A 57,671-nucleotide genomic window follows, 5' to 3' on the forward strand; every position below is an offset into this window, starting at 1 on the left:
GGCCCGTCCTCGGCGGCGGCGGGCACGGCGGCGGCCAGCGCCCCCGTGCCCATGACGAGCGCGGTCAGCGCCCCCGTGATCGCGCGCGCCGCGCGCGTCGTCCTGCCTCGGAACATCGTCTTCCTTCCTCGGGAACCTGTGTGCGGGTCGGTGCGTGGCCGGCCGTGGCCGGCGGGGTCGGGGGTCATGTCGCGGTGGGCCGTCGCCGGGTGCGTCGCACGGACGCGCCGACGGCGGTGAGCAGCGCGAGGGCGCCGGCACCGATCGCGACGGGCAGCCACGGGCGGCCCCCGGTGCTGCCGGCCACCGGCGCCGTCGCGGCGGCCTGCGTGGACGCGGCGGACGGGGAGGGTTCGGCCGTCGCGGCCGCCACCCGGGGTGCCGCCGCCGCCGCGTCCTGCGCCCCGGGTGCGGCGAACGTCACGGGTGTGAAGGTCTCGTTGGTGGCGTTCGCCACGCCGTGCGCCCCGATGGTGACGACACCGCAGGTGACCTGGGTGCAGTCGACCTCGCTCGTCCCGCCCTGCGCGTCGACGGCGACGAACCGGGCGCCGGGGACGGTCAGCGTGGTGCTGAACGTGCCGTCGTCGCCGAGCTCGCCGCCGTTGGCCTCGACGGCCGTCGCGGCGCCGGGGAAGGCGACGAACACCTGGTACCCGGCGTTGTCGCGCGCGGCCTCGTCGACGGCGTAGCGCAGGTGGGTACCGGTCACGCCGCCGGCGCTGGGACGCCACGCGCCGCCCGCCGGGTCGTCCACCCAGCCGAACAGCACGTACACGCCGCCGAACCCGCCGCGCACGACCTGGAACCCGCTGCCGCCGACCTGCAGCGTCGTCGGGGCGTCCGCGGGCAGGCCGTCGACGCGGTCCACGGTGACACCCGCCGTCGGCGCGGCGGCCGCCGCGGGTGCGGCGGGGGCGACGAGCACGGCGGCCGCGGCGAGCACGGCCAGCCGTGGGAGCAGGGTGCGGGTCATGGGGTCTCCTCGGGGACGACCGGCGGGGACGGGGCCCGCACGGGCAGGACGACGATCTCGGGTGGGGCACCCGGCACCCGGGGCGGGCGGTGCCACACGTCGACCGGGTGCTCGTAGACGGAGGTCAGCAGCGCGCTCGTCAGGACGTCGGCCGGGGTGCCGTCGGCGCGCACCCGGCCGGCGGCGAGCACGACGACGCGGTCGGCCCAGGCGGCCGCGAGCGTGAGGTCGTGCAGGACGACGACGACCGCCGCGCCCTGGTCGGCGGCGCGACGCACCCGCGCCAGGAGCGCCTCCTGGTGGCGGACGTCGAGCGCGGCTGTCGGCTCGTCGAGCAGCAGCACCGGCGCCCGTTGCGCGAGCGTGCGGGCGAACGACGTGCGGGCCCTCTCGCCGCCGGACAGGGTCGGCACGGTGCGCTGCGCCAGGTGGCCCACCTCCGCATCGGCCATCGCGGCCGCGACCACGGCGTCGTCGTGCTGCTCGTCCGCGGTGCCACGCCACGGGTGGCGCCCCATGTGCACGACCTGCTCGACCCGGAACGGGAACGACAGGTGCGTCTCCTGCAGCATCACCGCGCGACGTCGCGCCAGGTGGCCCAGGCCGTGGTCGCGCAGGTCGGTGCCGTCGAGCAGGACCCGGCCCGCGTCGGGGCGCGGGTCCCCGCCGAGCACCGCCAGCAGCGTCGACTTGCCCGCGCCGTTGGGGCCGACCAGCGCCACGACCTCGCCGGCGTCGACCGCGAGGTCCACGCCGTCGAGCACGACGTGCGGGCCGTACGCCACGCGCGCGCCCTCGGCGCGCAGCACGCTCACGCCCACCCGCCCGCGGACCGGCGGGTGCGGCGGATGAGCCAGAAGAAGAACGGCCCGCCGACCAGCGCGGTGAGCATGCCGATCGGCAGGTCGGCGTACGGCACGGCGGTGCGGGCGACCAGGTCGGCACCCACGAGCAGCACCGCGCCGCCGAGCGCCGAGGCGGGCACCAGCACGGCGTGCGCGGGGCCGACGACCATGCGCACGAGGTGCGGCACGACCAGCCCGACGAACCCGATGACCCCGCAGAACGCGACCGCCGCGGCCGTGAGGACCGCGACCACGACGACGGCACCCAGGCGCAGCCGCTCGACGTCGACGCCGAGGTGCCTGGCCGGTCGTTCACCGAGGGCCAGCAGGTCCAGGCGGTGGCTCATGACGACGGCGGCGGCCACGCCGACCAGGACGAGGGGCGCCACGACGGCGACGTACACCCAGCGGGTCCCGTTGAGGCTGCCGAGCTGCCAGAACACGATCTGCTCGCGCGCCTGGGTGTCACCCAGGAAGGTGAGGAACGCGACCGCGGCGCCGCCGACGGCGTTGACCGCGACGCCGGTGAGCACGAGCGTGACCACCTCGGTGCGACCGCCCGCGCGGGCCGTCAGGTAGACGAGCAGCGTCGCGGCGAGCCCGCCGACGAACGCCAGCAGCGCGCTCGTCCACGGCCCGGCGAACGTCCAGCCGGCGACGATGACGAGGCACGCCCCGACGGCCGCCCCGGACGAGACGCCGACGATCCCGGGGTCGGCCAGCGGGTTGCCGAACACGCCCTGCAGCACCGCGCCGCCCGTCGCGAGGGCCGCCCCGACGAGGACGGCCATGAGGACCCGCGGGAACCGGATCGTCCACAGCGCCTGCTCGCCCAGGGGGTGCGCGGGCAGCGGGCCGACGTCCAGGCCCAGACGGTGCAGGACGGACCCGAGCACCTCGTCGGGCGGCACGTGCAGCTGTCCCGTGCCGGCCGCGACCAGCGTGAGGACGACGAGCGCGACGACGAGGACGACGACGAGCACGCTGCGCCGCCACGCCCGCGCGGGCGGCGCGGGCGCCCGGTCCGTCGTCACGACGCGTCCGGTGCGTACAGGGCGACCGCGAGCGCGTCGAGGACGTCCGCGGTCGTCGGACCGAAGCTCAGGACCTGCGAGTCCGCCATGTCGACGACGCGACGACGCTGCCCGGCGGGCGTGCTCGCCACGGCCGGGAGCCGCTCGAGCAGGCCGTCGACCCCGCCGACCGACGCGAGCCCGTCGCTCATCATGAGGACGACGTCGGGCGCCGCGGCCACGAGCCCCTCGTCGGTGACCGGTCGCATGCCCTGCCAGCCGATCTCCCGGGCGACGTCGACCGCGCCGACGGCCTCGATGAGGGCGTCAGCCCCGGACCCCTCGCCGAACAGGTAGTACACGCCGGCCTGCCCGCGCGCGTAGAGGAACGCGACGCGCAGCCGGTCGGCCGGGTCCGCGGGTGCCACGGCCGCGATCCGGGCCACCCGGTCGTCGATCTCGGCCTGTGCGCGCTGCGCGAGGAGCTCGCCCGCGTCCGGCACGCCGAGGGCCGCTGCGACCTCGCGCACGAGGGCCCCGACACCCTGCACGTCGCGGTGGGGGTCGACGACCACGACGGGGATGCCGGCCTCGCGGACCTGCAGCACCACGTCCCACGGTCCGAGCGAGGTGTCGGTGAGCAGGACCGTGGGGCCCAGCGCGAGGATCGCCTCGCCGGACAGGTCGTGCCCGCCGGCGGTGACCAGAGGGAGGTCGGCGATCTCGGCGAACCCCGAGGACACGTCGCGGCCCACGACCCGGTCGCCGAGCCCCAGCTCGAACACGGTGCGGGCCAGCGTGCCGTGCACGTCGAGCGCGAGGATGCGGTCGACGTCGGTGACGGTGACCTGGGTCCCCTGCAGGTCGGTGACGGTGACCGGCAGCGCGGGCGCGGGGTCCGCGACGACGGGCCGCACGGCGGAGTCGGCGACGACCGCGGTGCTGGGGCCGGTGACCGCGCGCGGGTCGGCGACGGGAGTCACGTCGGCGAGCCGCCGGCCGCCGTCCGGGGCGCCGGCGGTCGCGTCGTGCACCGTGCCGCAGGCGGCCGTGGCCGCCACGAGCAGCGCGGTGACGGTCACGCGCAGGGCCCGGGTCGCGCGTGCGCGCACGCCACTCACCGCCTTCGTCCGGGGGACGCGGCGCGAGAGCGCCGCCGGACGAGAACCTAACCTAGGTTAGCCTTACCTACCAAGACGCTGCGTGAGTGGAGTAGGACACACGTCCTGCTCGGCGAGCACGCGACCCACCGAGCCGGTGAGACCCGGCGCTCAGACGGCCGCGACGTCCAGCGCCAGCAGGTCGTCCACGGTCTCGCGGCGCACCAGCACGCGCGACTCCCCCGCCGTCACCGCGACCACGGGCGGACGTGTCAGCAGGTTGTAGTTCGAGGCCATCGACCGGCCGTACGCGCCGGTCGCGGCCACCGCGAGCAGGTCACCCGCGCGCACGTCGCCGGGCAGCTGCACCTCGTGGACGACGACGTCCCCGCTCTCGCAGTGCTTGCCGACGACGCGGGCGAGCACGGGCGCCGCGTCCGACACCCGCGAGACGACCTCCGCGTGGTACTGCGCGCCGTACAGCGCGGGGCGGATGTTGTCGCTCATGCCGCCGTCGACCGACACGTACGTGCGCACGCGACCGTCGTCGAGACGCACGGGCTTGACCGTGCCGACCGTGTACAGCGTCAGACCTGCGGGCCCGACGATCGCCCGGCCCGGCTCGATCGACAGGCGCGGCAGCGGCGTGCCGAGCTCCCGGGCGGCGTCGGCCACGGCCTGCGCCACCTCCTTCGCGATGCGGTCGGGGTCCAGGGGGACCTCGCCCGGCAGGTAGGCGATGCCGTAGCCGCCCCCGAGGTCGACCTCGTCGACCAGGACGCCCGTGCGGTCGCGCAGCGCGGCCCGCAGCGCGAGGACGCGCTGCGCCGCGACCGCGAACCCCGAGGGGTCGAGGATCTGGGAGCCGATGTGGGAGTGGATGCCGAGCACGTGCAGCTCCGGGTGCTCCAGCGCGCGCAGCAGCGCGGCGAGCGCCGGGCTGTCACCGCCGTCGGGCCCGGCCGCGAGCGACAGGCCGAACTTCTGGTCCTCGTGCGCGGTCGAGATGAACTCGTGCCCGCCGGCGTGCACCCCCGTGGTCACGCGGACCATGACCGGCGCCGGCGCCCCGTCCGGCCCCCGGTGCGCGCGGACCAGGGCCGCGAGCCGGTCGATCTCGACGAGCGAGTCCACGATGACGCGACCGACGCCCGCGTCGAGGGCCGCGCGCAGCTCGTCGTCGGACTTGTTGTTGCCGTGCAGCCCGACGTCCGCGCCGGGGACTCCGGCCGCGAGCGCGACCGCGAGCTCCCCGCCGCTCGCGGTGTCGACCCGCAGGCCCTCCTCGTGCACCCAGCGCGCGACCGCGCGCGTCAGCAGCGCCTTGCCCGCGTAGTAGACGTCGACACCCGTGCCGACCTGCGCGCACGCCGACTCGAAGGCGGTGCGGTAGGCGCGCGCGCGGGACCGCAGGTCGGCCTCGTCGACGACGTACGCAGGCGTCCCGTGCGCGGCCGCGAGGTCACGCACGTCGACCTCGGCGACCCGGACGGCGCCGTCCGCACCGCGGACGGCGCCGGACGACCAGGGCACGCCGAGCGGCCCGGCGCTCACATCCGCTCCGGCGCGCTCACCCCGAGCATGCCGAGCGCGTTCGCCAGCACCTGCCGCGTCGCGTCGTTGAGCCACAGGCGCGTGCGGTGCGCGTCGGTGACCTCCTCCTCGCCCCACGGCACGACGCGCCGCTTCTGGTCGTACCACTTGTGGTACGCCCCGGCGACGTCCTCGGCGTAGCGCGCGACGCGGTGCGGCTCGCGCAGGTCGGCCGCCTGCGCGACCACCCGCGGGAAATCCGCGAGCAGGCCCAGCAGCACGCCCTCGGACTCGTGGTCGAGGAGCGAGCCGTCGAACCCGTCCTCGCGCCGCACGCCCGCCTCCGCGGCGTTGCGCGCCACCGCCGCCGTCCGGGCGTGCGCGTACTGCACGTAGAAGACGGGGTTCTCGTTGGTCGCCCGCGCGAGCAGGTCGAGGTCGAGGTCGATCTGCTGGTCCGCCGACGAGCGCGACAGCGCGTAGCGGGCCGCGTCCACCCCCACGGCGTCGACCAGGTCGTCGATCGTCAGGACCGTGCCCGCGCGCTTCGACATGCGGACCGGGCCCCCGTCCTTGACGAGGTTGACGAGCTGCCCGATGAAGAGCTCGAGGTTCACGTGCGGCGTGTCGCCGAACGCCGCGCACACGGCCATCATGCGCCCGACGTACCCGTGGTGGTCCGAGCCGAGCATGATGACGACGCGGTCGAACCCGCGCTCGCGCTTGTCGAGGTAGTAGGCGATGTCGCCGGCGATGTAGGCCGCCTGCCCGTCGGACTTGATGACGACACGGTCCTTGTCGTCGCCGAAGTCCGTGGTGCGCAGCCACAGCGCGCCGTCCGCCTCGAACATGTGGCCGGACTCGCGCAGCCGCGCGACCGCGCGGTCCACGGCACCGGACTCGTGCAGCGAGTCCTCGTGGAAGTACACGTCGAAGACCACGCCGAAGTCCTGCAGCGACTGCTTGATCTCGGCGAACATCAGGTCGACGCCGCGCACGCGGAACGCCTCGCGCGCCGCGTCGTCCGGCAGGGTCCGCGGGTCCGGCTCGCCGGCCGCGAGCGCGTCGGCGATGACCTGGTCGGCGATGTCGGCGATGTACTGGCCGCCGTACCCGTCCTCCGGCGGCTCCTGGCCGCGGGCCCGCGCCACCAGCGAGCGCGCGAACCGGTCGATCTGCGCACCGTGGTCGTTGAAGTAGTACTCGCGCGTGACGTCGGCGCCCGAGGCCGTCAGGACCCGGGCGAGCGCGTCGCCGACGGCCGCCCAGCGCACCCCGCCGATGTGCAGCGGGCCGGTCGGGTTGGCGGAGACGAACTCCAGGTTGACCCGGACCCCCGCGAACGTCTCGTTGGTGCCGTACCCGGCCCCCTGCTCGACGATCCCGCGCGCGAGCTCACCGGCCGCCGCCGCGTCCAGGCGGATGTTGAGGAACCCCGGCCCGGCGATCTCGACCGCCGCGATGCCCGGCACGTCCCCCAGGCGGCGCGCGAGCTCCTCGGCGAACGCGCGCGGGTTGACGCCGGCCTTCTTCGCCAGCTGCAGCGCGACGTTCGTCGACCAGTCGCCGTGCTCGCGCTGCCGGGGTCGCTCGATGTGCACACGGGCCGGGATCGCAGCCGGGTCGAGGGCGAACGTGCCGTCGTCGACGGCGTGCACGAGAGCGCCGCGCAGGGCGTCGGCGAGCTGGTCGGGAGTCACCCTCCCAGGGTAGGGGACGGCCACGCCCCACCCACGCCGTGGCCGGCGGCGTCGCGGCGTCCGGGCGCAGGTCACACTGGGGCCGTGCTCGCTCAGGTGCTGCCGTCCGGCGTCGTCGCGGTGGAGGCGTTCGGGCCGGCCGCTGCCGGGCCCCTGCTCGGCGAGGAGGCGGCCGCCGTCGCGCGGGCGGTGCCCGCCCGCCGCGCCGAGTACGCGGCGGTCCGCGCGTGCGCGCGCGACGCGCTCGAGGCGCTGGGCGCGGGGCGGCCCGCGGTCCCCAGCTCCCCCGACCGCTCCCCCGTGTGGCCCGCGGGCGTCGTCGGGGCCCTCACGCACTGCGACGGGTACCGGGCGGCCGCCGTGGCCCGCGCCGAGGCCTGGCTCGGCGTGGGGATCGACGCCGAGCCGCTCGCGCCGCTGCCGGACGGCGTCGCCGCGCTCGTGATGTCCGACGACGAGCGCCGCGCCCTGGCCCGCGTCGACCCGGCGCTGTGCCCGGACCGCGTCCTGTTCTCGGCCAAGGAGTCGGTCTACAAGGTGTGGTCGCCCCTCGTGCGCACCTGGCTCGGGTTCGAGGACGTGCGCGTGAGCCTCGGCGAGGGCACGTTCAGCGCGCACCTCGACCGCCCCGGGCTGGTCGACGTCCTGCACGGCCGGTGGACGACGGGGCACGGCCTGCTCGTCACGGCGGTGGCACTGCCACGCTGACCGGGCGACACGCGACCCCCCGAGGGCGCGGGGCTGGTCGTCGGGTCGTCCGACGTGTTGACTCGTGCGAGGGCAGCGCGGCCGTCCGTCGACGCACCGCGCGCACCCGACGACGACGAGGAGGCCACCCCCGATGGTGCGACGCACCGGACTGATCGACACCGCCGTCCAGGCGCTGCGGTCGCGCATCAGCTCCGGTGAGTGGCCCGTCGGGTCGCGGATCCCGCCCGAGCCCTCGCTGGTCGAGCTGCTGGGCGTCGGCCGCAACACCGTGCGGGAGGCCGTCCAGTCGCTCGTGCACGCCGGGCTGCTGGAGCGCCGCCAGGGGTCGGGGACCTACGTGCTGTCGTCGTCCGAGCTCGCGGTGACCATGGGCCGGCAGATCGCCGACGCCCGCCAGCGCGACGTCGTCTCCGTGCGCCGCGCGCTGGAGATGGAGGCGGCCCGCCTCGCCGCGCGCCGTCGCACCGCGACCGACGCGTCCGACCTGCTCGCCAAGCGCGACGCCCGCGCCCGCGCCTACGAGAGCGGCGACCTCGAGGTCATGGTGGCCACCGACCTCGAGCTGCACCGGTCGATCGTGCGCGCCGCGTCCAACCCCGTGCTCCGCTCGCTGTACGACAACCTGCTCGAGGCCATCGGGGACAACATCCGCTTCAACTTCGTCACCGACGTGCACGCCCACGACGCGCACGACTCGCTCGTCGAGGCCATCGTCGCGGGCGACCCCGACCGGGCGGCCGCCGAGACCAGCGGGTACCTCTCGGGGCTGCTCGAGGACGGGTGAGCCGCGGCACCCGGAACGGGTCGGAACGGCGCCGGTCGGGCTGGTAAGGTCGGTGATCGCCGCGCGCCCGTAGCTCAGCGGATAGAGCGTCTGCCTCCGGAGCAGAAGGTCGAAGGTTCGAATCCTTTCGGGCGCACCACCACCACGAGCCGTCCCGCCGACACCGGCGGGGCGGCTCGCGGCGTTCCCGGCCCCGACCTCGGCACGGCCCGGCACACGGGATGGTCGTCGCGACCGACCGGGGCGTGGGCCCGCCCACCGGGACCCAGGTCCCGGTGCGGCCCCGCGACAGCCCGGCCCGGAGCGCCCCGGGACGTCGCGGGGACTTTCATCCCACCTTTCCCGGACCCCCCGAACCTAGCGTCGACACCAGCGACGGACACTCCAGCGTCCGTCCCCCTCTCACCACTATCCGGGGAGTCGAAGGTGTCCGAGACCACCAAGAAGAGCACTCGCGCCAAGGCACCTGCCGACGCGCCGGCCGAGGCGTCCTCGGTCACCACCACCACCGCCGCCCAGCCGGACGGCGCCGCCCTCGGCGTGACCGAGGTCGACGTGGTCGCGCAGGCGATCGACCAGCTCGTCGCGAACGCCACCAAGGCGCTCGCCGAGTTCGAGTCGATGACGCAGGAGGACGTCGACCGCTTCGTCAAGAAGGGCGCCGTCGCGGCGCTCGACCAGCACGGCCAGCTCGCCAAGCTCGCGGTCGAGGAGACCGGCCGCGGCGTCTTCGAGGACAAGGCCGTGAAGAACATCTTCGCGTGCGAGCACGTCACCAACTCGATGGCGAACCTCAAGACGGTCGGCGTCATCAACGTCGACGACCTCAACGGCATCACGGAGATCGCCGAGCCCGTGGGCGTCATCGCCGGGATCACGCCGGTGACCAACCCGACGTCGACCGCGATCTTCAAGTCCCTGATCTCGCTGAAGACCCGCAACCCGATCATCTTCGCGTTCCACCCGAACGCGCAGCAGTGCTCGGTCGCGGCCGCCCGGATCGTGCGGGACGCGGCGATCGCCGCCGGCGCTCCCGAGCACTGCATCCAGTGGGTCGAGGTCCCGTCGCTCGCGGCGACCGGTGCGCTCATGAACCACCCCGGCGTCGCGACCATCCTCGCCACCGGCGGCAACGCCATGGTCAAGGCCGCGTACTCGTGCGGCAAGCCCGCCCTGGGCGTCGGTGCCGGCAACGTCCCCGCGTACGTCGAGAAGTCCGCCAAGCTGGCGCGGGCGATCAACGACATCGTCCTGAGCAAGGCCTTCGACAACGGCGTGATCTGCGCCTCGGAGCAGGCCGCGATCCTCGACGACGAGATCTACGACGCCGCCATGTCGGAGTTCTCCCGGCTGCACGCGTACCGCACCACCCCGGCCGAGAAGGCGAAGCTCGAGCAGTTCATCTTCGGCGTGGAGGCAGGCGGCGAGAACTGCGGCGGCGCCAAGCTCAACCCCGCCGTCGTCGGCAAGTCGCCGGTGTGGATCGCGGAGCAGGCAGGCTTCACGGTGCCCGCGGACACGTCGATCATCCTCGCCGAGGTCTCGGGCGTCGGCCCCGCCGAGCCGCTGACCCGCGAGAAGCTGTGCCCGGTCCTGGCCGTGCTGCGCGCCTCGACCACCGAGGAGGGCATCTCCCTCGCCGAGCAGATGGTCGAGTTCGACGGCCTGGGCCACTCCGCCGCGATCCACACGCAGGACGAGGCCCTCACGGTCGAGTTCGGCAAGCGCGTCAAGGCGATCCGCGTCATCTGCAACGCGCCGTCGTCGCTCGGCGGCATCGGTGACATCTACAACGCCTTCATCCCGTCGCTCACGCTCGGCTGCGGCTCCTACGGCCACAACTCGGTGTCGAACAACGTGTCGGCCGTCAACCTCATCAACGTCAAGCGCGTGGGCCGGAGGAACAACAACTTGCAGTGGTTCAAGGTCCCCGCCAAGACGTACTTCGAGCCCAACGCGATCCGCTACCTCGCGGAGATGCCGGACGTCGAGCGCGTCACCATCGTCACGGACGCGACCATGACGACCCTCGGGTTCGTCGACAAGGTCCTCGACGTCCTGCGCCGGCGCGGCAACAACGTCGCGGTCCAGATCATCGACCAGGTCGAGCCGGAGCCGTCCGTCACGACCGTCCAGTCGGGCGCGGCGCAGATGCGGCACTTCCGTCCCGACACGATCATCGCGCTGGGCGGCGGCTCCCCGATGGACGCCGCGAAGGTCATGTGGCTGCTGTACGAGCACCCGGAGATCGTGTTCTCCGACCTCAAGCAGAAGTTCTTCGACGTGCGCAAGCGCGCGTTCAAGTTCCCCGCGCTGGGCGACCTGGCCAAGCTCGTCTGCATCCCCACGACGTCGGGCACCGGCGCCGAGGTCACGCCGTTCGCGGTCATCAGCGACGTCGAGGCGGGCAAGAAGTACCCGCTCGCGGACTACGCGCTGACGCCCACGGTCGCGATCATCGACCCGGTCCTCACGCACAAGATGCCGCGCTCGCTGGCGGCCGACTCCGGGTTCGACGCGCTCACCCACGCGACCGAGGCCTTCGTCGCGGTGTACGCGAACGACTTCACCGACGGCATGGCCCTGCAGGCGATCCGCCTCATCTTCGACAACCTCGCGCAGTCGGTGAACGGCGACCCCACCGACCCGATCACCCAGGACGCGCGGGAGAAGATGCACAACGCCGGCACGATCGCCGGCATGGCGTTCGGCAACGCGTTCCTCGGCATCGTGCATGCCATGGCCCACGTGGTGGGCTCGACCTACCACCTGGTGCACGGCCGGACCAACGCCACGCTGCTGCCCCACGTGATCCGGTACAACGGCACGGTCCCGACCAAGCTCACGAGCTGGCCGAAGTACGAGTCCTACGTCGCTCCCGAGCGGTTCCAGCAGATCGCCGCGATGCTCGGCCTGCCGGCCTCGACCCCCGACGAGGGCGTCGAGTCCTACGCCCTGGCGATCGAGGCGCTGCGCGCCAAGGTCGGCATCCCGCAGTCCTTCGCGGCGCAGGGCGTCGACGAGCAGGAGTTCATGAGCCGGCTCGACGAGGTCGCGATGGGTGCCTACGAGGACCAGTGCGCCCCGGCGAACCCGCGCATGCCGATGATCGACGACATGAAGGACATCATGACCGCGGCCTACTACGGCACGTCGCTGGAGGACGTCCGGAACCGCCGCGAGCGGGCGGGGGCCTGACCGACTCCCCGACGGTCCGCCGCGCGCCCCACGCGCGCGGCACCCCCGTCACCGCTCCGACGCCCCCGCCCCGGCACTGCCGGGCGGGGGCGTCGCCGTCCGCGGACCGCGGCACCGGCCGTCGGCGACGCACGACGAGCGCGACCGGCCATGTCGGGGCAAACTGGGCGCCCCGGCCACCCCCGGCCCGGCCAACCCACCCAGGAGGGTCCTCGTGTCCGCGTCCGGCACACCCGCTCGTCGTCCGCTGTCCCGCACCCTGACGTCCTCCCCCGGACGTCGCGCCGTCCACGCGCTCGCCGCCGGTGCGCTCGTCCTCGGCCTCGCCGCCTGCACGGACGACGACGTGCAGCAGGCCGCCGACGGGCTGTCGAACGCCGCGCAGGGCGCCGCCGACGAGATCACCGCGGCGGGTGACCGGATCCAGCAGGCGCTCGGCGACGCGCAGTCCCACGCCGACGAGGCACGCGCCGGCGTCGAGGCGGCACGCGCCGAGGCCGCCGGTCTCGGCGACCAGGCGCGCGGCCAGGCCGACGCCGCCGTGACGTCCGCGCAGGCCGCGGTCGACGAGGCGCAGGTCGCGCTGCAGCAGGCGAGGGCCGAGGGCGCCGAGGCCTCCGCGCAGGCGCTGGCCGAGGCCCAGGCGAAGGTCGACGCCGCGCGCGCCGAGCTCGACGCCGTCACGGCCGGTGCGGGCGCCGAGGCCGGCGGCGCGCTGCAGAGCCTCGGGGCGCAGCTCGCCACGCTCGGGGAGGACCTGCGGGCCGCGACGCAGTGACCTCACGGCGACGCCGGACGGGCCACCCGTGGTCGGACCGCGGGCGACGTCGCGGGTGAAATCCGCGACGTGCCCGGCCGAACGTTGTCCGTGGGCCCGTCCTTGCCGATCTTGAAGGCATGACCGTCCGCACGCACACCCGAGAGGTGCGACGCCACCGCGCCGAGTGGTGGGTCGTCGCGGCGTGGACGTCGCTCGTGCTGCTGGTCGTGAGCGGCCTCCTCGCCGCTGCCGGCCTGCTCTGACCCGTCGGCCTATGCTCGCCGCGTGACGAGCAGGTGGCAGCAGGTGGCAGCAGCGACGGGGCTGCTCGACGCGGACGGCAGCGCCCGCCCGACGATCTTCGCGGAGATGTCGGCGCTCGCCACCCGCACGGGCGCCCTCAACCTCGGCCAGGGCTTCCCCGACGTCGACGGCCCGGCGACCGTCGCGCGTGCCGCCGCCGACGCGATCCTCCACGGGCACAACCAGTACCCGCCGGGCCCCGGGACCGCGCCGCTGCGGGCCGCGATCGCCGCCCACCAGCGCACGCGGTACGGCATCGAGCTCGACGTCGACACGCAGGTGCTGGTGACGACGGGCGCGACGGAGGCGCTCGCCGCGGCCGTGCTGGCGCTCACCGGCTCGGGCGACGAGGTGCTCATGCTGGAGCCCTCCTACGACTCGTACGCGGCCGTCGTGGCGATGGCGGGGGCGACCCGCACGACCGCCCCGCTGCGTCCGACGGCCGACGGCTTCCGCCTCGACGTCGCCGCGCTCGAGCGGGCGGTGACCCCGCGCACGCGGCTGCTGCTGCTGAACTCGCCGCACAACCCCACCGGTGCCGTGCTCGACCGGGACGAGCTCGCCGCCGTCGCGCGGGTCGCCGTGGCGCACGACCTGCTCGTCGTCACCGACGAGGTGTACGAGCACCTGGTGTTCGACGTCGAGCACGTGCCGATCGCCACGCTGCCGGGCATGGCGGAGCGGACGCTGACGATCTCCTCCAGCGGCAAGACGTTCTCGTTCACGGGCTGGAAGATCGGGTGGGTCAGCGGGCCGGCCGAGCTCGTGGGCGCCGTGCGGACGGTCAAGCAGTTCCTCACCTACACCTCGGGCGCGCCGTTCCAGCCGGCGGTCGCGCATGCGCTCACGGACCCCGCCGCGCTGGCCTGGGTCGACGGGCTCGTCCGGTCGCTGGCCCGGCGGCGCGACCTGCTGTGCGCGGGGCTGCGCGACGCGGGGTTCGACGTGGTCCGGCCGGACGGCACGTACTTCGTCCTCGCCGACGCCGCACCGCTCGGGGCCGTCGACGGGGCGGCGTTCTGCCGCGACTTGCCGGGGCGCGCGGGCGTCGTGGCCGTGCCGGTGAGCGCGTTCACGCGCGCGGGGTCGCCGACCCACGACGCCCTGCGCACCTGGGTCCGCTTCACGTTCGTCAAGCGGCAGGACGTCCTCGAGGAGGCGGTGGACCGGCTCCGGGCCGCGTTCGACCCGCCCGTCAGCTGAGCTGCCAGGCCCCACCGCGACGGAAGGCCGGCGTGGCCAGCGCGAGGACCGCCAGGCCCACGACGGCGGCACCGAGCATCACCGCCGCCATCGCGACGGCGCCACCGCCCAGCACGCCGGACAGGTTGGCCACGACGCCGCCCGTGCCGGCCTGCAGCGAGCCGATGAACGCGGCCGCGGTGCCCGCCATGGCGCCGTGGCGACCGAGCGCGATCGCAGTGGCGTTGGGCGGCGCGAAGTTCACGAGCGCGAGCACGAGCCACAGCACGACGAGCAGCGCCCACAGCCCGCCGGCACCGGTCAGCGCGAGCGCGAGCAGCACCCCCGTGAGCACGACCGTGGCGACCATCGCCACGCGCAGGATCCGGATCGGCGCCACGCGCCGCACGATCGCGGCGTTGACCTGGGCCCCGAGCACGAGGCCGACGCCGTTGACCGCGAACAGCAGGGCGAACTGGTGGCTCGTCAGGCCGTACCCGACCTGCAGCACGAACGGCGAGGCCACGACGTAGGTCATGAGGACCGCCATCGTCAGGCCGGGCAGCACCGCGAGCGCGACGAAGTGCCGGTCGCGCAGCAGGTGCGCGTACCCCGACAGGGCGGTCCGGACGCCGCCCGGGCGCCGACGCTCGGGCGGCAGGGTCTCGGGCATGCGCAGCAGGACCACGACCCACAGCGCGACGCCGAACATCGCCAGCACCACGAACACCGCGCGCCACCCCCACTGCCCGGCGATCAGCCCGCCGAGCGACGGCGCGAACAGCGGGGCGACGCCGATGACGAGCATGAGCCGGGACATCAGGCGGGAGGCGTCCGACCCGGTGAACCGGTCGCGGATGAGCGCCATCGCGACGACGGTGGCCGACGCGTTGAAGAACCCCTGCGCGACGCGCAGCGCCACGAGCGGGACGATCGCCGGCGCGATCGCGCACAGCAGCGAGATCACCACGTGCAGCGCGACCCCGACGAGCACGGGGGTGCGGCGCCCGAACCGGTCCGACAGCGGCCCGATGACCAGCTGCCCGACGGCGCCGCCGATGAGCATGCCCGTCATCGTCAGCTGGGCGGCCGCGGCGGACGTGCCGAGGTCACGGGCGACGTCCGGCAGCGAGGGCAGGTAGATATCGGTGGAGACCGCCGGCAGGGCGGCCATCGTGCCGAGCAGCAGGATGTGCTTGGCGTCGGGGCGGTACCGGGGGGCGTCGTCCGCCGGGGCGGCACCGGCCGGCGCGGCGGTGGCAGGGGGCGCGCCGGCGACGGGCTGCGACGTGGTGGTGCTGGGACGGGTCAGGCGCATGGTCCTTCCATCGTCGCACCGGCCGCACCCGAGCACGAATCGATTCGACCGTGAGCCTGCCCACGCGTGCGGGTGTCGGTGGCGGGTGGGAGGCTGGCCCGCATGTGCGGCAGGTACGCCTCCTTCCGGGAGGACCAGGCGATCGCCGACGAGTTCGCGGTGGCGACCGTGGCGGACGACGTGCGGCTGCTGCCACCGTCCTGGAACGTCGCTCCCACCGACGGTGTGCGGACGGTCGTCGAGCGTGCCGACCGCGCGACGGGCGAGATCACCCGCCAGCTGCGCGTCGCGCGCTGGGGCCTGGTCCCGTCGTGGGCGAAGGACCCGTCGGTCGGCAGCCGGATGATCAACGCGCGGGTCGAGACGGTCGCGGACAAGCCCGCGTTCGCCCGGCCGTTCGCCACGCGTCGCGCCCTCCTGCCCGCCGACGGCTACTACGAGTGGCAGGCCGGGCCCGAGGCCCCGGCCGGGGCTCCCCGCAGCCGTCGCGCCCCGAAGCAGCCCTTCTGGATCCACCCCGCCGACGGTGGTGTGGCGGCGCTCGCCGGCCTGTACGAGTTCTGGCGGGACCGGACCCGGCCCGACGACGACCCCGACCGGTGGCTCGTCACCGTCACCGTCGTGACCCGTGCCGCGACCGAGGCCATGGCCTCGATCCACGACCGCCAGCCGCTGATCCTGCCGCCCGACCTGTGGTCCGCGTGGCTCGACCCGGCGGTCGGCGCCGACGACGCCCGCGAGCTCCTGGCGGCCGCACCGCCGCCGCTCGTCGCGACCCCTGTGTCGACCCAGGTCAACACCGTGGCCCACAACACCCCCGACCTCCTCGACCCGACCGGCGACGACCTGCGCACCTGACGCTGACGTCCTGGCGGCACTGCGGCGGAGCGCGTCCACCGTCAGACGGGGGCGGACTCCAGGCGGTACGGGACGACCTCGCCGACACCCGCCAGCTCGCGCGGCGACTGCTGCGTGAGGCGGAACCGCGGGTCGCCGCCCAGGACCTGCGCCGTGACAGCGTCGACGAGCACGGTGCTGGGATCGGCGACGTCCGTGAGCCGGGCGGCGAGGTTGACGCTGGGCCCGAAGACGTCGCCGAACCGCGACAGCACCCGCCCCCACACCAGGCCCACCCGCACGGGCGTCACCCCGCGGGCCCCCTCGGCCAGGCCCCCGGCGCCGCGGGCCGCCTCGACGTCCAGCGACACCCCGAACGCGTCGGCGAGGCCGATCGCGACCGCCGCGCCCGCCCCGGGCGAGTCGGCGATGAACAGCACCGCGTCGCCGATGGTCTTGACCACACGACCCCCGGCGCTGACGACGACGTCGCGCGCCGCCGTCTCGAAGCGCTGGACGAACAGCGACAGGTCGGTCGACCCCAGCCCGGCCGTGCGGCGCGTGAACGAGACCATGTCGGCGAACCCCACGGCGCGGGCGAGCGGCAGCCGGCTGCCGTCGACGGTGACGTCCCGCAGGTGCCCGAACTCCGCCGCGTAGCGGTCCGCGACCGCCGCGAGCTGGCGCCGGTAGGAGTGCAGGAGCTGCTGCTCCAGCAGCGGGGCGAGGTCCCGCAGCCGGTCGAGCACGAGCAGGCGCGCCGAGGTGTCGTCGAGGCCGTAGCGCGTCGCCATGTCCTCGACGAGGGCCTCGACCTGCCACAGCGCGAGCCGGTCCGACGTGTGCCCGAGGGAGCGGACCACGGTGACCACCGTGCTCAGTGCGAGCCCGTGCTCCAGGACCAGCTCCTGCGCCAGGGTGAGCGCCTGCGCGTCGCGCTCCGTGAACATGACCTCGTCGTCGCCGTGGCTCGGCAGGCCCAGGGTGCGCCAGTAGTCGCGCACCGTGTCGAGCGCGATCCCGGTCCGACGCGCCAGGTCCCGCGCGCTGAGGGCCCGCGGCCCGCCGAGCAGCAGCTCGTCGAGCTCGTCCGTCGTGCCCGTGGGGGGGCCGGCGAGGTGCTCCGGTGGGGACGTCGGCGCCGGGTCGACGCCCGCCGGCCCGCTGTCCTGTCCCCGACCTCCCGGCACGAGGGCAGCCTAGTTCACGGCCCTGTGGCACCGGTGACGCGCACGTGCGCGACGTCACCGGCGAGCACGTGGTGCACCGTGCCGTCGCCCGCCCGGACGAGGAGGGCCCCGTCGTCGGCGAGACCCGTCGCGGTCCCGACGAGGTCGGTGCCGCTCGGCAGCTCGACGCGCACGTGCTGCCCGAGGGTGGAGCACACCGAGGCCACCTCGTCGACGAGCCCCGCAGCAGCGGCGTCCCCGTCGTGCTCCGACCACCGCTGCGCCACCTCCTCGAGCGCACGGACGAGCGCGACGAGCACGTTCCCGCGGTCGGCCGACCGGGCTCCCGCCAGCGCGAGCGACGTCGCCCACGGCACCGGCAGCTCCTCGGCTCGCTGGTCGACGTTGACACCGATGCCCACGGCGACAGCGGGGACCTCCGGGACGGCCCGGGCCAGGATGCCGGCGACCTTGCGCGTCGTCCCCCACCCGTCGAGGCGCGGGGCCGCCGCCCCGAGGTCGACGAGGACGTCGTTGGGCCACTTGAGGACGGCCGCGACACCCGCCGTCGCGCGCAGCGCCCGCACCGTGCCCAGCCCCGCGAGCAGGGGCAGCCACCCGTAGGTCGCCGGGCCGGACCGGGGGCGTGCGACGAAGGTGCAGGCCAGGGCCGAGCGCGGGGGCGTCGTCCAGGTCCGGCCCGCCCGCCCGTGGCCGGCGGTCTGGTGCTCGGCGACCAGCAGGCTCGCGTGCGGCCACGCGTCCGGGTCGGTGCTCAGCGCGGCGACCACGTCGTCGTTGGTGGACCCGACCTCGTCGACGACGTCGAGCCGGGCGAGGGGTCCCGCGGGGGCGAGCAGCAGCTCGCGCAACGTGTCGACCTCCAGGGGCGGGCGCGCGGTCATGCCGCCATCATGGCGCAGCCCGCCCGGCCGGCACCCCCCGGGAAGGGAGCGGGGGCGGTTCTTGTCGGGTCCCCACAGGCGCCTCGGGGCAACACGGTCGGCGGGGTGCACGGTGCTGGTGGACGTGCACAACTAGCCTCGTCGGGTGACCCAGGACGACCCCACCGCGCTCAGCGTCCCGACGGACCCCGCCCCCACCCCGCCCCGCACGACGGCGGGGCTGCTCGACGACCTGCGCGCGCGCCGCGCCGCTGCGGTCGACGAGGCCGAGCAGAACGCCGTCGCCAAGCAGCACGCGCGCGGCAAGAAGACGGCCCGCGAGCGCATCGAGGCGCTGCTGGACCCCGGCTCGTTCGTCGAGCTCGACGCGTTCGTGCGGCACCGCTCGACGAACTTCGGGCTCGACCGGAAGCGGGTGGCGGGCGACGGCGTGGTCGTGGGCCACGGCACCGTCGACGGGCGCCCGGTGTGCGTCTACTCGCAGGACTTCACGGTCTTCGGCGGGTCGCTCGGTGAGGTGCACGGCCAGAAGATCACCAAGGTCATGGACCTCGCGCTGCGCACGGGCGTGCCGCTGGTCGGGATCAGCGACGGCGGCGGCGCGCGCATCCAGGAGGGCGTGGCCGGCCTCACGCAGTTCGCGGAGATCTTCCGTCGCAACGTGGCCGCGTCCGGGGTGATCCCGCAGATCAGCCTGATCCTGGGCCCGTCGGCCGGTGGCGCGGTGTACTCCCCCGCGCTGACCGACTTCATCGTCATGGCCGACGGCACGTCGAACATGTTCATCACCGGCCCCGACGTGATCCGCGCGGTGACCGGCGAGGACGTCGGCTTCGAGGAGCTGGGCGGCGCGACGACGCACTCGACGCGCTCCGGCGTCGCGCACTACATGGCCTCCGACGAGGACGACGCCATCGACTGGGTCCGCACGCTCCTGGCGTACCTGCCGACCAACAACCTCGCCGAGCCGCCCGCGTACGCGCACGAGGCGGACCTCGAGGTGACCGACGACGACCGGGTGCTCGACACCCTGGTGCCGGACTCCGACAACCAGCCGTACGACATGCACACCGTGCTCGAGACGGTCCTCGACGACGGCAGCTTCCTCGAGGTGCAGTCGCTGTACGCGCAGAACGTCGTCGTCGGGTTCGGGCACGTCGAGGGGCACCCCGTCGGCATCGTCGCGAACCAGCCGATGCAGATGGCGGGGACGCTCGACATCAACGCGGCCGAGAAGGCCGCGCGGTTCGTGCGCACGTGCGACGCGTTCGGGATCCCGGTGCTGACGTTCGTCGACGTGCCGGGGTTCCTGCCCGGCACGGACCAGGAGTGGAACGGCATCATCCGCCGCGGCGCCAAGCTCATCTACGCGTACGCCGAGGCGACGGTCCCGCTCGTCACGATCATCACGCGCAAGGCCTACGGCGGCGCGTACATCGTCATGGGCTCCAAGCAGCTGGGGGCGGACGTCAACCTCGCGTGGCCGACCGCGCAGATCGCCGTCATGGGCGCCGGTGGCGCCGTGAACATCCTGCAGCGGGCCGCGCTGAAGTCCGTCGCGGACGCCGGCGGCGACGTCGACGCCGAGCGCCGGCGGCTCACCGACGAGTACGAGGACGCGATCGTCAACCCCTGGGACGCCGCCGACCGCGGGTACGTCGACGACGTCATCGAGCCGTCAGCGACGCGCGGCCAGGTGGTGCGCGCGTTGCGGCTGCTGCGCAGCAAGCGGGCGAGCCTGCCGCCCAAGAAGCACGGGAACATCCCGCTGTGACCGACGTCGGGAGCGCCGCATGAGCCACGAGGACCACGGCCACCACGGCCAGGACGAGCACCCGGACGAGCACGACCCCGCGTCGCACGGCCGCGAGCCGCTGACCGGCGTCGACGCCGGCGACCTGCGCGCGACGGTCGACGAGCTGAGCGCCGCCCTGCACGCCTACGTCGAGACGGCGGTGGGCGTCCGGGCGGAGTTCGGTGCGCGCGAGGCCGACGAGGACCCCCGCGTGCTGGCGCTCGAGGCACGCGTCGGCGGCCTCAACGCCCGGCTGTACGACCTGCTGCACGCGCGCCTGGGCCTGCACGCGGACCTCACGGGCATGACGTGGGACGACGGCGACGCCGACGCGGACTCGCCCGTGGAGCCGGGCGCCCACGACACGTTCCACCTCGGGTTCGTCGTGGAGCTGCCGCCGACGCTCAGCGACCTGACGCTCGACGCGGTCATCGACCTCGTCGACGACGGCGGTGCGCAGATCGCCCACGCCCTCACCGAGCGCGGGTACGTCGTCGGCGAGTGGGGCGCGGGGCGCGGGGCACCGGTCCTCCTCGAGGACGACGAGGACGACGAGGACGAGCGGTGAGCGCCGGGCACGAGGACGCGGGCGCCGGCGGGCGCCGGGACGCGCACGTGCAGGTCGTCCGGGGTGCACCCGACGACGACGAGCTCGCGGCGCTGGTCGCCGGGCTGGTCGCGGCGGCGGCGGGGCGGACCCCGCAGGACGAGGACACCGACGCGCCCGCGCGCGCGGCACGCGCCCGGTGGGTCGCACCGGGACGGTTGCGCGGGGCGCACGTCCCGTCCCGCGGTCCGGACGCGTGGCGGTGGAGCCTGCGCGCCTGACGCATAGGGTGCTGCGGTGACGTCTCCTGCCACCTCCCCCCGTCCTGTCAGCCCCGTCGACGCCGTCGCCGACACCTACGTGGCCACGCTGGCCCGGCTGAACCCCCTCGGTGCGACGTACCTCGGTGTCCCGGGGCACGAGCGGGAGATGACGGACTTCTCGCCGGACGCCGCGGCCGAGCGCGCCGCTGCCGCCCGGTCGGCGCTGCTGGCGCTCGAGGGTCTCGCGCCCGCCGACGACGTCGACGAGGTCACGGGCGCCGCGATGCGGTACGCGCTGGGGACCGAGCTGGACCTGCACGCCGCCGGGGAGAACGAGCGCCTGCTGAACAACCTGGCGTCCCCCTCGCAGCAGGTCGTGGAGATCTTCGACCTCATGGCCACCGACACCGAGCAGGCGTGGGACGACGTCGCGGCGCGCCTCGCCGCCGTGCCCGCGGCCGTCGCGTCGTACGTCGCGTCGCTGCGGACCGCCGCCGCGCGCGGTGACGTCGCCGCGGTCCGGCAGGTCGAGGCCGTGATCGGGCAGGCGCGCGAGGTCGCCGACCCGCAGCAGTCGGCCTTCACGCGTCTGGTACAGGGTGACGACGCGCGTCGCGTGCTGGGCGAGGGCCACCCCCTGCGGGCGGACCTGGACCGTGCCGCGACTGCCGCCCGCGAGGCGTACGCGGACCTCGCCCGGGTGCTGGCCGACGAGCTGGCCCCGCACGCGCCGCAGGAGGACGCGGTGGGCCGCGAGCGCTACGCGCTGTGGTCGCGGCACCACGTGGGCGCCGCCCTCGACCTCGACGAGACGTACGCGTGGGGGCTCGAGGAGCTCGCGCGCGTCCAGGCCGAGCAGACGGCCGTCGCGGCGCAGGTCGCGGGGCCGGGGGCGAGCGTCCAGGACGCGGTGGCGCTGCTGGACGCCGACCCGGCCCGGCAGCTGCACGGCACCGACGCGCTGCAGGCGTGGATGCAGGCGACGTCCGACGCCGCCATCGACGCTCTCGACGGCACGCACTTCGACATCCCGGCGCCGGTGCGGACCCTCGAGTGCCGGATCGCGCCGTCGCACACGGGCGTCATCTACTACACGGGCCCGAACGACGACTTCAGCCGACCGGGGCGCATGTGGTGGTCCGTCCCCCACGACGTCACGTCGTTCTCGACGTGGCGCGAGCGCACGACCGTCTACCACGAGGGCGTCCCGGGGCACCACCTGCAGATCGCGCAGGCCGTGTTCGAGCGCGCGACGCTCAACTCGTGGCGCCGGCTGGCCGCGTGGACGTCGGGCCACGGTGAGGGCTGGGCCCTGTACGCCGAGCGCCTCATGGCGGACCTGGGGTTCCTCGACGACCCGGGCGACCGCCTCGGCATGCTCGACGGGCAGCGCCTGCGGGCCGCGCGCGTCGTGTTCGACCTGGGCATGCACCTGGGCCTGCCCGCCCCGGCCGAGGTCGGCGGCGCGTGGACGCCGCAGTCGGGCTGGGAGTTCCTGCGGGCCAACGTCAACATGCCCGAGTCGATGGTGCGGTTCGAGTACACCCGCTACCTCGGCTGGCCGGGGCAGGCGCCGTCGTACAAGGTCGGTCAGCGGCTGTGGGAGCAGACGCGTGACGCGGCCCGCGAGGCGGCCACCTCCCGCGGCCAGGTCTTCGACGTGCGGGACTTCCACGCGCGTGCGCTCGCCCTGGGGTCGGTGCCGCTCGACGTGCTGCGCACCGCGCTCGCGGGCTGACGGCGAGCCGGCCGGTCCCGTCGGGGCCGGCCGGCGCCGGGACGAGCAGCTGGACGAGCAGCTAGACGAGCAGCTAGACGAGCAGCGTCCAGCCGTACCGCGCGAAGACGACCGCGGCGAACAGCACGAGCACGGCGACGGTGACGAACCAGTCGTTGCCCGACGCGACGAACCGCCGGCCCCACGGGCCCCAGCGTCCCGGCAGCTTGAGGTGGCCGTCCCTGACGTTGATCCGGGTGATGCCGACCCACACCAGCGTGGTCGTCACCGTGATGAGCAGGCACCACGGGCACAGCGCCTTGATGACGAAGAAGGACTGCTGGAACAGCCACCAGGCGAACACCAGCCCGGCGGTGTAGATGGCCTGGGCGCTGAGCATGAACCAGCGGGGGAAGATCACTCCTCCGGCCATCGCGACGGCGACCGTGATGACGATGGCCTCGGCGGCGATGCCGAGGAACGCGTTGGGGAACCCGAAGAGGTCCGCCTGCCAGCTGCCGCCGACCGTGCTGCAGGAGATGACCGCGTTGAGGTCGCAGCTCAGCGCGGCGGTCGTGTCCGTCGCCTTGGCCACGGCGATCGGGATCGCCTCGATCGCGAGCACGAACGAGGTGTACAGCCCGATCAGTCCCGAGACGATCATCTCGATCGCGGTCCGGCGTCGCCAGGGCAGCGGCGCGGGGCGCAGCAGGTCCGGGTCGTCGTCGACGAGGTCGTCGGGCAGGTCGTCGAGCGCGTCGTCGTGCTCGTCGACACCGTCGACACCGTCGACGTCGCGCACGTCCTGCGTGGTCTCCTTCACCGTGGCCTCCTCGCCCCTGCGGTCGGTCGCGCCATTCTGCCCTGCCGACCTGTGCACCGGGCAGGGCCGACGTCCCGTCCGTCCCGGTCCCCGCGGCCGCCCGCGCCGGAGTCCGGGCCGCGGGCGGAGACGCGGGCGCGCGGCGGCTAGGGTCGGCCCGTGACCCGTCTGCTGCTCGCCTCCGCCTCCCCCGCCCGCCGCGCGACGCTCGACGCCGCGGGGCTGGCCCCGCTCGTCGCGGTGTCGTCGGTCGACGAGGACGCCGTCCTGTCCGCCGCGCGCGAGCGCTTCGGGGACCTCGAGCCGGAGGACGCGGTGCTGCTGCTCGCGCAGGCGAAGGCCGAGGACGTCGCCCGTCGCCTCGACGACCTCGACGTCGCGGGCTGGGAGGACGACGAGGACGTCGTCGTGCTGGGCTGCGACTCGATGCTGGAATTCGACGGGCAGGTCCTCGGCAAGCCCGCGGACGCCGACGACGCGCTCGCGCGCTGGCGCGCGATGCGCGGCCGGACGGCCGTGCTGCACACCGGGCACTGGCTGGTCGACGAGCGCGACCCGTCCGACGGCGGCACCCGCGCGACCCTGGGGGCGACCGCGTCGACGACCGTGCACTTCGCGGACCTGTCCGACGAGGAGGTCGCCGCGTACGTCGCGACGCGCGAGCCCCTGGCCGTGGCCGGTGCGTTCACCGTCGACGGCCTGGGCGGCCCCTTCGTCGAGCGCATCGAGGGCGACCACCACAACGTGGTCGGCGTGAGCCTGCCGCTGCTGCGCCACCTGCTGTCGGACATCGACCTGACGGTGCCGGCACTCTGGCGGCGCTGAGCAGGGCCGCGGTGCGGCCGACGCGCGGGCGGGTGGTGGATTCCTACAAGAGCCGCCCCGAGCAGGTTGAAGGTTGCCTCAGTCTTGCGCCGCCGTCCGCGGCGAGGCCCGGGAGGACCGCGCTCGCGCGCTACGGTGAGCCGTGCCTCTCATGACCAAGGTCCTTGTCGCGAACCGCGGCGAGATCGCCGTCCGCATCGCCCGCGCCTGCCGCGACGCCGGTGTCGCCTCCGTCGCCGTGTACTCCGACACCGACCGCGACGCCCTGCACGTGCACGTCGCGGACGAGGCGTACGCGCTCGACGGGGCCCGCGCGGCCGAGACGTACCTCGACATCGCCAAGCTCCTCGACGTCGCCCGCCGCTCCGGCGCCGACGCCGTGCACCCGGGCTACGGGTTCCTCGCGGAGAACGCCCAGTTCGCGCAGGCCGTGATCGACGCCGGCCTGGTGTGGGTGGGCCCGCCCCCGGCGGCGATCGAGGCCCTCGGTGACAAGGTCAGCGCCCGGCACATCGCGCAGCGCGCCGGTGCGCCGCTGGTGGCCGGCACCCCCGAGCCCGTGGCCGACGTGTCGGAGATCCACGCGTTCGCCGCCGAGCACGGCCTGCCGATCGCCATCAAGGCGGCCTTCGGCGGCGGCGGGCGCGGCCTCAAGGTCGCCCGCGAGGCCGACGAGATCGACGAGATGTACGAGTCGGCCGTCCGCGAGGCGGTCGCGGCCTTCGGGCGCGGCGAGTGCTTCGTCGAGCGCTACCTCGACCGCCCTCGCCACGTCGAGACGCAGTGCCTGGCCGACGTGCACGGCACGGTCGTCGTCGTCTCGACGCGCGACTGCTCGCTGCAGCGCCGCCACCAGAAGCTCGTCGAGGAGGCGCCGGCGCCGTTCCTGACCGACGAGCAGAACCGCACGCTCGTCGCGGCGTCGCAGGCGATCCTGCGGGAGGCCGGGTACGTCGGCGCCGGGACCTGCGAGTTCCTCGTCGGCGTGGACGGCACGGTGTCGTTCCTCGAGGTCAACACCCGGCTGCAGGTCGAGCACCCCGTGAGCGAGGAGATCAGCGGCATCGACCTGGTGCGTGAGCAGCTGCGCATCGCCGCCGGGGAGGCGCTCGGCTACACCGAGGTCACCACCCGCGGGCACTCCCTCGAGTTCCGCATCAACGGGGAGGACCCGGCCGCGGGGTTCCTGCCCGCACCGGGCCGCATCAGCCGCCTGCGGTTCCCGTCGGGACCGGGCGTGCGCGTGGACTCCGGCGTCGTCGAGGGCGACTCCGTCTCCGGCATGTTCGACTCCATGATCGCCAAGGTGATCGTCACGGGCGCGACCCGGCGCCAGGCGGTCGAGCGGGCACGGCGCGCGCTCGCCGAGCTCGAGGTCGTCGGCATCCCGACGGTCGTGCCCTTCCACCGGGCCGTGCTCGACGCCGAGGCGTTCGTCCCCGCCGACGACGCGCAGCCGTTCTCGGTGCACACGCGGTGGATCGAGACCGAGTTCGCCGCGACCGTGGCCGGGCTCAGCGGCACGCCCGCACCGGCACCCGACGAGGAGCAGCTGCCCGACGCGGCGCTCGAGCGGGTCGTCGTCGAGGTGGGCGGCAAGCGGCTCGAGGTCGTCCTGCCGGCCGCGCTCGGCCTGGGACGCGGCGGCGGGCCGGGCGCCGGGCGCCTGGGGACCGGCCGCGCGGGCGCGGGTCCGCGCCGCACGGCCCGGCCGCGGGCCGCGCGTGCGGGGGGCGCCAACGGCACGGTGCTGGCCTCCCCGATGCAGGGCACGATCGTCAAGGTCGCCGTCGCCGACGGCGCGCAGGTCGCCGAGGGTGACCTGGTCGTCGTGCTCGAGGCCATGAAGATGGAGCAGCCGCTGCTCGCCCACCGGGCCGGCACCGTCCGGTCGCTGACCGCGGGCGTCGGGTCGAGCGTCAGCGCGGGCGGCGCCATCTGCGAGATCGTCGGCTGACCCGGTCCCGCCCGTGACTGGCACGACGCAGCGGCGCCCCGGGGACGGCTGGGTCGCCTGCGCCTGCGGACGGCGGCACTGGGGTCTGCACGGCGCGGCCGGTCTGCTGCTGGCGCGGCGGGACGCGACGGGACACGCGACGCACGTCGTGCTGCAGCACCGCGCACCGTGGTCCGACCAGGGCGGCACGTGGGGGTTGCCGGGCGGCGCCCGGGAGCCCGACGAGGACGCCGTGCAGGCCGCGCTGCGCGAGGCGCGCGAGGAGGCGGGGGTCGAGCCGCACGTCGTCGCCGTCCGGGGCGAGCACCTCCTGCAGCACCCCGACTGGTCCTACACGACCGTGATCGCGGACGCGGTCGCGCCGTTCACGCCCGCGGCCACGGACGCCGAGAGCATCGCGGTCGCCTGGGTCGCCCTCGACGAGGTCGTCGACCGTCCGCTGCTCACGGCCTTCGCCGACGCCTGGCCGCTGCTGCGCACGCGTCTCGACGACTGACCGCACCGCGTCAGCGGCAGGCCCGGTCAGTCCTCGCCGCGCTGGTGCAGCATGCGGGCGACCTCACCGATGGTCCCCGACATCGACGGGTACACGGTCGACGCCTCGGCGACCTCGTCGGCGGTGAGGCGGTGCGTGACGGCCAGCGTGAGCGGGAAGATCGACTCGCTCGCCCGGGGGCCCACCACGACGGCGCCCAGGACGGTGCCTGTCCCGGAGTGCGCGAAGATCTTCACGAACCCGTCGCGCACGCCCAGCATCTTCGCGCGCGGGTTGCGCGACAGCGGCAGCATGCTCGTCCGGTAGTGCGTGCCCATCGCCTGCAGCCGCGTCTCGGACAGGCCGACGGTCGCGATCTCGGGCGCCGTGAAGATGTTCGCGGAGATGCCGCGGAGCGCGAGCGGGCGCACCGCGTCCCCCAGCGCGTGCGACATGGCGATGCGCCCCTGGGTGGCGGCCACCGACGCCAGCGGCAGCACGCCCGTGCAGTCGCCGGCCGCGTACACGCCGCGCACGTTGGTCCGCGAGACCTTGTCGACCTCGATGTGCCCCGACGGCGTCACGCGCACGCCCGCCGCCTCGAGGCCCAGGTCGCGCGTGGTCGGCACGGAGCCGACCGCGAGCAGCACGTGCGACCCCTCGACCGTGCGGCCGTCCTCGAGCGTCACCACCACACCGGCGGCCGTGCGGCGCGCGGCCGCCGCCCGTGCACGGGACATGACGGTCATGCCGCGCTGGGTGAACACGCGCTCGATGAGCTCGGCGGCGTCCGCGTCCTCACCGGGCAGCACACGGTCCCGGCTGGACACCAGCACCACGTCCGCGCCGAGCGAGGTGTAGGCACCGGCGAACTCGGCGCCCGTCACGCCCGACCCGACCACGATCAGCCGCTCCGGCAGCTCGGTGAGGTCGTACATCTGCGTCCACGTGAGGATGCGCTCGCCGTCGGGCCGCCCCTCGGGCAGCACGCGGGGTGTCGCGCCGGTCGCGAGCAGGACGACGTCGGCGGTCAGGACGTGCTCGCGCCCGTCCTCCGCGGTCACCGCCACGTGCTCCGCGTCGACCAGCCGCCCGGTGCCCGCGATCACGTCGACGCCCTCCCGGTCGAGGCGACCGCGGATGTCCGCGGACTGCGCGGCCGCGAGGGCCTTGACGCGCGCGTTGACGGCAGGCATGTCGATGCGGTGCCGCAGCGCGGCCGCGGCGGGCGCGCCGCCCTCCGGGGCGGCCGCTCCGTCCGCCAGACCGTCGAGCCGGATCCCGAGCTCGGGGGCGCGGTCGGCGATGGTCATCCACTCGGCCGTCGCGATGAGGGTCTTCGACGGCACGACGTCGGTGAGGACCGCCGAGCCCCCGAGACCCGCCCGCTCGACCACCGTCACGTGCGCGCCCAGCCGCCGGGCGACCAGCGCCGCCTCGTACCCGCCGGGGCCGCCGCCGACGACCACGACGCGGCCGGCAGCGGGCGCGTCGGGGGCGTCGCGCACGGTCGACGCGGCGGTGGGTGCCGGCACGTGGGACTCGTCGGGGGTCGCGGCGGTCTGCTCACTGGTCACGGCACCATCCTGCCCGGCGCGGGCGTGGTTAGCCTGTTCCCCATGAGTGACGTCTCCCCCGCCCGCGACCTGACCGGCGGCGCCGTGCCCGACCTCGACGACCCGACGACCGACCCGTTCGACGTCGCCCGGCTCGCGGCGGAGGTGATCGCGCGCCGCACGGGCGTCGAGAAGCACGACGTCGCGCTCGTGCTGGGGTCCGGGTGGGGCGGCGCGGCCGACCTGCTGGGCGAGACGGTCGCGGAGCTGGCCAGCCACGAGGTGCCCGGCTTCTCGCGGCCCGCCGTCGCCGGCCACGTCGGCACGCTGCGCTCGGTGCGGATCGCGGGCGACGGCGACCGGCCCGACCGGCACGCCCTGGTGCTCGGGTCGCGCACGCACCTGTACGAGGGCCGCGGCGTGCGGCGCGTCGTGCACGGGGTGCGGACGGCGGCGGCGGCCGGGGCCTCGACGGTCGTGCTGACCAACGGGTGCGGCGGCCTGAACCCCGCCTGGGGGCCGGGCACGCCCGTGCTCGTCCGCGACCACCTCAACCTCACGGCGACGTCGCCGCTCGAGGGAGCGACGTTCGTCGACCTCACGGACCTCTACTCGCAGCGGCTGCGTGCCGTGGCGCGCGAGGTCGACGCGTCGCTGGACGAGGGCGTGTACGTGCAGTTCCCCGGCCCGCACTACGAGACGCCGGCCGAGGTCGCGATGGCCGGGCGCCTCGGAGGCGACCTCGTCGGGATGTCGACGACGCTCGAGGCGATCGCCGCGCGGCATGCCGGCCTGGAGGTGCTGGGCATCTCGCTCGTCACCAACCTGGCCGCCGGCATCAGCCCCGAGCCGCTCGACCACGCCGAGGTCCTCGCCGCCGGCCGCGCCGCCGGCCCGCGGATCAGCGCGCTGCTCGCGGAGGTCGTCCGACGGTTGTGAGGTGCGCGCGCCCGACGCTGCCGCGGCGGTGCCCCACCAGTAGGTTGGAACCGTGAGCACCACCGACCACGACGACGTGCTCCGCGGGGACGCCCCGCCGGCAGCAGAGACAGCCGAGCCCGCGGACGCCGCCCCGGACGACTGGGAACGCCTGGTCGCCCAGGTCGAGGACTGGATCGCCGACGACCCCGACCCGGTGACGGCGGACGAGCTGACCCGGCTGCTGCGGACGGCGCGGCAGACCCCGGAGCCGGGGGCGACCGAGCCGCTCGCGGACCTGGTGCGCACCGACGCGGACGCCGCCCGCGCCGACCTCGCCGACCGGTTCTCCGGCCTCCTGCAGTTCGGCACGGCGGGCCTGCGCGGTGCGCTCGGCGGCGGGCCCCACCGCATGAACCGCGCGGTCGTGATCCGCGCCGCGGCCGGGCTGGCGGACTTCCTGCTCGGCGAGCTGGAGGGTGCGTCGCCCGCACCGCGGGTCGTCGTCGGGTACGACGCGCGCCACAACTCCCACCGGTTCGCGCTCGACACGGCCGCGGTCATGACGGCTGTCGGCATCGAGGTCCTGCTGCTGCCGCGCCCGCTGCCGACACCGGTGCTCGCGTCGGCGGTGCTGCGGTTCGACGCCGACGCGGGGGTCATGGTCACCGCGTCGCACAACCCGCCGCAGGACAACGGCTACAAGGTGTACCTCGGTGGCCGGATCGTGACGGACGCCGGACGGGGTGCGCAGATCGTGCCGCCGGCGGACGCGGCGATCGCGTCCGAGATCGCGCACGTCCCGTCGGCGGCGTCGGTGCCGCGCGCGGCCTCCGGCTGGACGGTGCTCGGCGAGGACGTCGTCGAGGAGTACGCGCGCCGGGCCGCGGCCGTCGCGCCCGGCGGCGACCCGGCCGCCCGGTCCCGCCTCAAGGTCGTGCTCACCCCGCTGCACGGGGTCGGTGGGGCCCTGACGCAGGACGTCCTGCGCCGCGCGGGCTTCGGGGACGTGACGCTCGTCGCCGAGCAGGCCGAGCCCGACCCCGACTTCCCCACCGTCGCGTTCCCCAACCCCGAGGAGCCGGGCGCGACGGACCTCGCCCTCGCGCTCGCCTCGTCGCTGCGCGCGGACCTGGTGGTCGCGGTCGACCCGGACGCCGACCGGTGCGCCGTCGCGGTCCTGGACCCGCGCGCGCACGTCCCGGCCGTCGGGCCGCAGACCCCGCAGGCCGACGGCTGGCGCATGCTGACCGGTGACGAGGTCGGCGGCCTGCTGGGCGCGGACGCGGCGCACCGGGCGCGGGCGGCCCGCTCCACCGCGGGGACGCGGCCCACGCTCGCCAGCTCGATCGTGTCGTCCCGCCTGCTCGCGGCGGTCGCCGCCGACGCCGGGCTGCACTTCACCCCGACCCTCACCGGGTTCAAGTGGCTCTCCCGCGTCGACGGGCTCGTCTTCGGGTACGAGGAGGCCCTCGGGTACTGCGTCGACCCCGCCCACGTGCGCGACAAGGACGGCATCTCCGCGGCGGTGCGGGTGTGCGACCTGGCGGCGCGGCTCGCTGCGCAGGGGCGCACCCTGGTGGACGCGCTCGACGACCTGGCCCGCGCCCACGGGCTGCACGCGACCGGCCAGGTCAGCGCCCGCTTCACCGACCTCAGCCGGATCGGCGCGACCATGGCGGCGCTGCGGGAGCGGCCGCCGACGCACCTGGCCGGCTCCCCCGTCGTCGAGGTGGTCGACCTGGCCGCCGGCACGGAGGACGACCGGGGCGGGTTGCCGCCCACGGACGGCCTGCGGCTGCTGACGGCGGACGGGACGCGGGTCGTCGTGCGCCCGTCGGGCACGGAGCCGAAGGTGAAGGCGTACCTCGAGGTCATCGTGCCGGTCGCCCGCGACGCGGACCGCGCGGCCGTCGACGCCGCCCACACGACGGCGCGTGCGCGCCTGGACGAGCTGGCGGCCGACGTGCGCGCGGCGCTGGGCCTCGACGGGGGCTGACGGCCTCAGCCTGCGCGGGCGCAGCGGACCTGCGGGACCGCCAGCGCCGCGTCGCCCTCGGCCGTGCCGTTGAACCCGAACGTCACGCTCGCACCGTTCGCGATCGACCCGTTCCACGACAGGTTCTCGGCGGTGATGGTGCTGCCGCTGCGCGAGAACTCCGCTCCCCACGAGTCCGCGATCTCCAGGCCGGGCGGCTGGGTCCACGTGAGGATCCACCCGTGCACGCCGGAGGTCGTCGCGGTGACCGTGATCTGGGCCTGCATCCCCCCGGGCCACGAGCCGGCCACCTGGTAGGTCGCCGTGCAGGCGCCCGCGGGGACGGCCGCCGGCGGGGGTGCCACGCCGGGCGACGACGCCGGCGGCGGGGGCGCCGGCGGCGCGGCGGCGGGCGGGGTCGTCGACGCCGGCGGCGGGCCCGCGGGGGCCGTCGGCGTGGGTGTGGCCGTCGCGCCGGGAGTCGGCTCGAGCGTGGGTGCCGCGGTCGCCACGCCCTCGCTCAGGGTGGTCTCACCCGCCACGAACGGCGTGACCACCGGGTTGACGTCGGTGTCGACGGCCGCCGGGTCGCACACGGCGCCCGCCCGGTACGACGTGTACGCGCCCGCGTCGCACGTGAACCCCACGACCGCGTCACCACCCACGAGCACCTGGCCGGACAACCGCGCCGTGCCGCGGACGACCGCGACGTCCCGCACGACCACGTTCCCCGTCAGCTCGGCACCGGACTCCACCCAGGCCCGGCCCTCGAGGCGCACGCCCGGACCGACGCTGGCGTCGCCCCGCACCACGGCGCCCGCGGCGACGTGGGCGGCCGGGTCGACGTCCGCCGTGTCCGCGACCCAGCCGCCGCCGCTGGGGTGCCGGTGGCCGCCCGCCACGGGCGCCACCTCGGCCGGGTCGACCACGGCGGCGCCCGCGACGCGGAACTCGTACGGGTAGCGGGTGGTCTGCGCGAACCCCGTGGCCCCCGACGGCACGACCTCGGTGGGCGTCGCGGTCACGACGAGGTACACCTGGTCCTCGCCCGGGCGCAGCGCGAGCCGCACCTCGCCGTCGACCGCCTCGGTGACCGGGCTGTACCGGGGCCCGTCGGGTCCGACGGCGACGAGCCCGAAGCTCCAGCCCGGGTGGGCGCCCGCGAGCGCCTCGGCGTGGCCCCGGACCCGCACCCGGACGTCGGTGCCCGACCCGTCGGGTTCCAGGCGCACCACGGTGTACCCGTACGCGGCCGGGGCGAACGTGCCCGTCACGCGGTGGTGGCCCGGGTCGTCCGGCACCGCCTCGGCGGGGGTCGTGCGGTGCGCCGCGAGGACCGGGTCGAGCTGCGCGAGCAGCGCGCCCGGCGCGTCCGTCCCGGTCACGTCGGCCACGGCTGCGCGCATCGCGTACTGCGCGACGCGGCGGTTGAGCGCGGAGGGGTCGGACAGCGTCAGGCGCGCGTACGCCCCCAGCACGTGCTCGGTGTCGAGGGACTGGGTCCACAGGTCGTGCAGGAGCGTCGGCGCGGACCGCTCGGCCAGGTGCTGCAGGAGGAGCCAGCCGGCCGCTCCGTGGCGCGGGCTGCCCCAGGCGAGCTGCGGCGCCAGGACGTGGTCCGAGACGTCGGCGTGCTCGTCCGGGACCGCGAGGGTCGCCAGGTAGGCCGAGGCGGCCGTGCGCAGCGTGTCCGCCGACCCGTCCGTCAGCCCGTGCCCGGGGTGGGCGGCCTCCGTCAGCCGCTGCAGCGCCTCCGCGACGCCGCGCGCGAGCTCCCAGGGGGTCCCGGTCGGCACCTGCAGCCCGGCGGCGGGCGACGTCGCGGCGTCGGCCGACGCGGCCTCAGCACCGTCGCGGGGCGGCGCAGCGGCGACCTCCGGCGTGGCCGACGCGGCCACCGCGGCGCCCGGGTCGAGGGACGGTGCGAGCACCGTGGGGTCGACGTGCAGCATCGCGACGCCGCCGACGACGGCTCCCCGCGTGAGCGGGCGGGCTTCCCCCGTCGTCGACAGGCCGCCGTCGACGGGCTGCACCACCGCTCCCGCCGGGGGCGCGCCGGGCCCCGCGGACCAGGTGCCGTCGACGACCACGAGGAGCTTGCGCGACGCGAGCGGCCCGTCCGGAGCGCCGAGGCCCACGACCCCGACGCCGAGCGCGTGCAGCGCCTCGAGCTGCGCGACGACGACGTCCGGGTCGAACCGCAGGCTCTCGGGCGCGGACGTCGGGTCGGGACCGAGCCGGTCGCCCCAGGCGAGCGCCACGTGGTCACCCTCACGCACGTGCGCGCTCTGCCACGCGACGCGCCAGCCCTCGGGCACGACGAGGTCCGGGGAGTCGCCCGCCCGGGGCCCGAGCGCCGAGGCGAGGACCGCACCGAGGGCGAACGCGACGACGAGCGCCACGACGAGGGTGCCGCGCCTGATCCGGCCCATGCCGCGTGCGTCTCCTCCCCGCGGGTGCGCACGCCGTCGGGTCGTCGGACCGGGTGCACCTGCTCGTGACCTACCTGGGTCGTCGGCCACGTTGCGAGTCGAACCGGACGACCGTCCACCATCGTCCGACCTCGCGGCCCAAGTCAACGCCCGATTCGTCCGGATCGCCGAGCATTCACCCGCCCGGACACCGAATTCTCACGCCCCTCTCATCACGGAGGGCCGATCCGGGTCCTCTCAGTAGCCCTCGTCGGCCGCGACCCCGGCGAGCACGGCCGCGGTGCCCGACAGCCCCAGGCGCGTCGCACCGGCCTCGAGCATCGCGAGGGCGTCGGCCGCCGTCCGCACGCCGCCCGAGGCCTTGACGCCCAGCCGGCCCCCGACCGTGCGGGCCATGAGCCGGACCGCGTGCACCGTCGCGCCACCGGCGGGGTGGAACCCGGTCGAGGTCTTGACGAAGTCCGCGCCCGCGGACTCGGCGGCCCGGCACACGGCCACGATCTCGTCGTCGGTGAGCGCGGCCGACTCGATGATGACCTTGAGCACCGTCGGAGCGGGGGCCGCGGCGCGCACCGCCGCGACGTCGCGCTCGACGTCCTCGAACCGGCCCTCCTTCGCCGCTCCGACGTCGATCACCATGTCGACCTCGTCGGCGCCGTCGCGCACGGCACGCGCCGCCTCGGCGGCCTTGACGTCGCTGTGGTGCTTGCCCGACGGGAACCCGCAGACGGTCGCGACCAGCAGGTCCGGCGAGCCGTCCAGACCCACGGGGACCTCCAGCGGCAGGAACGACGGCGACACGCACACCGAGTACACCCCGAGCCGCACGCCCTCGGCCACCAGCGCCTCGACGTCCGCGCGCGTCGCCTCCGGCTTGAGGAGCGTGTGGTCGACGTGCCGGGCGAGCGCCACCGCGTCGAGCGGGGTCGGCTGGGTCGTGTCGTCGGTGGTCATGCGCGGTGCCTCCCGGGGCGTGCGGTGCCCGGCGTGCTCGCCGGGCGGACGATGCGGTCGACCAGCGCGCGGCGCTCGTCGTCGTGCAGGAACGTGTGCCGCGCGGCCGTGACCGTGACGTCGACGACGTCGTCGAGCGTCCAGCCCGCCTCGCGGACCAGCAGGGCCAGCTCGCGCGACAGCGACGTCCCCGACTGCAGGCGGTTGTCGGTGTTGACCGTGACCTCGAACCCGGCCCGCCGCAGCGACGTCACCGGGTGGTCGGCGACCGACGTCGCCGCGCCCGTCTGGAGGTTGGACGACGGGCACACCTCGAGGGGGACGCGGCGGTCGCGCACCCAGTGCGCGAGGAGCCCCAGGCGCCACCCGCCGCCCGGGACGGCGTGCACGTCGTCCGCCACGCGCACACCGTGCCCCAGGCGCACGGCGCCCGCGACGTGCAGCGCCTCCGCCAGCGAGTCCAGCCCTGCCGCCTCGCCCGCGTGCACGGTCGTGGGGAAGCACGCGTCGCGCAGCACGCGGAACGCGCCCGCGTGCCGCGAGGGCGGGAACCCGTCCTCGGGCCCGGCGATGTCGAACGCCACGACCCCGGCGTCCCGGTTCGCCAGCGCGAGCAGCGCGATCTCACCCGACCGGTCCGCCTGGCGCATCGCCGACAGCACCTGGACGACCCGGATGTCGTGACCGTCCGCGCGCGCGAGCGCCTCGCCCTCGGCGAACCCCTCGCGCACGGCGTCGACCACCTGCTGCAGCGTCAGGCCGCCCTGCAGGTGCTGCTCGGGCGCGTACCGCTCCTCGGCGTACACGACCCCGTCGGCCGCGAGGTCGAGCACCGCCTCCCGGGCGACGCGCCGCAGGCCGTCGGCGGACTGCATGACCGCGAGCGTGTGCACGAACGTCTCGAGGTAGCGCGGCAGCGAGCCCGAGCCCGCGGCCTCGACGAACCACCGGCCCAGGTCCTGCGGGTCGGTCGTCGGCAGGTCGTGCCCGACCTGGGCGGCGAGCTCGACGACCGTCGCGGGCCGCAGCCCGCCGTCGAGGTGGTCGTGCAGCAGGACCTTCGGCAGCGCGCGCAGCGCCGCGTCGAGGTCCACCGGTTCGTCGGGAGGGGTCACGCGTCGGGGTCCTCGTCGTCGAGCGGGACCTCCACGGACTGCTCGACCACGTCGGCCTCCTCGGCCAGCCCGTCGCGGTCGGCGCGCGGGAAGTCGGGCACGTGCTCCTCGGCGTCGTGCTCGCCGGGGACGTCCGGCGACACGTCCGTCAGCCGCAGGGGCACGTCGGGGTCGACCGGGGCCAGCCCGGCGTCACGCCAGGACTCGGGTCCGGGGACGGTGCTCATGGCTCCTCCTGGAAGGTGGTCGGTCGTCGGCAGGACGTTCCTCATCGTGGCCTCCGGCTGCGGGGGCCGCGACCGGTGCGGGACGGGTCAGCCCGCCGCCACCCGGTCCAGCACGAGCGCGGGCCGCCGGCCCGCGACCCCCTGCGGGTCGACGACGACACCGCCGGTCAGCGCCTCGTGCGCCCGCGCGAACCGCTCGGGCGTGTCGGTGTGGAGCGTCAGCAGCGGCTGTCCCGCCCGGACCGTGTCGCCGGGACGCGCGTGCAGCTCGACGCCCGCGCCGGCCTGCACCGGGTCCTCCTTGCGCGCACGGCCGGCGCCGAGCCGCCAGGCCGCGACGCCGACGGCGTACGCGTCGAGGGCCGTCAGGACGCCGTCCCGCTCGGCGCGCACCTGCTCCTGGTGGCGCGCGACCGGCAGCGGCGCGTCCGGGTCGCCGCCCTGCGCGGCGATCATCCGACGCCAGACGTCCATCGCCCGGCCGTCCGCGAGCGCGGCCGCCGGGTCGGCGTCGGGGCGTCCGGCCGCGTCGAGCATCTCGCGCGCCAGCGCGACGGTGAGCTCGACGACGTCCGCGGGACCCCCACCGGCGAGGACCTCGACGGACTCACGCACCTCGAGCGCGTTGCCGGCCGTCAGGCCCAGCGGCGTCGACATGTCGGTGAGCAGCGCGACGGTGTGCACGCCCGCGTCCGTGCCGAGCTCGACCATCGTGCGCGCGAGCTCCCCGGCGCGGTCGGCGTCCTTCATGAACGCGCCCGACCCGACCTTGACGTCGAGGACGAGCGACCCCGTGCCCTCGGCGATCTTCTTGCTCATGATCGAGCTCGCGATCAGGGGGATCGCCTCGACCGTGCCCGTGACGTCGCGCAGCGCGTACAGCTTGCGGTCCGCCGGGGCCAGCCCGGACCCCGCGGCGCAGATGACCGCGCCCACGTCCTCGAGCTGGCGCATCATCTCGTCGTTGCTCAGCGCCGCACGCCAGCCCGGGATCGACTCGAGCTTGTCGAGCGTGCCGCCCGTGTGGCCCAGACCCCGCCCGGACAGCTGGGGCACCGCGACGCCGAACACCGCGACGAGCGGCGCGAGCGGCAGCGTGATCTTGTCGCCCACCCCGCCCGTCGAGTGCTTGTCGGACGTCGGGCGCGACAGGCCGGAGAAGTCCATCCGCTCGCCGCTGGCGATCATCGCGCCCGTCCACCGCGCGATCTCCGCGCGGTCCATGCCGTTGAGCAGGATCGCCATCGCGAGGGCGGACATCTGCTCGTCGGCGACGACGCCCCGCGTGTACGCGTCCAGGACCCAGTCGATCTGGGCGTCGCCCAGCCGGTGCCCGTCGCGCTTGGCGACGATGACGTCGACCGCGTCGAACTGCTCGCTCATGCCCCTGCCTCCTCCGCGTCGGTCCCGCGCTCGGCGAGGTCGGCGGGCCCGAACGCGTCGGGCAGCACCTCGCTCATCGGGCGGACCCCGCCCACCGTCTCGACCAGCAGACCCGGCCCCCCGTGCTCGAACAGCAGCTGACGGCAGCGCCCGCACGGCATGAGCACGTCGCCGTGCCCGTCGACGCACGTGAACGCGACGAGCCGCCCCCCACCGCCCACGTGGAGCATGGAGACGAGGCTGCACTCCGCGCACAGCCCCACGCCGTACGACGCGTTCTCGACGTTGCAGCCGACGACCACGCGGCCGTCGTCGACGAGCGCGGCCGCGCCCACGGGGAACCGCGAGTACGGCGCGTAGGCGCGGGTCATGACGTCGCGGGCGGCGGCGCGCAGGCCGTCCCAGTCGACGGTGGTGGTGGTCATGTCGCTCACTTCGGGTAGGGCACGCCCTCGGCCGCGGGCGGGCGCACGCGCCCGACGAGGCCGGCCACGGCGAAGATCGTGGCGAGGTAGGGCAGCATCGCGAGCAGCTCGCTGGGGATCGGCGAGCCGGTGTTGTTGAGCACGCGGCGCAGGGCGTCCGCGAGCCCGAAGAACAGGGACGCGGCGAGCGCCCCGGTCGGGCTCCACCGGCCCAGGATCATCGCGGCGAGCGCGATGTACCCCTTGCCGGACGTGAGCTCCTTGGTGAAGGCCAGACCCGCGGACACCAGCGCCGCGCCACCGAGGCCCGCGACCGCGGACCCGAGGACCGTCGAGCGCAGGCGCGTCCGGTTGACGTTGATGCCCACGGTGTCGGCGGCCTTGGGGTGCTCGCCCGCGGCGCGCATCCGCAGGCCCCAGCGGGAGCGGAACACCATGATCTGCAGCACCGCGACGCCGACGTACATGAGGTAGACGGTCAGGGGGTGGTCGAACAGGACCGGCCCGAGCACGGGGATGTCCGCCAGGAGCGGCACCGGGAGGTTCGGCAGCCGGGGCGGGGAGTTCAGCTGCTGCGGGTTGTTCGTCAGGACCGTGGAGAACAGGTAGTTCGTCAGCCCGATGACCAGCACGTTGAGCACGACGCCGACGATGATCTGGTCGACCCGGTAGCGGATGGCGAACAGGCCCAGCCCGAGCCCCACGAGCGCACCGGCGAACGGGGCGGCGAGCAGCCCGGCGTACGGGTTGCCCGTGGTCGAGGCGACGACGACCGCGAGGAACGCGCCGGCGAGCAGCTGCCCCTCGATCGCGATGTTGATGATGCCGGACCGCTCGCACAGCAGACCCGCGAGCGCGCCCAGGACCAGCGGGACCGCCAGGACCAGGGCGTTGGTCAGCAGCAGCGTGAACGGCATCGCCGCCTCGCGCCCGGCCATGACCCACACCAGCAGCGCGAGGAACACGGCGGCACCGACGACGACGTGGGTCCACACCGGCACGCGGCGTCGCGCCCGCGCCCGCTGCACCTGGACCGCGGCGGCGGCGAGCACCACGAGCGACAGCAGGACCGCGGACACCCGCGAGGGGACCGTGACGGGCGCGATCTGGAACAGGTCGCCCCGCGTGGCGAGGGTGAACGTCGTCTCGTACGAGCCGGGTGTGGCCAGGCCGAACGCGACGAGGCTGAACACGCCCAGCGCGACCGACGTCAGGGGCCCGCGCCAGCGGACGGGTGCCTGGACGGGCGTGCTGAGGTGCTCCGGCGCGGCGGGTGCCGGTGCCACCGGGGTGTGCGTCGTGCTCACGCCGTCGCCTCCTTGCGGTCGTAGCCGAGCAGGGCCGAGAGCCGGTGCACGAGCGAGAGCTCGCGCACGAGCGGCGGCGCCGCGATGAGGAGCACGATCACGGCCTGGATGACCAGGACGAGGTCGATCGGGGTACCGGCCGACGTCTGCATGAGCGGCGAGCCGGCCCGCAGCGCGCCGAAGAGCAGCGCCGCGAGGACCGTGCCCAGGGGTCGGGAGCGGCCCAGCAGCGCGACGGTGATCGCGTCGAACCCGATCGAGCCGGCGCTGGAGCCCTGGAAGGTGCGGTCCGTGCCGAGGATCTGCATGGCCCCGCCCAGCCCGGCGAGCCCGCCGGCGACGAGCATGACCAGGACGTAGACGGTCGGGACCTTGATGCCCGCGGTCCGCGCGGCGTCCTGGTTGGCGCCCACGGCGCGGAACCGGAACCCGAGCGTCGACCGCTCCATGAGCCACCAGACGGCGACGGCGGCGAGCAGGGCGACGACGAACCCCAGGTGCAGCCGGAACTGCGGGCCGAGCAGCTGCGGCATCATCGCGGTGTCCGCGACGGGCGCCGAGATCGGCCGGGTGGAGCCGGGCTGCCGCAGCACCGACGTCGTCAGCAGGTACCCGACGAAGTACAGGGCCACCGAGTTGAGCATGATCGTGACGATGACCTCGCTCGCGCCGGTGCGGGCCTTGAGGAAGCCCGCGATGCCGGCCCACAGCCCGCCGACCAGCACGGCCGCGACGCACGCCAGCACGGGGTGCAGCACGATCGGCAGGTCGAGCGCCACGCCGACCCACGCACCCGCGGCCGCGCCCATGAGGACCTGGCCCTGCGCACCGATGTTGAACAGCCCGGACCGGAAGCCGATCCCCAGCCCCAGCCCCGCGAGCATGAGCGGCACCGAGGCGACCATCGTCTCGGTGATCGGCCGGACACGGCGCGCGCCCACGGCCTGGTAGTCGAAGACCGCGCCGCGGAACAGCGCGGAGTAGGTCTCGAAGACGGCGTTCCACGCGGCACCGACGAAGTCCGACGGGCGGGCGAACAGGTAGACCGCGGCACGCTGGGACGCGGGGTCGGCCGCCACGACGAGGACGGCCGCCAGGAGGAGCGCGAGGAAGACCGCGGTGACGACCGTCGCGGTGGTCGAGTCGAGGACCTGCTGGAGGTACGGCCGGCGCGGAGGCCCGGCCGGCTGCGGGGCGGGGGCCGCGGGCGCCGGCTCCGGGGGTGCCTGGGTGGTGCTCACGCCTGGTCCTCCTCGTGCGTGGTGGCGGCGTCCTGCGGGTCGGTGGCGGCCACGGGGTCCGCCGGGGCGGGCTCCGCCTCGATCTCGGCGTCGAGGGTGGCGAGCGCGGTGCGGTGCTCGGCGGCCTGCGCGCGCGCCTGCTCGAGCGGGATGCCGGCCATCATCAGGCCCAGCACGTCGCGGTCCGCGGCGCCGCCGCCCTCGACGACGCCGATCACCGCGCCGCGGTACATCACGGCGATGCGGTCGGCGAGGGCGAGGACCTCGTCCAGCTCGGTCGACACGATGACGACGGGGGTGCCGTTGTCCCGCTCGGCCACAATCCGCTTGTGCACGAACTCGATCGATCCCACGTCCAGGCCGCGCGTCGGCTGCGACGCGACGAGCAGCCGCAGCGGCCGCGACATCTCGCGCGCGAGCACCACCTTCTGCTGGTTGCCGCCGGACAGCGTGCTCACCGGGTCGGTCGTCGACGTGACGCGGATGTCGAACTCCGCGACGCGGCGCTCGGCGTTCTGCGCGACCGTCGTCGGCGACATCGACCCGCGCCGCGCGTAGGGCTCCGTGTCGTACAGGTCCAGCACGAGGTTCTCGGCGATCGAGAACGACGACACCAGGCCGTCGGTGCTGCGGTCCTCCGGGACGAAGCCCACCCCGGCGCGCAGCACCTCGGAGACCGTGCGGCCGCCGAGCTCCGTGCCGTCGAGGGTCAGCGTGCCCGCCGTGGGCGCACGCAGGCCGAGGATCGTCTCGGTGAGCTCGGTCTGCCCGTTGCCCTGCACCCCGGCGATGGCGAGGATCTCGCCCCGGTGCACGTCGAACGAGACGTCGTCGACCACGGGGGCCGCGGTCGCGTCCAGGACGGTGAGGTTGCGGACCTGGAAGGTCGGGTCGCCGGGGGTCGCCGGCGCCTTGTCGACCGCGAGCGACACCGAGCGCCCGACCATGAGGGAGGCGAGCTCGACCTCGGAGGCGCTCGGGTCGGCCGTGCCGACGACCTTGCCCCGGCGGATCACGCTGATGCGGTCCGCGACGGCGCGCACCTCGCGGAGCTTGTGCGTGATGAAGACGATGGAGGTGCCGGCGTCCTTGAGCTGCCGCATGATCCCGATGAGCTCGTCGGTCTCCTGCGGGGTGAGCACGGCCGTCGGCTCGTCGAGGATGAGGACCTCGGCGTCGCGCGAGAGTGCCTTGATGATCTCGACGCGCTGCTGCACGCCCACCGGCAGGTCCTCGACGCGCGCGTCGGGGTCGACGTGGAACCCGAACCGGTCGGAGATCTCGCGGACCTTGCGCCGGGCCTCGCCGAGGTCGATGAGCCCGCCCCGGCGGGTCGGCTCGTGCCCCAGGACCACGTTCTCGGCGACGGTGAAGACCGGCACGAGCATGAAGTGCTGGTGCACCATGCCGATGCCCGCGGACATCGCGTCACCCGGGCCGGCGAAGACGCGCGGCGCGCCGTCGACCACCACCTGGCCGGCGTCCGGCTGGTACAGCCCGTAGAGCACGTTCATCAGGGTCGACTTGCCCGCGCCGTTCTCACCGAGCAGCGCGTGGATCTCGCCCGGCTCGAACGTCAGGTCGATGCCGTCGTTGGCGACCAGCGGACCGAACCTCTTGGTGATGCCCCGCAGCTCGAGCCTCACGTCTCCTGCCTTCCCACGTCCTGTCGTTCGTGCGCCGGCCGGGCGGGCCGGGCGGCGGCGCTGCCCCCGGCGTCGGAGCCGAGACTAGACGCGCGCGCGCACGCGCCGCCCCCGGCGCACCGGTGGCCCGGGGCGTGTCGCCCCGGGCCACCGCTGTGTCACTGCTGTCAGCCGACCGCGTTGGCGGACGGCGACTCGATGACCAGGTCACCGTTGATGATCTGCTGGCGCAGCTCCTCGAGCTTGGTCGCCAGCTCCGTGGGGACGGCGTCCTCGAAGTCGTGGAACGGCGCGATGTCCACGCCGCCGTTCTCGAGGGTGCCGACGTACGGCTCGTTGCTGAACTCGCCGTCGACCGAGGCCGAGATCGTGTCGAACACCGACGTGGCGATCTGCTTCATCACCGACGTGAGGATCAGCGACTTGTACTGCTCGTTCTGCGGCTGCAGGTAGCCGTCCGAGTCGACCCAGATGACCATCGTGCCCTCGGACTGCGCGGCGGCGTTGAGCGCACCGGAGCCGACGGGGCCCGCGACCGGGAGGATGACGTCGGCACCGTCGGCGATGAACTGCTCCGACGTCGTGCGGCCCGCCTCGGTGTCCGAGAAGTTGCCGATCATCGAGCCGTTCTGGGCGTCCTTGTCCCAGCCGAGCAGGCGCACCGAGGTGCCGCTCTCCTCGTTGTAGGCGGCGACGCCGTCGGCGAAGCCGTCCATGAAGATCGTCACGGACGGGAAGGGCTGACCGCCGAACGTGGCGACGGCCGACGTGGTCGACATGCCCGCGGCGAGGTAGCCGGCCAGGTACGCGGCCTCCTGCGTGTTGAACAGCAGCGGCTTGGCGTTGTCGATCTCGACGGGCGCGAAGTCCTCGTCGGAGAACGCGGAGTCGACGAGCGCGAACTCGATGTCGGGGTTCGCCTCGGCGCCCTCCTGGATCGCGTCCTCGAGCGCGAAGCCGACGCCGATGATGAGGTTGCAGCCCTGCTGCACCATCGAGTCGACGTTCTGCGTGTACTGGCTCGGGTCGGTCGACTCGGCCGTCTTGATCTCGATGCCGAGCTCCTCCTGGGCCCGCTCGAGGCCGGCGTAGCCCGACTCGTTGAACGAGGCGTCGTCGAACCCGCCCTCGTCCGAGACCATGCACGCGGTGAAGTCGACGCCCGCCGCCGTCGTCCCCCCGCTGGTCGGCGTCTCGCCCGACTCCTCGGGCGCACTGCCACACGCCGCGAGCGCGAGGGCGACCGCCCCACCCAGTGCGGCCACTCGAATGATCTTCTTCACGACAGGTCTCCTGCTTCTCGGCGTCCCGCCGCCCGGCTGTCCCGGCACGTCCGCGGCGCATCGTCGCACCGCCGACGGCCCGGACCGGTCGGCTTGATCACCTCGACCCTAGGCACCAGCAGGTCACAGGGCTGTTACCGACGGGTATCGACGCAGGTTCCGTGATGAATTCGCAACCTGGTTTCGCCCTTCGGTCGCGTCGACCGAGGCGCGAGACGGCACGTCAGGGCCGCGGACGCCGTCCGGCGAGGTACGCGGCCCGGGCCAGCAGGAGCGCCCCCGCCTCGATCGCGCGCTCGTCGACGCGCAGGTCGCCCTGGTGGATGTCGTGCGTGTGCCCGCCGGGCGTCCGCGTCCCCAGCCGTGCCATCGCCCCGGGGACCCGCGTGAGGTACCACGCGAAGTCCTCGCCGCCGAGCGACTGCTCGGTGAGGCGCACGGCGTCCGGGCCGAGGACGTCGCGGGCGGCCTCCTCGAGGACGCCCGTGCTCTCGGCCCGGTTCTCGACCGGCGGCACGCCGCGCTGGTGCTTCACCTCGACCTCGACACCCAGCGGGCGCACCACGTCGCCCACGGCCTGCTCGAACACCGCCGAGGCCTGCTCCCAGGCGCGCACGTCCAGGCACCGCAGCGTGCCCATGACCGTGCCCGTGACGGGGATGGCGTTGTGCGCCGACCCGGCACGCACCGCGCCCCAGGTGAGGTTGACCCCCGAGCGCGGGTCGAGGCGACGGCCCAGGACCGCGGGGACCTGGGTGATGACCTGGCCCAGCGCGAACACCACGTCCCCGGTGAGGTGCGGGCGCGAGGTGTGCCCACCGTCGCCGGTGACGGTCACCGTGACCTCGTCCGACGCCGACGTGATCGGCCCGATGCGCGTGCCGACGAGACCCACGTCGAGCTTGGGGTCGCAGTGCACCGAGAAGATCTCCCCCACGCCGTCGAGCCCGCCCTCGTTGATGACGTCGATCGAGCCGCCCGGCTGCACCTCCTCCGCGGGCTGGAAGACGAGCCGCACGCCGACGTCCAGCGCACCGTCCTGCGCCAGCCGCGCGAGCGCGAGACCGGCGCCGAGCACGGCGGTGGTGTGCACGTCGTGACCGCACGCGTGCGCGACGCCGCGGTGCGTGGACGACCACGGCAGCCCGCACGTGTCCGGCACGGGCAACGCGTCCAGGTCCGCGCGCAGCGCGACCCGGCGCGCGCCGGCCGTGGCGACGGTGGGGCCGATGTCGCACCACAGCCCCGAGCCGGTGAGCAGGTGGGGCGTCAGCCCGGCGGCCCGCAGCCGCTCCGCGACGACCCGGGTGGTGCGCTCCTCGGTCCGCGCGAGCTCGGGGTGGGCGTGCAGGTCCCGCCGGAAGGCGACCAGCTCGGCGCGCAGACCGTCGAGGACGTCGGCCAGGGCGCGCGCCCCGGGGTCGGTCGGCTGCGGCGCGAGCGTGCGCAGCGACGGCACGTCCTGCGCGCTCACGGGCTCGGACAGCTGGTCGGCGGCAGGGGTGGGCATCCCCCGAGGGTATCGCCGCCGCCCCCGCACCTCCCCCGGCGTCCGCCCGCGACGCCCGGGAGTCAGAGCAGGTCGTCCCGCCCGCGCCCGCGCCACCCGTCGACGGCCTGCTTGACCTGCTGCGCGTGGGCGCGCGTCGTGACGAGCAGCGCGTCGGCGGTGTCGACGACGACCGCGTCGGGGAGCCCGACGACGCTCACGGTGCGGCCACCGGTCACCACGACGGCGCCGTCGGCGTCGACGCGCAGCACGAGGTCCGCGTCGCCGAGCGTCGCGCTCCCGCCGCCGGTGCCCTCGAGCAGCGTGCCCAGGGACGCGAAGTCCCCGATGTCGTCCCACCCGAACGTGCCCGGGACGACGGCCACCCCGCCGGCCGCCGCGACGGGCTCGGCGATGGCGTGGTCGATCGCGATCCTCGTCAGACCCGGCCACGTGTCCGCCAGGCGCGCGTCACGCTCGGGGGTGTCCCAGGCCGCGGCGATGCGGCGCAGGCCGTCGTGCAGCGTGGGCAGCTGCGCCGCCAGGTGGTCGAGGAGCACCCCGGCCCGCACGACGAACATCCCGGCGTTCCAGCTGTACTCCCCCGTGGCCAGGTACGCGGCGGCCGTCGCGGCGTCGGGCTTCTCGGTGAAGCCGACGGCGCGCCGGGCGTGCGGTGCGCCCGGCGCGCCGAGCGGAGCACCGCCACGGACGTACCCGAAGGCGGTCGAGGGCTCGGTCGCCCGGATGCCGATCGTGACGACCTCACCCGTGCGGGCCGCCGCGACGGCCTCGCGGATCGTCTCCCCGAACTCGGGCAGGCCGGTGATGACGTGGTCGGCCGCGAAGGAGCCGAGGACCACGTCGGGGCCGTGCCGCTGCGCCAGCACCGCCGCGGCCAGGCCGATCGCGGCCATGGAGTCGCGCGGGCTCGGCTCCGCCAGCACGTGCTCGGGACCGAGCGCGGGCAGCTGCTGCGCGACCGCCTCCGCGTGCCGCGCTCCGGTCACCACGAGCACCCGGCCGGGGCCCGTCAGGGGCAGCAGCCGGTCGACCGTCCCCTGCAGCAGCGTCCGCCCGCTGCCGGTGAGGTCGAGCAGGAACTTGGGGTGCCCGGCCCGCGAGAGCGGCCAGAGGCGGGTGCCCGCGCCCCCGGCAGGGACGACGGCGTGGAAGTCGGCGATCGGCGCGTCCGGCATGCGTCCACCGTAGCGGCGCCCCGGGAGGTCCCCGCACGCGTCCCGCGAGGCAGGACGCCACGTCCGCCGCGCCTCGGACCGAGGTCCCGGGTGGGGGCCGCGACCTGTGGGCTTGGTCACAAACCGGCCTCGGGTGCCCCGGCGCCCACCTCGGGGCGGTCCCCGGGGCCCGCGGGTCATTACAGTGAGGGGGACGTCCAGGACATCGCCGTCCGCACGCGAACTCGCCTCAGGAGGCCCCCACCGTGTCCTCAGCGCCCACCGCGCCATCGCGGCCGGCCGGAACGCTCTACCGCGGGCGCGAAGGCATGTGGTCCTGGGTCGCGCACCGCATCACCGGTTTCGCGATCTTCTTCTTCCTGCTCGTGCACGTGCTCGACACCGCGCTCGTGCGCGTCTCGCCCGAGGCGTACAACGACGTGATCGGCACGTACAAGAACCCGATCATGGGCCTGGGCGAGGCCGGCCTGGTGCTGGCGATCCTCTTCCACGCCTTCAACGGGATCCGCCTGATCCTGGTCGACTTCTGGGCCAAGGGCCCGCGGTACCAGCGGGTCATGCTCTGGGTCGTGCTCGCTCTGGTCGTCGTGACGATGGCGGGCTTCCTCCCGCGTCACCTGATGAACGTCTTCGGGGGCCACTCGTGAGCACCATCGCCGATCCCAAGGCACCGCGGCCCTCGCGCCCGGGCCCGTCGCGACGCACGACGCGCGGCAACTTCGAGCTGTACGGCTGGGTCTTCATGCGCGGGTCGGGCGTCATCCTGATCGTGCTGATCTTCGGGCACCTGTTCGTCAACCTCATGGTCGGCGAGGGCATCAGCGCGATCGACTTCGGCTTCGTCGCCGGCAAGTGGGCCTCGCCGTTCTGGCAGGTCTGGGACCTGCTCATGCTGTGGCTGGCCATGCTGCACGGCACCAACGGCGTACGGACGATCATCAACGACTACGCCGAGAAGGACACCACCCGCCTGGTGCTCAAGATCGCGCTGTACACCGCCTCCGTGCTGGTGATCACCCTCGGCACGCTCGTCATCTTCACGTTCGACCCGTGCCCCCCGAACAGCCCGGCGGACCTCCTGCCGTCGTTCTGCACGGCCTGACCACCGGACGTCCCCCCAGCAAGGAAGGCCTCGCAGCCGATGCAGACCCACCAGTACGACGTCGTCATCGTCGGCGCGGGCGGCGCCGGGATGCGCGCGGCGCTCGAGTCCTCGACGCGCGTGCGCACGGCCGTCATCTCCAAGCTCTACCCCACGCGCTCCCACACCGGCGCGGCGCAGGGCGGCATGTGCGCCGCCCTGGCCAACGTCGAGGAGGACAACTGGGAGTGGCACACGTTCGACACCGTCAAGGGCGGTGACTACCTGGTCGACCAGGACGCCGCCGAGGTGATGGCCAAGGAGGCCATCGACGCGGTGCTCGACCTGGAGAAGATGGGCCTGCCGTTCAACCGCACCCCCGAGGGCCGGATCGACCAGCGGCGCTTCGGTGGCCACACCCGCAACCACGGTGAGGCGGCCGTGCGCCGGTCCTGCTACGCGGCGGACCGCACCGGCCACATGATCCTGCAGACGCTCTACCAGCAGTGCGTCAAGAACGACGTCGAGTTCTTCAACGAGTTCTACGTCCTGGACCTGCTGGTCGACCACGACCTCGCGACGGGCGACGTGCCCGAGGGCGAGGAGGTCAACGCCTCCGGCGTGGTCGCCTACGAGCTGGCCACGGGCGAGATCCACGTCTTCCAGGCCAAGGCCGTCGTGTTCGCCACGGGCGGTGCCGGCAAGATCTACAAGACGACGTCGAACGCGCACACCCTCACGGGTGACGGCATGGCGCTGGCCTACCGCCGCGGCATCCCGCTGGAGGACATGGAGTTCTTCCAGTTCCACCCGACAGGCCTCGCGGGCCTGGGCATCCTGCTCTCCGAGGCCGCCCGCGGCGAGGGCGGGATCCTGCGCAACGCCGACGGCGAGCGGTTCATGGAGCGCTACGCCCCCACCATCAAGGACCTCGCACCGCGCGACATCGTCGCCCGCTCGATGGCCAACGAGGTGCGCGAGGGCCGTGGCGCCGGGCCGAACAAGGACTACGTCCTGCTCGACCTGACGCACCTGGAGCCGGCGCACATCGACGCCAAGCTCCCCGACATCACCGAGTTCGCCCGGACCTACCTGGGCATCGAGCCGTACACCGAGCCCGTCCCGGTCTACCCGACCGCGCACTACGCGATGGGAGGCATCCCCACCAACATCGACGGTGAGGTGCTGCGCAACGCCACGGACGTCATCAAGGGGCTGTACGCCGCGGGCGAGGTCGCGTGCGTCTCGGTGCACGGGTCCAACCGCCTGGGCACCAACTCGCTGCTCGACATCAACGTGTTCGGCAAGCGCGCCGGCCGGTCCGCCGCGGCCTACGCCGCCGCGGCGCCGTTCGTCGAGCTGCCGCAGGACCCGGCCGTCAGCGTCGAGGCCGACCTCGAGCGCATCCGCACGCGCGCCGACGGCGAGCGCGTGGCCGACATCCGTCGGGACCTGCAGGAGACGATGGACGCGAACGCCCAGGTCTTCCGCACCTCGGAGTCGCTCACGCAGGCCCTGGCCGACATCAAGGCGCTGCGCACGCGCTTCGAGGCCGTCTCGGTCCAGGACAAGACGCGCACGTTCAACACCGACCTGCTCGAGGCCGTCGAGCTCGGGTTCCTGCTCGACATCGCCGAGACCGTCGTCGTCGGGGCGCTCAACCGCGAGGAGTCCCGCGGCGGGCACTTCCGGGAGGACTTCCCCGACCGCGACGACGCACGCTTCATGCAGCACACCATGGCGTACCGCCGTCCGCTCGCCGCGAGCGGTGCGGACGCCGCCGTCCCGGGGTCCGACGCGGCCTTCCGACGGGCCGAGACGTTCGACGGCTACCAGGTGGTCCTCGGCGCCAAGCCCGTCACCGTCACCCGCTACCAGCCGATGGAGCGCAAGTACTGATGACCGCCACCGTGGAAGCCCCCGCCCCCGAGGTCGGCGCCGTGCCGTCCTTCCAGGTCACCCTGAAGATCCGGCGGTTCCTGCCGGCCGACGAGGACATGCCGACGTTCGGCGAGGCGTTCGTCGCCGAGCCGCGCTGGGACGAGTTCACGGTCGACGTGCACGGCACCGACCGCGTCCTCGACGCCCTGCACAAGATCAAGTGGGAGCAGGACGGCTCGCTGACGTTCCGCCGGTCGTGCGCGCACGGCATCTGCGGGTCCGACGCGATGCGCATCAACGGGCGCAACCGGCTGGCGTGCAAGACGCTCCTCAAGGACCTGGACCCCGGTAAGCCGATCGTCGTCGAGCCGATCAAGGGCCTGCCCGTGGTCAAGGACCTCGTCGTCGACATGGAGCCGTTCTTTGCGTCCTACCGCGAGATCATGCCGTTCCTCATCACGACCGGGACCGAGCCGACCAAGGAGCGCCTGCAGTCGGCGGAGCAGCGCGAGCGGTTCGACGACACCACCAAGTGCATCCTGTGCGCCGCGTGCACGTCGTCGTGCCCCGTGTTCTGGACCGACGGGCAGTACTTCGGTCCCGCCGCGATCGTCAACGCGCACCGCTTCATCTTCGACAGCCGGGACGAGGGCGGCACGCAGCGCCTCGAGATCCTCAACGACAAGGAGGGCGTGTGGCGCTGCCGCACGACCTTCAACTGCACCGAGGCGTGCCCCCGCGGCATCGAGGTGACCAAGGCCATCCAGGAGGTCAAGCGCGCGATGATCACGCGCGCCTTCTGACGTGGGCGACGCCCTCCCCCGGTACGTCGAGCCGGACCCGGACGCCGTCGAGGTGCGGCTGCCCGGCGGGAACGTCGGCGGCGCGGTGCGTGTCGGCCGCACGGTCCGGCGCCCGACGGGCCCCTGGACCCCCGCCGTGCACGCGCTGCTGCGCCACGTGCGCGCGCGAGGGCTCGACGGCGTGCCGGAGCCGCTGGGCGTCGACACGCAGGGGCGGGAGGTCCTGACGTACCTGCCGGGCGAGGTCGTCGACCTCGCCGAGGTGACCGACGCGCGGCTCGCCTCCGGCGCCGCCTGGCTGGCCCGCTACCACGCAGCGGTCGGCGACCTGCGCCCCGGCCGCGTGCGGTGGCGGTTCGAGGAGCGCGACCTGGCGCCCGGCGAGATCGTCTGCCACCACGACGCGACGATGTACAACATGCTCGTGGCGCGGCCGGACGCCCAGGACGTCGTCGGCGTCGTCGACTGGGACGTCGCGGGTCCCGGTGTCCCGCTGGACGACCTGGCGATGCTCGCCTGGAGCGGGGTGCCGTTCTACGACGACCCGGGTGCGCCGGAGGGTGCCCGCAGGCTCCGGGTGCTGGTCGACGGCTACGCGCACGGCGGTGCCGGGGCGTCGGCACCGTCCGCCCTCGACGTCGCGCACCACGTCGTCACGCGCATGACGGCCGCGACGGACCGCATCGCGGCCGGTCAGGAGGCGGGCGACGAGGGGATGCTCAACCTCCTGCGGGTCGGCGAGCCCGCGCGCACGCGCGCGCAGCTGGAGGGCTACGTCGAGCGGCTGCCCGCCCTGCTGCTGGCCGAGCTGACCCGCGCCCGCTGACGCCGCGTCACGCGGCGACGTCGGAGGACGGGTCCTGGGCGGGCGCGGGCGGGTCCGCGGTCCAGGCCGCGGCGAGCAGCACGATGCGCGCGATGAGGTTGATCCACAGCAGCAGCACGACCAGCACGGCGAACGACGCCAGCACGGGGTTGCCGCCGACGGACCCGGCGACCACCGACGTCCCCAGGAGCCGCACGACGCCCAGGCCGACCGCGGCGATCAGGGCGCCGCCCAGCAGGTCGCGCCGGGGCGGCCGCAGCCCGGCGAGCACGCGCACGAGCATGACGAACACGCCGGCGTCCACGACGAACGCGACGACGATGCCGACGGCGCGCACCACCAGGCCCGAGCCGGCCGACCAGCCGAGCACGTCCAGCAGCCAGTCGGCGGCGGTGGTCACCGCGATGCCCAGCACCGCGGACAGCAGCACCGCGCCCGCGATCCCCACGAAGGTGCCGAGCTCCCGGAGCTTGCCGAGGACGAGGCTGCCCGGGTCGCGCACGCCGAACATCGCGCTCAGCGCGGTCCGCAGGGCGGCCGTGACCCGGATCGCGGTGACGAGCAGGACCCCGAGGGCGACGACGCCCGCCAGCCCCAGGCCCGTGCTCAGCACGAGCTGGTCCGGCTCGAGCAGGCCGTCGCCGTCGCCCGTGTCCACCAGGCCGGGCAGCGACGCCCCGATCGCCTGCAGGACGGTCTCGCGCAGGCTCTCGTTGCCACCCAGGACGGCCATGAACGCCGTGTAGCCGAGCGCCAGCCCGGCGAACACCGAGAACAGGGCCGTGTAGGCGAGCCCGCCGGTGAGCAGCCCGCCGCCCGCCTGCCCGAAGCGCGCGTTGGCGCGCGCCGCACGGGTCCCCTGCCACCAGGCGAGCAGCGCCCGCGCCCGCTCGACCAGACCCGGGAACCCGGCGGCCCACCGCGGGCCCGGGTCGGGGTCGGGCGCCTGCGCGGCCGCGTGGGCGTGCGCGGCGCCCGCCCCGGCGGGTGGTGCCACGACCGTCTGCTCGTGCCGGGTGGTGCGACGTCCCATGGGAGGGAACCTACGGGCGACGCGCCAGCAGGGCATCCGCAGCGTCGTCGACGGTGCCGCCGAGCTCGAAGCTGCGGGCCGGCCGCCAGGCCGTGCCGTCGTGCACGAACCGGTGGACGTGCGTGACGTCGAAGCCCGCCTCGTACGCGGCCATGTCGGACTGCGCGGCGTCCAGCGCCGCCTCGTCCAGGTCGTGCGCGACGGTGACGTGCGGGTGGTACGGGAACTGCGCCTCGACCTGCAGCGGCCCGGCACGCAGCCCCGACTCGAGCGCGGCGCACTGGTCGGCGCCCTCGGCGAGCGTGACGAAGACGACCGGTGAGACGGGTCGGAACGTGTGGGTGCCGCGCAGCTGCACGTGGAACGGGCGGTGCCCGGCCACGGTGCGTGCGAGGTGCTCGTCGAGCTCGGCGAGCTCGGCGTCCGGGACGGGCGTCGGCCCGATGAGGGTCACGTGCGGCACGATGTTGCGCGCCTCCGGGTCGCCGAGGCGCGCGCGGGCCTCGTGCAGCTCGCCGCAGTAGGGCTCGGGGACCGCGATGGCGACGCCGACGACGGTCTCGCCCTCGCCCGCCCGGGGGAGCCTCACGCGCGGTTCCGACGCCGCGGGAGCAGACCGCAGCGGTCGTAGACACGCTCCAGCGTGGGCGTGGCGAGGTCCCTCGCCCGGGCGGCGCCCTCCGCGAGCACGTCGTCCAGCGCCGAGGGGTCCGACAGGTAGTGCTGCACGCGCTCCTGGAACGGCGTGAGGAAGTCGACCACGACGTCCGCGAGGTCCTTCTTCAGGTCCCCGTACCCCTTGCCCTCGTAGTCGACCTCGAGCGAGGCGACGGTCCGCCCGGACAGGGCCGACAGGATGGTCAGCAGGTTCGAGACGCCGGGCTTGGTCGCGGGGTCGAAGCGGATCTCGCGCTCGGCGTCGGTCACGGCCGAGCGGATCCGCTTGGCGACGACCTTCGGGTCGTCGAGCAGCTCGATGAGCCCGTTGGGGCTCTCGGCGGACTTGCTCATCTTGGAGGTCGGGTCCTGCAGGTCGTAGATCTTGGCGGTCGCCGAGACGATGTACGGCTCGGGGACGACCACGGTCCCGGCACCGAACCGGGAGTTGAGGCGCTGGGCGAGGTCACGCGTGAGCTCGAGGTGCTGGCGCTGGTCCTCGCCGACGGGCACCAGCGCGGTGTCGTACAGCAGGATGTCCGACGCCATCAGCACGGGGTAGGTGAACAGACCCACGGTCGTGCCGTCGGTGCCCTGCTTGGCGGACTTGTCCTTGAACTGCGTCATCCGCCCCGCCTCACCGAAACCGGTGTGGCACGACAGGATCCAGGCGAGCTCGGCGTGCTCGGGCACGTGCGACTGCACGAACAGGATCGAGCGCTGCGGGTCCACCCCCGCGGCGAGGTACTGCGCGGCGGTCCGCCGCGTCCGCTCCCGGAGCACCCGCGGGTCGGGTGCCACCGTCAGCGCGTGCAGGTCGACGACGCAGTAGATCGCGTCGTGCGTGTCCTGCAGCGCGACCCACTGGGTCAGCGCTCCCAGGTAGTTGCCGAGCTGGAGCGAGTCCGACGTCGGCTGCATGCCCGAGAAGATGCGCCCGCCCGCGGTCGACGGCGTGGCGGGCTGCGTCGTGGACAGCACCTGGGTCATGTGCGCGGGCCTCCTGGGGTGGTCGGCCGTCGGCCGGGTGTCGTGCGAGGGCATGGTGCGGGCGGGCTCAGGTCGCCTCGTCGTCGAACGGGGCGGGCGCGTCCGGCGGGGCGGCGGCCGAGGCTCCGGCGAACGCGGCGGCCGGCTCCGCGGCGGACGCCCGGCTCCGTCCGGGCCGCGGGACCGACGGACGCGACGGCGCGCGCGGTGGCGGGTCGTCCAGCAGCGCGTCACGCACGATGCGCCGCGGGTCGTAGCGCCGCGGGTCGAGCGCCGCCCAGTCGACGTCGCCGTCGCCGAGCTCGGCGTCGACGCGCTCCTTGGTGTCACGGGCGACGTCGCGCAGGCGACGCACCCACCCGGCGAGCTGCTCGGCGTAGGCGGGCAGCCGCTCCGGCCCCACGACCACGGCGGCGACGAGCAGCAGGATGAGCAGCTCGCCGCCGTTGATCCCGAACACCTGCCCAGGCTACCGCGACGGGCGCCGCCGCCGGGCGGTCAGTCCGACGGGGACGCCTGGAGCCGGACGCGGACCTCGCGCTCGTCCTGGCCCGTGCGGACCCGCAGCACGACGGTGTCACCGACCTCCCGCGCCCGGATGGTGACGATGAGCTCCTCCGACGCCGTGACGGGCCGACCGTCGATCGCGAGGATGATGTCGCCGCGACGGATGCCCGCCAGGTCCGCGGGACCGCCCGACCGGACGGACTGCTCGCCCTGCTCGTAGACGCGCACGCCCTCCCCCACGTACTCCGGGTCCAGGACGACGCCGATCACGGGGTAGGTCGCACGGCCCGTCTCGATGAGCTGCTCGGCCGTGCGGCGCGCCTGGTTCGAGGGGATCGCGAACCCCAGCCCGATGCTGCCGACCCCCGTCAGGCGACCGGGCAGCTGCGCGATCGCGGAGTTGATGCCCACGACCTCGCCCTGGGCGTTCACCAGCGGTCCACCCGAGTTCCCGGGGTTGATGGCCGCGTCGGTCTGGATGGCGTTGATGAACGCGGTGTCGGTCGAGTCCCCGTCGCCCGCGACGACCGGTCGGTTGAGCGCGCTGACGATGCCGGTCGTCACGGTCCCGACGAGCCCGAGGGGCGCGCCGATCGCGACCACGGGGTCACCGACGACGACGGCGTCGGAGTCGCCCAGGGCCAGGGGCTGCAGGCCGGTCGCGTCGACCTTGACGACCGCCAGGTCGTAGTCGCCGGTCGCCCCGACGACCGTCCCGGGCAGCTCGGTGCCGTCCGCGAACTGCACCACGAGCGACCCCTCGGACGCGCCGGCCACCACGTGGTTGTTGGTGAGCACGTAGCCGTCCTGCCGCAGCACGAAGCCCGATCCCGATCCCCCGCCGTCGGCGGTCGTCACCTCCAGCGACACGACGCTCGGCAGCACGGCCGCGGCGATGCCCGCGACCGACTCCGGGGCACGGTCCACCGGGGCGGCCGGGGCGGGGATCGTCGGGAGCCCGGCGTCGGCGCGGCGGCCGTCGTCCGGCAGCGCACGACCCCCGGCCAGCCCGCCGAGGAACCCCGCGGCCAGCGCCAGCACGACGAGGGGCGCGACCCACGCGACCGACAGCGAGCGGCGACGGCGGGGCGGTGCGCCGGGGCCGGGCCCGTCGCCGTCGGCCCGCTGACCCGGCCTCACGTCCGGAGCGCCCGGTCCACCCGGCGCACCGAACGCGGGTGGCGCACCGAACGCCGGCGGCGCACCGAACGCGGGTGGCGCACCGAACGCCGGCGGCGCACCGAACATCGGCGGGGGTCCGGGACGGGCCGGAGCGCCGACGGGGGCCGGAGCACCCGGACGCGCGAACGGACCGGGGGGCTGCTCTCCCGCGTCGGGCGGGCCGGGGCGCAGGGGCGCGGCAACAGGCTCGTCGGCGCCCGTGCGACGGTACGACGACGGAGCGGCGAACAGCGCGGCGGGTGCGGGTCCCGGCGGCGGTGCGGGCACGGGAGCCGGCGGGGTCGCCGGGGGCTCGGTCGGCTCGGCGGGCGCGGCGCCGTCGTGGCTCACGGGCGCTCCCACACGGCCGAGACGGTCTGCCACCCACGACCGATGTGCCCGACCACGGTGTCGTCGTACCCCCCGCTGGGGAAGGCCTCGACGAGCGCGTCGATCTCCCCCTGGTCCTGCGAGGCGACCACCTGCACGACCGTCGACCCGGACTGCCAGGCGACCTGCCAGGGCTCGACGGACAGCACGTGCACCTGCCGACCCCCGACCTCCCGGACCGGCGCACCCGCGAGCGCGTCGGTGTCCAGGCGTCCCTGCTGCTCGGTGACGACGAACGTGCCGGACGGGCCCGTGACGTCCACCTCGAGCACCCGCGGGCCGTCCGACGACCAGCTGATCGACCCGACGCGCCAGCCCTCGGGCAGGTTGCCGGGGAACGTCCACCCCTGCCCCCGCAGCCACGCGATCGTCGCGTCGTCGGCCGGCACCGCCTCGCCGCCCGTGGGTCCGGGGGTGTGCGCGAGCAGACCCAGCACGGCCGCCGGGTGGGTGGAGGGCGTGACGACCGGCCGCTCGCCCAGCATGAACAGCCCTGCCGCGACCGCGCCGAGCCCTGCCATGGAACCCACGACGAGGCGCACCGGGGGGCGGCGCGCGACCACGTCGCCCCGCAGCGCGTGCGTGGCCGCGAACGGCAGGGCCGCGCCGGCACCGACCGCGAAGGGGTCACGGCCGACCGGGCTCGCCGGCACGGGCGGGACTCCCTGCGTCGACAGCGACAGCAGCCGGGCGGTGAGGTCCTCGGGGGGCGCCACGGGCTCGGCCGCGGCGAGCGCCTGCCGCGCCGCCCGGGCCGCGGCGAGCTCGCGTGCGCACGTCGTGCAGGTCGCCACGTGCGCGAGCGCGCGCTCGGTGGCGGCGGGGTCCAGCTGCCCGTCGACCAGGGCGCTGATGCGCGAGCCGAGGTGCATCATCCGGCGACCTCGGCGGCGTCCGGTGCGAGGGCGTCGGTGGCGGGCGGTGCGAGCGGACGGCGGTGCTCGAGCGCCACGCGCAGCCGCGCCCGCGCGCGGTGGATGCGCGAGCGCACGGTGCCGAGCTTGATGCCGAGCGTCACGGCGATCTCCTCGTACGACAGTCCCTCGATGTCGCACAGCACCACCGCGGCCCGGTACTCCGGCGGCAGCTCGTCGAGCGCGCGCTGGACGTCGTGGTCGAGGTTGGCCGCCTCGAAGGCGCGCTCCGGGGTGGCGAGCAGGTCGGTGGAGGACCACCGCTCGGTGTCGTCCCCGATCGGCTCGATGCGCACGCGCTGCCGCCGCCGTGCCTGGTCGAGGAAGAGGTTGGTCGTGATCCGGTGGAGCCAGCCCTCGAAGGTGCCCGGGCTGTACGTGTGCAGCGACCGGAACACGCGGACGAACGTCTCCTGCGTGAGGTCCTCGGCGTCGTGCCGGTTGCCCGTCAGCCGGTACGCGAGGCGGTAGACCCGACCGGAGTGCTCGCGGACGATCTGCTCCCACGACGGGGCCTGCCACTCGGCGGGCTGCACGCTCATCTGCGGGGCTCTCTCCTCGATCGGCTCGCGGGACCTCAGTGTCCCAGGTCGCGGCGCCGCGCGGCGTCCGTGTTCGTCCTGGGCGGAAACCCGGCGCGCCCGGCGCCACGTGGCGCGCGTCCGAGGAGCGCTCGGCGCACGGGACTACGCTGACGGCCAGGCGCGCCCGCCGGGGGCGCGCGCGACGAGGAGGCCGTCATCTCCACCGACAAGGCGCAGAGCTGGGTGTACTGCGAGGAGTTCCTCGAGGAGGACGACGTGGTGCAGCGGGCGCGCGAGCGTGCCTCCCACCTCGGGTGCACCCCGGTCCTGCCGGGCACGGGCGCGGCGCTGCGCGTGCTCGCCGCGGTGGCCCAGGCACGCGCCGTGGTCGAGGTCGGCACGGGCGCCGGCGTCGCGTCGCTGTACCTGCTGCGCGGCATGCCCGCGGACGGCGTCCTGACGACGATCGACCACGAGCTCGAGCACCAGCGCGCCGCGAAGGAGGCGTTCGCCGAGGAGGGCGTGCGCTCGACGCGGACCCGCGCGATCTCGGGACGGGCGATGGACGTGCTGCCCCGCCTGACCGACGGCGGCTACGACATGGTCGTCGTCGACGCCGACGTCGAGAACTACCCGGGCTACGTCGAGCAGGCCGTCCGGCTGCTGCGGCGCGGCGGTGTGCTGGCCGTGGACGACGCCCTGTGGCACGACCGGGTCGCGGACCCGGCCCGGCGCGACGAGGCGACGACGACCGTGCGCGACGTCGGCCGGCACGTCCGCTCCGACGACCGCCTCGTGCCCGCGCTGCTGCCCACGGGCGAGGGTCTGCTGGTGGCCGTCCGCCGCTGAGCGCGCCGGGGCGCACCGGCTCAGTGCGGTGCGGTGAGGTACTCCAGCAGCAGGCGCGCACCGAAGCCCGTGGCACCCTCGGTGACCTCGTGCTTGTCCGCCGCGGCCCGTCCGGGGCCGGCGATGTCGAGGTGGGCCCAGGCGCGCCGACCGACGAACCGCCGCA

Annotated in this window: 53 protein-coding genes and 1 tRNA gene (1 of these 54 running past the window's edge); 23 read left to right on the forward strand and 31 right to left on the reverse strand. The window is 74.9% G+C overall.

The features are described 5' to 3' along the window. Positions 1-184: 184 nt before the first annotated feature. The 6 genes from Cph01nite_RS10590 to argS form a co-directional block, all read right to left on the reverse strand. Positions 185-976, reverse strand: coding sequence for a hypothetical protein (locus Cph01nite_RS10590; protein ID WP_203673975.1), 792 nt, complete (start codon positions 974-976; stop codon positions 185-187). Beyond that, complete coding sequence (locus Cph01nite_RS10595) at positions 973-1,791, reverse strand: heme ABC transporter ATP-binding protein (protein ID WP_203673977.1); 819 nt, start codon at positions 1,789-1,791, stop codon at positions 973-975. Before Cph01nite_RS10595 ends, Cph01nite_RS10590 begins: the two co-directional genes overlap by 4 nt. Next, positions 1,788-2,855 (reverse strand): FecCD family ABC transporter permease, encoded by a 1,068-nt coding sequence (locus tag Cph01nite_RS10600; protein ID WP_203673979.1) that lies wholly within the window; start codon positions 2,853-2,855, stop codon positions 1,788-1,790. Before Cph01nite_RS10600 ends, Cph01nite_RS10595 begins: the two co-directional genes overlap by 4 nt. Next, complete coding sequence (locus Cph01nite_RS10605) at positions 2,852-3,946, reverse strand: heme/hemin ABC transporter substrate-binding protein (protein WP_239069188.1); 1,095 nt, start codon at positions 3,944-3,946, stop codon at positions 2,852-2,854. Before Cph01nite_RS10605 ends, Cph01nite_RS10600 begins: the two co-directional genes overlap by 4 nt. Positions 3,947-4,105: 159 nt before the next feature. Continuing rightward, positions 4,106-5,488 (reverse strand): diaminopimelate decarboxylase, encoded by a 1,383-nt coding sequence (gene lysA, locus Cph01nite_RS10610; RefSeq protein WP_203673983.1) that lies wholly within the window; start codon positions 5,486-5,488, stop codon positions 4,106-4,108. Then, positions 5,485-7,167, reverse strand: coding sequence for an arginine--tRNA ligase (argS, locus tag Cph01nite_RS10615; RefSeq protein WP_203673984.1), 1,683 nt, complete (start codon positions 7,165-7,167; stop codon positions 5,485-5,487). The genes lysA and argS overlap by 4 nt, the downstream gene beginning before the upstream one ends. Before the next feature lie 84 nt (positions 7,168-7,251). Between argS and Cph01nite_RS10620 the strand changes: the two genes are divergently transcribed. From Cph01nite_RS10620 to Cph01nite_RS10650, 7 genes are all read left to right on the forward strand, one after another. Beyond that, positions 7,252-7,875, forward strand: a complete 624-nt coding sequence (locus Cph01nite_RS10620; RefSeq protein WP_203673985.1) for a 4'-phosphopantetheinyl transferase family protein — start codon at positions 7,252-7,254, stop codon at positions 7,873-7,875. A 133-nt stretch (positions 7,876-8,008) separates the two neighbouring features. Then, positions 8,009-8,662, forward strand: coding sequence for a FadR/GntR family transcriptional regulator (locus Cph01nite_RS10625; protein WP_203673986.1), 654 nt, complete (start codon positions 8,009-8,011; stop codon positions 8,660-8,662). Between the two features lie 63 nt (positions 8,663-8,725). After that, positions 8,726-8,801 (forward strand) — tRNA-Arg (locus tag Cph01nite_RS10630). A 287-nt stretch (positions 8,802-9,088) separates the two neighbouring features. Then, complete coding sequence (adhE, locus tag Cph01nite_RS10635) at positions 9,089-11,860, forward strand: bifunctional acetaldehyde-CoA/alcohol dehydrogenase (protein WP_308439439.1); 2,772 nt, start codon at positions 9,089-9,091, stop codon at positions 11,858-11,860. Positions 11,861-12,074: 214 nt separating this feature from the next. Continuing rightward, entirely contained in the window at positions 12,075-12,638 is a 564-nt protein-coding gene (locus tag Cph01nite_RS10640) for a hypothetical protein (RefSeq protein ID WP_239069189.1), read from the forward strand. Between the two features lie 119 nt (positions 12,639-12,757). Beyond that, positions 12,758-12,883 carry a molybdopterin oxidoreductase gene (locus Cph01nite_RS10645; RefSeq protein WP_203673987.1) on the forward strand — a complete coding sequence of 42 codons (126 nt, stop codon included), beginning with the start codon at positions 12,758-12,760 and terminating at the stop codon, positions 12,881-12,883. A 22-nt stretch (positions 12,884-12,905) separates the two neighbouring features. Then, positions 12,906-14,126: a pyridoxal phosphate-dependent aminotransferase gene (locus tag Cph01nite_RS10650; RefSeq protein WP_203673988.1), complete on the forward strand. Its 1,221-nt coding sequence runs from the start codon at positions 12,906-12,908 to the stop codon at positions 14,124-14,126. Here the strand turns inward: Cph01nite_RS10650 and Cph01nite_RS10655 are convergent. After that, positions 14,119-15,423 carry a multidrug effflux MFS transporter gene (locus Cph01nite_RS10655; protein ID WP_203673989.1) on the reverse strand — a complete coding sequence of 435 codons (1,305 nt, stop codon included), beginning with the start codon at positions 15,421-15,423 and terminating at the stop codon, positions 14,119-14,121. The two genes, Cph01nite_RS10650 and Cph01nite_RS10655, sit on opposite strands and share 8 nt — an antisense overlap. A gap of 102 nt (positions 15,424-15,525) precedes the next feature. On the opposite strand from Cph01nite_RS10655, the gene Cph01nite_RS10660 reads away from it, so the two are divergent. Further along, positions 15,526-16,281: an SOS response-associated peptidase gene (locus Cph01nite_RS10660; RefSeq protein ID WP_203673991.1), complete on the forward strand. Its 756-nt coding sequence runs from the start codon at positions 15,526-15,528 to the stop codon at positions 16,279-16,281. Between the two features lie 41 nt (positions 16,282-16,322). Here the strand turns inward: Cph01nite_RS10660 and Cph01nite_RS10665 are convergent, their stop codons facing one another. Next, positions 16,323-17,450: an adenylate/guanylate cyclase domain-containing protein gene (locus Cph01nite_RS10665; RefSeq protein WP_203673992.1), complete on the reverse strand. Its 1,128-nt coding sequence runs from the start codon at positions 17,448-17,450 to the stop codon at positions 16,323-16,325. A 14-nt stretch (positions 17,451-17,464) separates the two neighbouring features. Beyond that, a complete protein-coding gene (locus Cph01nite_RS10670) occupies positions 17,465-18,334 on the reverse strand; it encodes a biotin--[acetyl-CoA-carboxylase] ligase (protein WP_203673994.1) in 870 nt (289 codons plus the stop codon). Positions 18,335-18,479: 145 nt separating this feature from the next. Between Cph01nite_RS10670 and Cph01nite_RS10675 the strand changes: the two genes are divergently transcribed. From Cph01nite_RS10675 to Cph01nite_RS10690, 4 genes are read left to right on the forward strand one after another with little or no spacing between them, the layout of a single operon-like run. Continuing rightward, a complete protein-coding gene (locus Cph01nite_RS10675; protein WP_203673996.1) occupies positions 18,480-20,108 on the forward strand; it encodes an acyl-CoA carboxylase subunit beta in 1,629 nt (542 codons plus the stop codon). Between the two features lie 19 nt (positions 20,109-20,127). Next, on the forward strand, positions 20,128-20,697 hold the full coding sequence (locus Cph01nite_RS10680; protein ID WP_203673998.1) for a hypothetical protein: 570 nt from the start codon (positions 20,128-20,130) through the stop codon (positions 20,695-20,697). After that, positions 20,694-20,957 carry an acyl-CoA carboxylase epsilon subunit gene (locus tag Cph01nite_RS10685; protein ID WP_203674000.1) on the forward strand — a complete coding sequence of 88 codons (264 nt, stop codon included), beginning with the start codon at positions 20,694-20,696 and terminating at the stop codon, positions 20,955-20,957. The genes Cph01nite_RS10680 and Cph01nite_RS10685 overlap by 4 nt, the downstream gene beginning before the upstream one ends. A 16-nt stretch (positions 20,958-20,973) precedes the next feature. Then, entirely contained in the window at positions 20,974-22,677 is a 1,704-nt protein-coding gene (locus tag Cph01nite_RS10690; RefSeq protein ID WP_203674002.1) for a DUF885 domain-containing protein, read from the forward strand. Between the two features lie 73 nt (positions 22,678-22,750). Here Cph01nite_RS10690 and Cph01nite_RS10695 read toward each other — a convergent pair whose 3' ends face one another. Beyond that, entirely contained in the window at positions 22,751-23,479 is a 729-nt protein-coding gene (locus Cph01nite_RS10695) for a vitamin K epoxide reductase family protein (protein ID WP_203674004.1), read from the reverse strand. A gap of 159 nt (positions 23,480-23,638) precedes the next feature. On the opposite strand from Cph01nite_RS10695, the gene Cph01nite_RS10700 reads away from it, so the two are divergent. The 3 genes from Cph01nite_RS10700 (at position 23,639) to Cph01nite_RS10710 (ending at position 26,757) form a co-directional block, all read left to right on the forward strand. Next, a complete protein-coding gene (locus tag Cph01nite_RS10700) occupies positions 23,639-24,304 on the forward strand; it encodes a Maf family protein (RefSeq protein ID WP_203674006.1) in 666 nt (221 codons plus the stop codon). 151 nt (positions 24,305-24,455) lie between these two features. Next, a complete protein-coding gene (locus Cph01nite_RS10705; RefSeq protein ID WP_203674008.1) occupies positions 24,456-26,261 on the forward strand; it encodes an acetyl/propionyl/methylcrotonyl-CoA carboxylase subunit alpha in 1,806 nt (601 codons plus the stop codon). A 13-nt stretch (positions 26,262-26,274) separates the two neighbouring features. Continuing rightward, entirely contained in the window at positions 26,275-26,757 is a 483-nt protein-coding gene (locus Cph01nite_RS10710; RefSeq protein WP_203674010.1) for an NUDIX domain-containing protein, read from the forward strand. 26 nt (positions 26,758-26,783) lie between these two features. On the opposite strand, the gene Cph01nite_RS10715 is transcribed toward Cph01nite_RS10710, so the two are convergent. After that, positions 26,784-28,271: an NAD(P)H-quinone dehydrogenase gene (locus Cph01nite_RS10715; protein WP_373307565.1), complete on the reverse strand. Its 1,488-nt coding sequence runs from the start codon at positions 28,269-28,271 to the stop codon at positions 26,784-26,786. Positions 28,272-28,355: 84 nt separating this feature from the next. Here Cph01nite_RS10715 and Cph01nite_RS10720 point away from each other — a divergent pair, with 84 nt between their 5' ends. Further along, entirely contained in the window at positions 28,356-29,231 is an 876-nt protein-coding gene (locus Cph01nite_RS10720; RefSeq protein ID WP_203674014.1) for a purine-nucleoside phosphorylase, read from the forward strand. A 151-nt stretch (positions 29,232-29,382) separates the two neighbouring features. Continuing rightward, a complete protein-coding gene (locus tag Cph01nite_RS10725) occupies positions 29,383-31,209 on the forward strand; it encodes a phospho-sugar mutase (protein WP_203674129.1) in 1,827 nt (608 codons plus the stop codon). A 5-nt stretch (positions 31,210-31,214) separates the two neighbouring features. On the opposite strand, the gene Cph01nite_RS10730 is transcribed toward Cph01nite_RS10725, so the two are convergent. From Cph01nite_RS10730 to Cph01nite_RS10785, 12 genes are all read right to left on the reverse strand, one after another. Further along, entirely contained in the window at positions 31,215-33,620 is a 2,406-nt protein-coding gene (locus tag Cph01nite_RS10730; RefSeq protein WP_203674016.1) for a DUF6055 domain-containing protein, read from the reverse strand. Positions 33,621-33,857: 237 nt separating this feature from the next. Continuing rightward, on the reverse strand, positions 33,858-34,574 hold the full coding sequence (deoC, locus tag Cph01nite_RS10735) for a deoxyribose-phosphate aldolase (protein ID WP_203674018.1): 717 nt from the start codon (positions 34,572-34,574) through the stop codon (positions 33,858-33,860). Then, positions 34,571-35,689 (reverse strand): adenosine deaminase, encoded by a 1,119-nt coding sequence (locus Cph01nite_RS10740; protein WP_239069190.1) that lies wholly within the window; start codon positions 35,687-35,689, stop codon positions 34,571-34,573. Before Cph01nite_RS10740 ends, deoC begins: the two co-directional genes overlap by 4 nt. After that, positions 35,686-35,916, reverse strand: coding sequence for a hypothetical protein (locus tag Cph01nite_RS10745; protein WP_203674020.1), 231 nt, complete (start codon positions 35,914-35,916; stop codon positions 35,686-35,688). The genes Cph01nite_RS10740 and Cph01nite_RS10745 overlap by 4 nt, the downstream gene beginning before the upstream one ends. Before the next feature lie 87 nt (positions 35,917-36,003). Beyond that, complete coding sequence (locus Cph01nite_RS10750) at positions 36,004-37,299, reverse strand: thymidine phosphorylase (RefSeq protein WP_203674021.1); 1,296 nt, start codon at positions 37,297-37,299, stop codon at positions 36,004-36,006. Further along, positions 37,296-37,724 carry a cytidine deaminase gene (locus tag Cph01nite_RS10755; RefSeq protein WP_203674023.1) on the reverse strand — a complete coding sequence of 143 codons (429 nt, stop codon included), beginning with the start codon at positions 37,722-37,724 and terminating at the stop codon, positions 37,296-37,298. The genes Cph01nite_RS10750 and Cph01nite_RS10755 overlap by 4 nt, the downstream gene beginning before the upstream one ends. 5 nt (positions 37,725-37,729) lie before the next feature. Beyond that, positions 37,730-39,031, reverse strand: coding sequence for an ABC transporter permease (locus Cph01nite_RS10760; protein WP_203674025.1), 1,302 nt, complete (start codon positions 39,029-39,031; stop codon positions 37,730-37,732). Continuing rightward, the gene (locus Cph01nite_RS10765; protein ID WP_203674027.1) at positions 39,028-40,272 is read right to left on the reverse strand and encodes an ABC transporter permease; all 1,245 of its coding nucleotides are present in this window, start codon (positions 40,270-40,272) and stop codon (positions 39,028-39,030) included. Before Cph01nite_RS10765 ends, Cph01nite_RS10760 begins: the two co-directional genes overlap by 4 nt. Further along, entirely contained in the window at positions 40,269-41,918 is a 1,650-nt protein-coding gene (locus Cph01nite_RS10770) for an ABC transporter ATP-binding protein (protein ID WP_203674029.1), read from the reverse strand. Before Cph01nite_RS10770 ends, Cph01nite_RS10765 begins: the two co-directional genes overlap by 4 nt. Before the next feature lie 167 nt (positions 41,919-42,085). Next, positions 42,086-43,201, reverse strand: coding sequence for a BMP family lipoprotein (locus Cph01nite_RS10775; protein ID WP_203674030.1), 1,116 nt, complete (start codon positions 43,199-43,201; stop codon positions 42,086-42,088). 223 nt (positions 43,202-43,424) lie between these two features. Then, positions 43,425-44,711: an amidohydrolase gene (locus Cph01nite_RS10780; RefSeq protein WP_203674032.1), complete on the reverse strand. Its 1,287-nt coding sequence runs from the start codon at positions 44,709-44,711 to the stop codon at positions 43,425-43,427. Between the two features lie 62 nt (positions 44,712-44,773). Beyond that, a complete protein-coding gene (locus tag Cph01nite_RS10785) occupies positions 44,774-45,889 on the reverse strand; it encodes a mannose-1-phosphate guanylyltransferase (RefSeq protein WP_203674034.1) in 1,116 nt (371 codons plus the stop codon). Between the two features lie 245 nt (positions 45,890-46,134). On the opposite strand from Cph01nite_RS10785, the gene sdhC reads away from it, so the two are divergent. The 5 genes from sdhC to Cph01nite_RS10810 are packed head-to-tail and all read left to right on the forward strand — an operon-like array spanning position 46,135 to position 50,480. Beyond that, complete coding sequence (gene sdhC / locus Cph01nite_RS10790; RefSeq protein WP_203674036.1) at positions 46,135-46,536, forward strand: succinate dehydrogenase, cytochrome b556 subunit; 402 nt, start codon at positions 46,135-46,137, stop codon at positions 46,534-46,536. After that, positions 46,533-46,991: a succinate dehydrogenase hydrophobic membrane anchor subunit gene (locus tag Cph01nite_RS10795; protein WP_203674038.1), complete on the forward strand. Its 459-nt coding sequence runs from the start codon at positions 46,533-46,535 to the stop codon at positions 46,989-46,991. Before sdhC ends, Cph01nite_RS10795 begins: the two co-directional genes overlap by 4 nt. 39 nt (positions 46,992-47,030) lie before the next feature. Then, positions 47,031-48,869, forward strand: coding sequence for a succinate dehydrogenase flavoprotein subunit (sdhA, locus tag Cph01nite_RS10800; RefSeq protein ID WP_203674040.1), 1,839 nt, complete (start codon positions 47,031-47,033; stop codon positions 48,867-48,869). Then, positions 48,869-49,654: a succinate dehydrogenase iron-sulfur subunit gene (locus Cph01nite_RS10805; RefSeq protein WP_203674042.1), complete on the forward strand. Its 786-nt coding sequence runs from the start codon at positions 48,869-48,871 to the stop codon at positions 49,652-49,654. The genes sdhA and Cph01nite_RS10805 overlap by 1 nt, the downstream gene beginning before the upstream one ends. 1 nt (position 49,655) lies before the next feature. After that, complete coding sequence (locus tag Cph01nite_RS10810) at positions 49,656-50,480, forward strand: phosphotransferase (protein WP_203674044.1); 825 nt, start codon at positions 49,656-49,658, stop codon at positions 50,478-50,480. Between the two features lie 7 nt (positions 50,481-50,487). Here Cph01nite_RS10810 and Cph01nite_RS10815 read toward each other — a convergent pair whose 3' ends face one another. The 7 genes from Cph01nite_RS10815 to sigE form a co-directional block, all read right to left on the reverse strand. Then, positions 50,488-51,513: a YihY/virulence factor BrkB family protein gene (locus Cph01nite_RS10815; RefSeq protein ID WP_203674046.1), complete on the reverse strand. Its 1,026-nt coding sequence runs from the start codon at positions 51,511-51,513 to the stop codon at positions 50,488-50,490. A gap of 10 nt (positions 51,514-51,523) precedes the next feature. Beyond that, the gene (locus Cph01nite_RS10820; RefSeq protein ID WP_203674048.1) at positions 51,524-52,102 is read right to left on the reverse strand and encodes a 2'-5' RNA ligase family protein; all 579 of its coding nucleotides are present in this window, start codon (positions 52,100-52,102) and stop codon (positions 51,524-51,526) included. After that, positions 52,099-53,160, reverse strand: a complete 1,062-nt coding sequence (trpS, locus tag Cph01nite_RS10825; protein ID WP_203674049.1) for a tryptophan--tRNA ligase — start codon at positions 53,158-53,160, stop codon at positions 52,099-52,101. The genes Cph01nite_RS10820 and trpS overlap by 4 nt, the downstream gene beginning before the upstream one ends. A 67-nt stretch (positions 53,161-53,227) precedes the next feature. After that, a complete protein-coding gene (locus tag Cph01nite_RS10830) occupies positions 53,228-53,620 on the reverse strand; it encodes a twin-arginine translocase TatA/TatE family subunit (RefSeq protein ID WP_203674050.1) in 393 nt (130 codons plus the stop codon). Positions 53,621-53,658: 38 nt separating this feature from the next. Continuing rightward, the gene (locus Cph01nite_RS10835; RefSeq protein WP_239069192.1) at positions 53,659-55,179 is read right to left on the reverse strand and encodes a S1C family serine protease; all 1,521 of its coding nucleotides are present in this window, start codon (positions 55,177-55,179) and stop codon (positions 53,659-53,661) included. After that, positions 55,176-56,093, reverse strand: a complete 918-nt coding sequence (locus Cph01nite_RS10840; protein WP_203674051.1) for a zf-HC2 domain-containing protein — start codon at positions 56,091-56,093, stop codon at positions 55,176-55,178. The genes Cph01nite_RS10835 and Cph01nite_RS10840 overlap by 4 nt, the downstream gene beginning before the upstream one ends. Continuing rightward, complete coding sequence (sigE, locus tag Cph01nite_RS10845) at positions 56,090-56,674, reverse strand: RNA polymerase sigma factor SigE (RefSeq protein WP_203674052.1); 585 nt, start codon at positions 56,672-56,674, stop codon at positions 56,090-56,092. Before sigE ends, Cph01nite_RS10840 begins: the two co-directional genes overlap by 4 nt. A gap of 198 nt (positions 56,675-56,872) precedes the next feature. On the opposite strand from sigE, the gene Cph01nite_RS10850 reads away from it, so the two are divergent. Further along, on the forward strand, positions 56,873-57,505 hold the full coding sequence (locus Cph01nite_RS10850) for an O-methyltransferase (RefSeq protein WP_203674134.1): 633 nt from the start codon (positions 56,873-56,875) through the stop codon (positions 57,503-57,505). A gap of 20 nt (positions 57,506-57,525) precedes the next feature. On the opposite strand, the gene Cph01nite_RS10855 is transcribed toward Cph01nite_RS10850, so the two are convergent. Next, positions 57,526-57,671: the end of a leucyl aminopeptidase family protein gene (locus Cph01nite_RS10855; RefSeq protein WP_203674053.1), read on the reverse strand. Its footprint extends 1,453 nt past the window's final position; 146 of the gene's 1,599 nt are visible here — the last part of the coding sequence; its start codon lies beyond the right edge, outside the window; it ends in the stop codon at positions 57,526-57,528.

Origin of the sequence: Cellulomonas phragmiteti (assembly GCF_016862775.1) — a bacterium.
GTDB classification, from domain to species: domain Bacteria; phylum Actinomycetota; class Actinomycetes; order Actinomycetales; family Cellulomonadaceae; genus Cellulomonas; species Cellulomonas phragmiteti.

Coding starts and splice junctions, on each gene's coding strand:
- Cph01nite_RS10590 (WP_203673975.1), bottom strand. CDS start 976: ATGACCCGCACCCTGCTCCCACGGCTGGCCGTGCTCGCCGCGGCCGCC.
- Cph01nite_RS10625 (WP_203673986.1), top strand. CDS start 8,009: ATGGTGCGACGCACCGGACTGATCGACACCGCCGTCCAGGCGCTGCGG.
- Cph01nite_RS10645 (WP_203673987.1), top strand. CDS start 12,758: ATGACCGTCCGCACGCACACCCGAGAGGTGCGACGCCACCGCGCCGAG.
- Cph01nite_RS10655 (WP_203673989.1), bottom strand. CDS start 15,423: ATGCGCCTGACCCGTCCCAGCACCACCACGTCGCAGCCCGTCGCCGGC.
- Cph01nite_RS10660 (WP_203673991.1), top strand. CDS start 15,526: ATGTGCGGCAGGTACGCCTCCTTCCGGGAGGACCAGGCGATCGCCGAC.
- Cph01nite_RS10670 (WP_203673994.1), bottom strand. CDS start 18,334: ATGACCGCGCGCCCGCCCCTGGAGGTCGACACGTTGCGCGAGCTGCTG.
- Cph01nite_RS10680 (WP_203673998.1), top strand. CDS start 20,128: ATGAGCCACGAGGACCACGGCCACCACGGCCAGGACGAGCACCCGGAC.
- Cph01nite_RS10705 (WP_203674008.1), top strand. CDS start 24,456: ATGACCAAGGTCCTTGTCGCGAACCGCGGCGAGATCGCCGTCCGCATC.
- Cph01nite_RS10720 (WP_203674014.1), top strand. CDS start 28,356: ATGAGTGACGTCTCCCCCGCCCGCGACCTGACCGGCGGCGCCGTGCCC.
- Cph01nite_RS10730 (WP_203674016.1), bottom strand. CDS start 33,620: ATGGGCCGGATCAGGCGCGGCACCCTCGTCGTGGCGCTCGTCGTCGCG.
- deoC (WP_203674018.1), bottom strand. CDS start 34,574: ATGACCACCGACGACACGACCCAGCCGACCCCGCTCGACGCGGTGGCG.
- Cph01nite_RS10745 (WP_203674020.1), bottom strand. CDS start 35,916: ATGAGCACCGTCCCCGGACCCGAGTCCTGGCGTGACGCCGGGCTGGCC.
- Cph01nite_RS10750 (WP_203674021.1), bottom strand. CDS start 37,299: ATGAGCGAGCAGTTCGACGCGGTCGACGTCATCGTCGCCAAGCGCGAC.
- Cph01nite_RS10755 (WP_203674023.1), bottom strand. CDS start 37,724: ATGACCACCACCACCGTCGACTGGGACGGCCTGCGCGCCGCCGCCCGC.
- Cph01nite_RS10780 (WP_203674032.1), bottom strand. CDS start 44,711: ATGCCCACCCCTGCCGCCGACCAGCTGTCCGAGCCCGTGAGCGCGCAG.
- Cph01nite_RS10785 (WP_203674034.1), bottom strand. CDS start 45,889: ATGCCGGACGCGCCGATCGCCGACTTCCACGCCGTCGTCCCTGCCGGG.
- sdhA (WP_203674040.1), top strand. CDS start 47,031: ATGCAGACCCACCAGTACGACGTCGTCATCGTCGGCGCGGGCGGCGCC.
- Cph01nite_RS10805 (WP_203674042.1), top strand. CDS start 48,869: ATGACCGCCACCGTGGAAGCCCCCGCCCCCGAGGTCGGCGCCGTGCCG.
- Cph01nite_RS10815 (WP_203674046.1), bottom strand. CDS start 51,513: ATGGGACGTCGCACCACCCGGCACGAGCAGACGGTCGTGGCACCACCC.
- trpS (WP_203674049.1), bottom strand. CDS start 53,160: ATGACCCAGGTGCTGTCCACGACGCAGCCCGCCACGCCGTCGACCGCG.
- Cph01nite_RS10840 (WP_203674051.1), bottom strand. CDS start 56,093: ATGATGCACCTCGGCTCGCGCATCAGCGCCCTGGTCGACGGGCAGCTG.
- sigE (WP_203674052.1), bottom strand. CDS start 56,674: ATGAGCGTGCAGCCCGCCGAGTGGCAGGCCCCGTCGTGGGAGCAGATC.